The 57,671-nt window shown below is 67.9% G+C and carries 52 protein-coding genes and 2 pseudogenes (2 of these 54 cut by a window edge); 36 read left to right on the top strand and 18 right to left on the bottom strand.

Annotated features, from left to right (window positions below; translation table 11 throughout):
- On the bottom strand, nt 1-314 hold the 5' end (the start) of the coding sequence (gene eccD, locus ACWETB_RS10125; RefSeq protein WP_452210920.1) for a type VII secretion integral membrane protein EccD. Its footprint begins 1,240 nt before the window's first position; the window shows 314 of its 1,554 coding nt (coding positions 1-314); it begins with the start codon at nt 312-314; the stop codon falls past the left edge of the window.
- Between the two features lie 196 nt (nt 315-510).
- On the opposite strand from eccD, the gene eccCa reads away from it, so the two are divergent.
- From eccCa to tsaD, 18 genes are all read left to right on the top strand, one after another.
- The gene (eccCa, locus tag ACWETB_RS10120; RefSeq protein WP_452210988.1) at nt 511-4,593 is read left to right on the top strand and encodes a type VII secretion protein EccCa; all 4,083 of its coding nucleotides are present in this window, start codon (nt 511-513) and stop codon (nt 4,591-4,593) included.
- Entirely contained in the window at nt 4,590-5,942 is a 1,353-nt protein-coding gene (locus ACWETB_RS10115) for a type VII secretion-associated protein (protein WP_452210918.1), read from the top strand. Before eccCa ends, ACWETB_RS10115 begins: the two co-directional genes overlap by 4 nt.
- Before the next feature lie 204 nt (nt 5,943-6,146).
- Nucleotides 6,147-6,590 carry a 50S ribosomal protein L13 gene (rplM, locus tag ACWETB_RS10110; protein WP_348802675.1) on the top strand — a complete coding sequence of 148 codons (444 nt, stop codon included), beginning with the start codon at nt 6,147-6,149 and terminating at the stop codon, nt 6,588-6,590.
- The gene (gene rpsI / locus ACWETB_RS10105) at nt 6,587-7,189 is read left to right on the top strand and encodes a 30S ribosomal protein S9 (RefSeq protein ID WP_452210916.1); all 603 of its coding nucleotides are present in this window, start codon (nt 6,587-6,589) and stop codon (nt 7,187-7,189) included. The genes rplM and rpsI overlap by 4 nt, the downstream gene beginning before the upstream one ends.
- A 1-nt stretch (nt 7,190) precedes the next feature.
- Entirely contained in the window at nt 7,191-8,519 is a 1,329-nt protein-coding gene (gene glmM, locus ACWETB_RS10100) for a phosphoglucosamine mutase (protein WP_449743634.1), read from the top strand.
- An 11-nt stretch (nt 8,520-8,530) separates the two neighbouring features.
- Complete coding sequence (locus ACWETB_RS10095) at nt 8,531-9,226, top strand: HAD family hydrolase (RefSeq protein ID WP_449743635.1); 696 nt, start codon at nt 8,531-8,533, stop codon at nt 9,224-9,226.
- A gap of 79 nt (nt 9,227-9,305) precedes the next feature.
- Nucleotides 9,306-9,656, top strand: coding sequence for a hypothetical protein (locus tag ACWETB_RS10090; protein ID WP_449743636.1), 351 nt, complete (start codon nt 9,306-9,308; stop codon nt 9,654-9,656).
- Entirely contained in the window at nt 9,656-10,684 is a 1,029-nt protein-coding gene (locus ACWETB_RS10085; RefSeq protein ID WP_452210914.1) for a hypothetical protein, read from the top strand. Before ACWETB_RS10090 ends, ACWETB_RS10085 begins: the two co-directional genes overlap by 1 nt.
- Complete coding sequence (locus ACWETB_RS10080; protein ID WP_452210912.1) at nt 10,681-10,941, top strand: hypothetical protein; 261 nt, start codon at nt 10,681-10,683, stop codon at nt 10,939-10,941. Before ACWETB_RS10085 ends, ACWETB_RS10080 begins: the two co-directional genes overlap by 4 nt.
- Before the next feature lie 10 nt (nt 10,942-10,951).
- The gene (locus ACWETB_RS10075; RefSeq protein WP_452210910.1) at nt 10,952-11,893 is read left to right on the top strand and encodes an alpha/beta hydrolase; all 942 of its coding nucleotides are present in this window, start codon (nt 10,952-10,954) and stop codon (nt 11,891-11,893) included.
- 6 nt (nt 11,894-11,899) lie between these two features.
- Nucleotides 11,900-13,762, top strand: coding sequence for a glutamine--fructose-6-phosphate transaminase (isomerizing) (glmS, locus tag ACWETB_RS10070; RefSeq protein WP_452210908.1), 1,863 nt, complete (start codon nt 11,900-11,902; stop codon nt 13,760-13,762).
- Between the two features lie 6 nt (nt 13,763-13,768).
- Entirely contained in the window at nt 13,769-15,259 is a 1,491-nt protein-coding gene (locus tag ACWETB_RS10065; protein ID WP_452210906.1) for an NAD(P)H-hydrate dehydratase, read from the top strand.
- Between the two features lie 151 nt (nt 15,260-15,410).
- The gene (alr, locus tag ACWETB_RS10060) at nt 15,411-16,637 is read left to right on the top strand and encodes an alanine racemase (protein ID WP_452210904.1); all 1,227 of its coding nucleotides are present in this window, start codon (nt 15,411-15,413) and stop codon (nt 16,635-16,637) included.
- Nucleotides 16,634-17,764, top strand: a complete 1,131-nt coding sequence (locus ACWETB_RS10055) for an alpha/beta fold hydrolase (protein ID WP_452210902.1) — start codon at nt 16,634-16,636, stop codon at nt 17,762-17,764. Before alr ends, ACWETB_RS10055 begins: the two co-directional genes overlap by 4 nt.
- Nucleotides 17,761-18,210 (top strand): tRNA (adenosine(37)-N6)-threonylcarbamoyltransferase complex ATPase subunit type 1 TsaE, encoded by a 450-nt coding sequence (gene tsaE, locus ACWETB_RS10050; RefSeq protein WP_449743644.1) that lies wholly within the window; start codon nt 17,761-17,763, stop codon nt 18,208-18,210. Before ACWETB_RS10055 ends, tsaE begins: the two co-directional genes overlap by 4 nt.
- Nucleotides 18,207-18,953, top strand: a complete 747-nt coding sequence (tsaB, locus tag ACWETB_RS10045; protein ID WP_449743645.1) for a tRNA (adenosine(37)-N6)-threonylcarbamoyltransferase complex dimerization subunit type 1 TsaB — start codon at nt 18,207-18,209, stop codon at nt 18,951-18,953. The genes tsaE and tsaB overlap by 4 nt, the downstream gene beginning before the upstream one ends.
- Nucleotides 18,950-19,519 carry a ribosomal protein S18-alanine N-acetyltransferase gene (rimI, locus tag ACWETB_RS10040; protein ID WP_452210899.1) on the top strand — a complete coding sequence of 190 codons (570 nt, stop codon included), beginning with the start codon at nt 18,950-18,952 and terminating at the stop codon, nt 19,517-19,519. Before tsaB ends, rimI begins: the two co-directional genes overlap by 4 nt.
- Nucleotides 19,516-20,562: a tRNA (adenosine(37)-N6)-threonylcarbamoyltransferase complex transferase subunit TsaD gene (gene tsaD, locus ACWETB_RS10035; RefSeq protein WP_452210897.1), complete on the top strand. Its 1,047-nt coding sequence runs from the start codon at nt 19,516-19,518 to the stop codon at nt 20,560-20,562. Before rimI ends, tsaD begins: the two co-directional genes overlap by 4 nt.
- 111 nt (nt 20,563-20,673) lie before the next feature.
- Here the strand turns inward: tsaD and ACWETB_RS10030 are convergent, their stop codons facing one another.
- On the bottom strand, nt 20,674-21,141 hold the full coding sequence (locus ACWETB_RS10030; RefSeq protein WP_449743648.1) for a MarR family winged helix-turn-helix transcriptional regulator: 468 nt from the start codon (nt 21,139-21,141) through the stop codon (nt 20,674-20,676).
- Nucleotides 21,142-21,239: 98 nt separating this feature from the next.
- On the opposite strand from ACWETB_RS10030, the gene ACWETB_RS10025 reads away from it, so the two are divergent.
- The 3 genes from ACWETB_RS10025 (at nt 21,240) to groL (ending at nt 25,276) form a co-directional block, all read left to right on the top strand.
- Nucleotides 21,240-22,799 (top strand): MFS transporter, encoded by a 1,560-nt coding sequence (locus tag ACWETB_RS10025; RefSeq protein WP_452210895.1) that lies wholly within the window; start codon nt 21,240-21,242, stop codon nt 22,797-22,799.
- A 173-nt stretch (nt 22,800-22,972) separates the two neighbouring features.
- Complete coding sequence (groES, locus tag ACWETB_RS10020) at nt 22,973-23,272, top strand: co-chaperone GroES (RefSeq protein WP_006334733.1); 300 nt, start codon at nt 22,973-22,975, stop codon at nt 23,270-23,272.
- Between the two features lie 393 nt (nt 23,273-23,665).
- The gene (gene groL / locus ACWETB_RS10015) at nt 23,666-25,276 is read left to right on the top strand and encodes a chaperonin GroEL (RefSeq protein WP_452210892.1); all 1,611 of its coding nucleotides are present in this window, start codon (nt 23,666-23,668) and stop codon (nt 25,274-25,276) included.
- Between the two features lie 136 nt (nt 25,277-25,412).
- Here the strand turns inward: groL and ACWETB_RS10010 are convergent, their stop codons facing one another.
- Nucleotides 25,413-25,709, bottom strand: coding sequence for a WhiB family transcriptional regulator (locus ACWETB_RS10010; RefSeq protein WP_053777703.1), 297 nt, complete (start codon nt 25,707-25,709; stop codon nt 25,413-25,415).
- A gap of 563 nt (nt 25,710-26,272) precedes the next feature.
- Here ACWETB_RS10010 and ACWETB_RS10005 point away from each other — a divergent pair.
- From ACWETB_RS10005 to ACWETB_RS09995, 3 genes are all read left to right on the top strand, one after another.
- Nucleotides 26,273-26,989: a tetratricopeptide repeat protein gene (locus tag ACWETB_RS10005; protein ID WP_449743651.1), complete on the top strand. Its 717-nt coding sequence runs from the start codon at nt 26,273-26,275 to the stop codon at nt 26,987-26,989.
- A gap of 147 nt (nt 26,990-27,136) precedes the next feature.
- Nucleotides 27,137-27,727 carry a sigma-70 family RNA polymerase sigma factor gene (locus tag ACWETB_RS10000; protein WP_348802654.1) on the top strand — a complete coding sequence of 197 codons (591 nt, stop codon included), beginning with the start codon at nt 27,137-27,139 and terminating at the stop codon, nt 27,725-27,727.
- A complete protein-coding gene (locus ACWETB_RS09995) occupies nt 27,699-28,604 on the top strand; it encodes an anti-sigma-D factor RsdA (protein WP_449743652.1) in 906 nt (301 codons plus the stop codon). The genes ACWETB_RS10000 and ACWETB_RS09995 overlap by 29 nt, the downstream gene beginning before the upstream one ends.
- A gap of 134 nt (nt 28,605-28,738) precedes the next feature.
- On the opposite strand, the gene ACWETB_RS09990 is transcribed toward ACWETB_RS09995, so the two are convergent.
- The gene (locus ACWETB_RS09990) at nt 28,739-29,128 is read right to left on the bottom strand and encodes a DUF5319 domain-containing protein (protein WP_449743653.1); all 390 of its coding nucleotides are present in this window, start codon (nt 29,126-29,128) and stop codon (nt 28,739-28,741) included.
- A gap of 132 nt (nt 29,129-29,260) precedes the next feature.
- Here ACWETB_RS09990 and guaB point away from each other — a divergent pair, with 132 nt between their 5' ends.
- The 3 genes from guaB to ACWETB_RS09975 all read left to right on the top strand — a co-directional run bounded on the left by guaB (nt 29,261) and on the right by ACWETB_RS09975 (nt 33,836).
- Complete coding sequence (gene guaB, locus ACWETB_RS09985) at nt 29,261-30,772, top strand: IMP dehydrogenase (protein WP_449743654.1); 1,512 nt, start codon at nt 29,261-29,263, stop codon at nt 30,770-30,772.
- Between the two features lie 105 nt (nt 30,773-30,877).
- Entirely contained in the window at nt 30,878-32,020 is a 1,143-nt protein-coding gene (locus ACWETB_RS09980; RefSeq protein ID WP_452210888.1) for a GuaB3 family IMP dehydrogenase-related protein, read from the top strand.
- Nucleotides 32,021-32,084: 64 nt separating this feature from the next.
- A complete protein-coding gene (locus ACWETB_RS09975; protein WP_452210886.1) occupies nt 32,085-33,836 on the top strand; it encodes a GMC family oxidoreductase N-terminal domain-containing protein in 1,752 nt (583 codons plus the stop codon).
- Nucleotides 33,837-34,031: 195 nt separating this feature from the next.
- On the opposite strand, the gene ACWETB_RS09970 is transcribed toward ACWETB_RS09975, so the two are convergent.
- From ACWETB_RS09970 to ACWETB_RS09960, 3 genes are read right to left on the bottom strand one after another with little or no spacing between them, the layout of a single operon-like run.
- Nucleotides 34,032-34,634: an energy-coupling factor transporter transmembrane component T family protein gene (locus ACWETB_RS09970; protein ID WP_449743657.1), complete on the bottom strand. Its 603-nt coding sequence runs from the start codon at nt 34,632-34,634 to the stop codon at nt 34,032-34,034.
- On the bottom strand, nt 34,631-35,305 hold the full coding sequence (locus ACWETB_RS09965) for an energy-coupling factor ABC transporter ATP-binding protein (RefSeq protein ID WP_449743658.1): 675 nt from the start codon (nt 35,303-35,305) through the stop codon (nt 34,631-34,633). The genes ACWETB_RS09970 and ACWETB_RS09965 overlap by 4 nt, the downstream gene beginning before the upstream one ends.
- Nucleotides 35,306-35,341: 36 nt before the next feature.
- On the bottom strand, nt 35,342-35,956 hold the full coding sequence (locus ACWETB_RS09960) for a biotin transporter BioY (RefSeq protein WP_449743659.1): 615 nt from the start codon (nt 35,954-35,956) through the stop codon (nt 35,342-35,344).
- Nucleotides 35,957-36,056: 100 nt separating this feature from the next.
- Between ACWETB_RS09960 and guaA the strand changes: the two genes are divergently transcribed.
- Nucleotides 36,057-37,646: a glutamine-hydrolyzing GMP synthase gene (gene guaA / locus ACWETB_RS09955; RefSeq protein WP_449743660.1), complete on the top strand. Its 1,590-nt coding sequence runs from the start codon at nt 36,057-36,059 to the stop codon at nt 37,644-37,646.
- Between the two features lie 29 nt (nt 37,647-37,675).
- Here guaA and ACWETB_RS09950 read toward each other — a convergent pair whose 3' ends face one another.
- Nucleotides 37,676-37,948, bottom strand: a complete 273-nt coding sequence (locus ACWETB_RS09950) for a hypothetical protein (RefSeq protein ID WP_452210883.1) — start codon at nt 37,946-37,948, stop codon at nt 37,676-37,678.
- Nucleotides 37,945-39,288 (bottom strand): PspC domain-containing protein, encoded by a 1,344-nt coding sequence (locus ACWETB_RS09945; protein ID WP_449743662.1) that lies wholly within the window; start codon nt 39,286-39,288, stop codon nt 37,945-37,947. Before ACWETB_RS09945 ends, ACWETB_RS09950 begins: the two co-directional genes overlap by 4 nt.
- 309 nt (nt 39,289-39,597) lie before the next feature.
- On the opposite strand from ACWETB_RS09945, the gene ACWETB_RS09940 reads away from it, so the two are divergent.
- Together ACWETB_RS09940 and ACWETB_RS09935 are read left to right on the top strand one after the other, a co-directional pair.
- Nucleotides 39,598-40,872 carry a PspC domain-containing protein gene (locus ACWETB_RS09940; RefSeq protein WP_449743663.1) on the top strand — a complete coding sequence of 425 codons (1,275 nt, stop codon included), beginning with the start codon at nt 39,598-39,600 and terminating at the stop codon, nt 40,870-40,872.
- Nucleotides 40,869-41,567: a response regulator gene (locus tag ACWETB_RS09935; RefSeq protein ID WP_449743664.1), complete on the top strand. Its 699-nt coding sequence runs from the start codon at nt 40,869-40,871 to the stop codon at nt 41,565-41,567. The genes ACWETB_RS09940 and ACWETB_RS09935 overlap by 4 nt, the downstream gene beginning before the upstream one ends.
- A gap of 21 nt (nt 41,568-41,588) precedes the next feature.
- Here ACWETB_RS09935 and ACWETB_RS09930 read toward each other — a convergent pair whose 3' ends face one another.
- Complete coding sequence (locus ACWETB_RS09930; protein ID WP_452210880.1) at nt 41,589-42,881, bottom strand: protein kinase domain-containing protein; 1,293 nt, start codon at nt 42,879-42,881, stop codon at nt 41,589-41,591.
- Nucleotides 42,882-42,982: 101 nt separating this feature from the next.
- Here ACWETB_RS09930 and ACWETB_RS09925 point away from each other — a divergent pair, with 101 nt between their 5' ends.
- The 3 genes from ACWETB_RS09925 (at nt 42,983) to ACWETB_RS09915 (ending at nt 46,844) form a co-directional block, all read left to right on the top strand.
- Nucleotides 42,983-44,074 (top strand): Rv2578c family radical SAM protein, encoded by a 1,092-nt coding sequence (locus ACWETB_RS09925; protein WP_449743666.1) that lies wholly within the window; start codon nt 42,983-42,985, stop codon nt 44,072-44,074.
- A 305-nt stretch (nt 44,075-44,379) separates the two neighbouring features.
- A complete protein-coding gene (locus ACWETB_RS09920) occupies nt 44,380-45,204 on the top strand; it encodes a hypothetical protein (protein ID WP_449743667.1) in 825 nt (274 codons plus the stop codon).
- Nucleotides 45,204-46,844, top strand: coding sequence for a DNA polymerase Y family protein (locus ACWETB_RS09915; protein WP_449743668.1), 1,641 nt, complete (start codon nt 45,204-45,206; stop codon nt 46,842-46,844). The genes ACWETB_RS09920 and ACWETB_RS09915 overlap by 1 nt, the downstream gene beginning before the upstream one ends.
- Nucleotides 46,845-46,967: 123 nt before the next feature.
- On the opposite strand, the gene ACWETB_RS09910 is transcribed toward ACWETB_RS09915, so the two are convergent.
- The 3 genes from ACWETB_RS09910 to ACWETB_RS09900 all read right to left on the bottom strand — a co-directional run bounded on the left by ACWETB_RS09910 (nt 46,968) and on the right by ACWETB_RS09900 (nt 50,643).
- Entirely contained in the window at nt 46,968-48,056 is a 1,089-nt protein-coding gene (locus ACWETB_RS09910; RefSeq protein WP_452210877.1) for an alanine racemase, read from the bottom strand.
- On the bottom strand, nt 48,053-49,984 hold the full coding sequence (locus tag ACWETB_RS09905) for an SDR family oxidoreductase (RefSeq protein WP_449743670.1): 1,932 nt from the start codon (nt 49,982-49,984) through the stop codon (nt 48,053-48,055). Before ACWETB_RS09905 ends, ACWETB_RS09910 begins: the two co-directional genes overlap by 4 nt.
- Nucleotides 49,985-50,280: 296 nt before the next feature.
- A complete protein-coding gene (locus tag ACWETB_RS09900) occupies nt 50,281-50,643 on the bottom strand; it encodes an Rv2640c family ArsR-like transcriptional regulator (protein ID WP_452210875.1) in 363 nt (120 codons plus the stop codon).
- A gap of 99 nt (nt 50,644-50,742) precedes the next feature.
- Here ACWETB_RS09900 and ACWETB_RS09895 point away from each other — a divergent pair, with 99 nt between their 5' ends.
- Nucleotides 50,743-51,228 (top strand): ArsI/CadI family heavy metal resistance metalloenzyme, encoded by a 486-nt coding sequence (locus ACWETB_RS09895; RefSeq protein ID WP_449743672.1) that lies wholly within the window; start codon nt 50,743-50,745, stop codon nt 51,226-51,228.
- A gap of 24 nt (nt 51,229-51,252) precedes the next feature.
- Here ACWETB_RS09895 and ACWETB_RS09890 read toward each other — a convergent pair whose 3' ends face one another.
- The 5 genes and pseudogenes from ACWETB_RS09890 to ACWETB_RS09870 all read right to left on the bottom strand — a co-directional run bounded on the left by ACWETB_RS09890 (nt 51,253) and on the right by ACWETB_RS09870 (nt 54,262).
- Entirely contained in the window at nt 51,253-51,663 is a 411-nt protein-coding gene (locus ACWETB_RS09890) for an arsenate-mycothiol transferase ArsC (protein ID WP_348808565.1), read from the bottom strand.
- Entirely contained in the window at nt 51,660-52,085 is a 426-nt protein-coding gene (locus tag ACWETB_RS09885; RefSeq protein WP_449743673.1) for an arsenate reductase ArsC, read from the bottom strand. The genes ACWETB_RS09890 and ACWETB_RS09885 overlap by 4 nt, the downstream gene beginning before the upstream one ends.
- Nucleotides 52,086-52,126: 41 nt before the next feature.
- Nucleotides 52,127-52,807: pseudogene (locus tag ACWETB_RS09880) on the bottom strand (arsenate reductase/protein-tyrosine-phosphatase family protein).
- Nucleotides 52,800-53,903 (bottom strand): ACR3 family arsenite efflux transporter, encoded by a 1,104-nt coding sequence (gene arsB, locus ACWETB_RS09875; protein ID WP_452210872.1) that lies wholly within the window; start codon nt 53,901-53,903, stop codon nt 52,800-52,802. The pseudogene ACWETB_RS09880 and the gene arsB overlap by 8 nt, the downstream one beginning before the upstream one ends.
- On the bottom strand, nt 53,900-54,262 hold the full coding sequence (locus tag ACWETB_RS09870; protein WP_452210870.1) for an ArsR/SmtB family transcription factor: 363 nt from the start codon (nt 54,260-54,262) through the stop codon (nt 53,900-53,902). Before ACWETB_RS09870 ends, arsB begins: the two co-directional genes overlap by 4 nt.
- A gap of 156 nt (nt 54,263-54,418) precedes the next feature.
- On the opposite strand from ACWETB_RS09870, the pseudogene ACWETB_RS09865 reads away from it, so the two are divergent.
- A pseudogene (locus ACWETB_RS09865) lies at nt 54,419-54,855 on the top strand (helix-turn-helix domain-containing protein); the annotation flags it as partial.
- A 342-nt stretch (nt 54,856-55,197) separates the two neighbouring features.
- A protein-coding gene (locus ACWETB_RS09860; RefSeq protein WP_348808560.1) for an error-prone DNA polymerase crosses the window boundary here: on the top strand, nt 55,198-57,671 show its 5' portion. 793 nt of this gene lie beyond the right edge of the window; only the first 2,474 of its 3,267 coding nucleotides appear in the window; it begins with the start codon at nt 55,198-55,200; its stop codon lies off the right edge, out of view.

Genomic DNA, 57,671 nt, shown 5'->3' with positions numbered 1-57,671 from the left:
TGTCGGCCGATGTGCGACAGGGTCCACCGGTGACGGTGATCGTCGGGTCGCGAACCCTCCGACGCCGCTTCGCCATCCGGGTCGTCGCTCCGGCTGCGCCGGGGATTGCGGGATTCGATGTGGGCGATGAGATCGGTCATCAGCGCGGCGATGGGCACACCGGCCGGGAGTGCCACGTCCATCTGGGTGTTGCCACCGAGCACCGACACCCGCACCATCGTGGGCTCGACTGTGGGGGTGTCCGCCGACGGTGCGGAATCCGGCGGTATCGATGGGACCGGGTGCCCCGTTGATCGTGTATCCACAAGTGACATCTACCGCTACCTCCCCGCTGGTTCGCAGTTACCATAACCGGACATCACGGTCCGGGTGACCCGGGCCACTGCCGGCGGTGGATAACCCGACCCGTCACGACGGCGCGGAGATGGTCGCACGGGTGGACTGACGAGGGGGAGTTGGTTGGTGCTCACGGACGGCTTCGTGCGGCGACCGCGTATCACGCCACCCCGCATGCCCGGTGGTGAACTCAACATCGCGCAACCACCGGACGTGCCCCGCGTGGTGCCCGGCAACCTGCTGGTCAAGCTGTTGCCGGTGGTCATGATCGTTGCGGTGTTGGGCATGGTCGGACTGATGTTCGCCACCGGTGGACGCAATATCGTCTCCAACCCCCTGTTCATGATGTTTCCCCTGATGATGCTGATGTCGATGTTCGGGATGTTCGCGGCCGGCGGACGTAGCGGTGGGAAGAAGGCGGCCGAACTCAACGAGGAACGCAAGGACTACTTCCGGTATCTGGCGCAACTGCGGGGCCAGGTCGACGAGACCGCCCGAGCCCAGCGCGTGGCGTTGTCCTGGAGCCATCCCGACCCGCGGTCGCTGGCCGAGGTCATCGGTGGCCGGCGGATGTGGGAGCGGCGTCCCACCGACAGCGACTTCGCCCACGTCCGTGTCGGTGTCGGCACGCAACGGTTGGCGACGCGACTGGTCCCGCCGGAGACCGGGCCGCTCGAGGACATCGAACCGGTGTCGATGGTGGCGTTGCGCCGGTTCGTCCGTACCCATTCGGCGGTCCACCGGCTGCCGACGGCGGTGTCGCTGCGGGGTTTCCCGGCCCTCAACATCGAGGGTGCCCGGCAGGATACCCGGGACCTGGTGCGGGCCATGGTGATCGAACTGTGTGTCTTCCACGGTCCGGATCACCTGCGGGTGGCCGTGGTGACTGCCGATCCGGTCGGCGAGGCATGGGATTGGGCCAAATGGCTCCCGCACGTGGGTCATCCGCGTCTGGCCGACGCCATCGGTCCGATGCGGATGATCTTCCCGAGCCTGGGCGATCTGGAGCTCGCGCTGGCCACCGACCTGTCCGAGCGTGGCCGGTTCAGCCGCTCGGCGCCACCCACCCCGGGCCGGCCCCACCTCGTCGTCATCATCGACGATGGTCTCATCGAGGGCGGCGAACGGCTGATCAACGATGCCGGGATGGAAGGTGTCACCGTCGTCGATCTCACGGCGCCCGCCGACGGTCTGGCCGCCAGACGTGGTCTGTCCCTGGTGGTTCGAGATGGCACGGTGTCCGCGCGGAGTGCATTCGGCGTCGAGGAGTTCGCTACGAGGGACGCGTTGTCGATCGCCGAGTGTGAGGCCGTCGCCCGACGTCTGGCGCGCTACCGCCTCGCGTCGGCGGCCAGCATCGCCAGCCTCGACGCGGAGGCCACCGCCGTCGACCCGGGTCTGCCCGCGCTGCTCGGCATCGACGATGTGTCGCGATTCGATCCGGCGTCGGGTTGGCGCGGACGATCCGGGCGGGAACGACTTCAGGTGCCCATCGGCTACACCCCGAACGGCTCGACCGTCGAACTCGACATCAAGGAGAGCGCCCACGGCGGTACCGGGCCGCACGGCCTGTGCATCGGCGCGACGGGCTCGGGGAAATCGGAGTTCCTGCGGACCCTCGTGGTGGCCCTGCTGGCCACCCACTCACCCGCCGAGCTCAATCTCGTTCTCGTCGACTTCAAGGGTGGCGCAACCTTTCTGGGTCTGGAGCGAAGCCCGCACGTGGCGGCGATCATCACCAACCTGGAGCAGGAGCTGGCGATGGTCGATCGGATGAAGGATGCCCTCTCGGGGGAGATGAACCGCAGGCAGGAGGTGCTGCGCTCGGCGGGGAATTTCGCCAACGTCACCGAGTACGAACAGGCCCGGCTGGCCGGGGCGCCCCTCGAACCGCTTCCGGCGTTGTTCATCGTCGTCGATGAGTTCTCCGAATTGCTCTCTCAGAAGCCGGATTTCGCTGAGCTGTTCGTCGCGATCGGCCGTCTGGGACGGTCCCTGCACATCCATCTGCTGCTGGCCTCGCAGCGGTTGGAGGAGGGGAAACTCCGTGGGCTCGATTCGCACCTGTCGTATCGGATCGGACTGAAGACCTTCTCGGCCAACGAGTCACGATCGGTGCTCGGCGTTCCGGACGCCTATCATCTGCCGAGCGTGCCGGGTTCGGCATATCTCAAGGCCGACTCCGGTGAACCGGTCCGCTTCAACACCTCCTATGTGTCGGGTCCGTATCACCCACCGGCGCTCGGCTCGCCCGACGAGTTCGGTGCGATCGACGGACGGGCTCCCCGCGCCCGCATGAAGGTCTTCACCGCGCTACCTGTGCCCTTGGATGGGCCGCCGCCACCCGAGAGTGCGCCGGTGGTGGGTTCGGTCCTCGACAATGCGGCCGCGTTGCTCGAGGAGACCCCACCGGCGACGCCGGTGCCCGATCATCTGGAGCCCGGTGCCGGAGTGCCGAATCCTGCTGCGCGGCACGGTGGGTCGGTGACGGTGCCCACGCTGCTGCAGACGCTGGTGGGACGTATCGTCGGATTCGGTCCGCCGGCTCACGAGGTCTGGCTGCCGCCCCTGGACTCCTCGCCCACCGTGGACGCACTCGTCGGCGACCGCGACTACTCCGCGCCCGCACCGCCGGGCGCACTGCGGGTGCCGATCGGCATCATCGACCGACCCTTCGATCAGCGGCGGGACGTGCACGTCCTCGATCTGTCCGCGGCCGCAGGCAATGTCGCGATCGTGGGTGGACCGCAGTCGGGCAAGTCGACGGCACTGCGCACGTTGATCGTGGCCGCGGCGGCCACGCACACACCCGAGCAGGTGCAGTTCTACTGCCTCGATTTCGGTGGTGGTTCGCTCGCCGGGGTGGCGGGGCTCCCGCACGTCGGGTCGGTGGCCACGCGCGCCGACATGGATGCGGTTCGTCGCACCGTCGCCGAGGTGGCCGCAGTCGTCCGGGCCCGCGAATTGCGTTTCGCGCGGGTCGGTCTGGAGTCGATGCAGGATTATCGACAGCGCCGGGCCGCCTGGGCGGGCACCGGACGGACCGACCCTGACGATCCGCTCGCCGACGACCCGCACGGCGACGTCTTCCTGGTGCTCGACGGCGTCGGCGTGCTGCGCGGCGAGATGGAATTCCTCGAGGAGCAGATCTCCATGATCGCCGCGCAGGGGCTGTCCTACGGTGTCCACCTGGTGATCACGGCCACCAGGTGGGCCGAGGTCCGGCCTGCGATGCGTGACCTCATCGGAAGTCGTCTCGAACTGCGGCTCGGTGATGCGATGGATTCCGAGGTCGGGCGCCGGGCCGCCGCACTTGTTCCGCACAACCGCCCGGGCCGCGGTCTGAGCCCGGACGAGATGCACCTGCTGGTGGCGCTGCCGCGGCTCGATGGCGACTCTTCGCCCGCGTCGCTCCCGGTCGGTGCGCAGATGGCGATCGACGCCATCTCGCTGGCCTACGGTGACCGTCGGGCGATGCGGGTACGCACGCTGGGCACCGAGATCCTGATGTCCCACGTTGCCGAACGCGTCACGGCCGAACGGGGATCACTGCCGGTCACTCAGGTGGCCATCGGCCTCGGCGAACTCGAATTGGCACCGGTGATACTGGATTTCGCCGCACAGCCGCACTTCATGGTGTTTGCCGACGTCGAGCACGGCAAGACGACGCTGCTGAGAACCATTGTGGCCGGCCTGGTTTCGGGTTCGACACCCGAACAGGTGAAGATCGTGCTGGTCGACTACCGGCGGACGATGCTCGGCCTGATCTCCGGTGACCATCTCGCCGGCTATGCCAGCTCCAACGACAACGCCACGGCCATGATGCGCCAACTGGCCGGCTACTTCACCCAGCGCCTTCCACCCGAGGACATCACGGTGGATGCGCTCAAGGACCGCAGCTGGTGGTCGGGCCCGGACGTCTACGTCATCGTCGACGACTACGACATGGTCGCGACGTCGTCTGCGAATCCGATGCTGCCCCTGCTGGATCTGGCCTCCCACGCCCGTGACATCGGGATGCACATCGTTCTCGCACGCCGATCCGGCGGCCTGGGGCGGGCGATGTTCGATCCGGTGATCGCCCGGTTGCGCGACCTGTCCTGCGACATGTTGCTGATGAGCGGTGACCGGGACGAGGGCTACATCACCGGACGCTCGCGATTGCAGCGACTCGTTCCCGGGCGCGGTGAACTGATCTCACGCAGCCGGCCGGCGGAGATGATCCAGGTCGGCATCTCCGATCAGGTGTCCTCGTGACCGCGACGACGGCGCCATCGCGAGCCGATCCGCCGGCGCCGGTGGTGTCCCGGCGGGCGACCGTCGTCGACCTCGCCTTCGGACAGGTGGTCCTCGGCGATGCGGGGGCGGGCCCGGATGTGTCCGCGCTGCTCAACGCCATCGACGCCGACACGATCGTCGTCGACGGTGTCGCCGCGCCGACCCCGGCGCGGTGGGCGGCGGTGATTGCGGCGATCGCCGAGTCGGTCGGATGGACTCCACTGATCCTCACCCACCCCAGCACCTGGGGATCTGTGCGCACCGGGGTGCTTCGCAGCGCCGCGGCGATGGTGCCGACCGACATCGACGTGCTGCCCCGCGCGGTGCAGATCGCCCGCACCCACGCCGACGTCACCGTCTCGCGGTGCGCGGTCGTGGAGACGACTGCCCTTCCCGACCATGACGACGGGCGCCGCTCTCCCCGGTGGGACGTGCAGCGGTTGCGCCGCATCCCGACCGGGTGGGAGATCGAGGCGAGCGGCATCCTGCGCGCGGTCGGCGACGCGACCGATTCCGCCGCGGTCGCGGCGGTGATCGACGACGGTGTCGAAGCCGTGTTCGTCGACGGGGCCACCGCGGCCGAGGTGACCCGAGCAGTCGACACCATCACCGACCACACCGTCGCCGGTCGGGTGGTGCGGGTCGACCGGCGCCTGGTCACCCGGCAGCCGTCGACGGCCGGCTCGGCGGGATCCGCCGCCACCGACCTGGCCTGGGCCGACGCCGCGGCGGAGCCGATGCCGAGTATCTCTCGCGCCGGTCGACGGCGGTGGGCCTGGGCCGCCGCGGCGATGGCCGCGGTGATCGTCGTCGCGGTCGCCGGGCTGGTGGGGCTCGTCCAGACCGACGAATCACCACCGCCCGCACCGCTGGCCGTCACGGTGGGCCGCACGTCGATGCTGATCCCATCCGCCTGGCACCGCGACGACCCGCCGGCAACGGGCTCGGCGCCGGCGTCACCGACGACCCGGTCACCATCCCAGTCACGCACCGTCTTCGTCGCCCCCGACGACGGCGCCCGGCTCATCCTCGTGCAATCGCCGGTCCGCGCCGGATCGACACCGGCGTCGGTGGGCGTGAGCATGGGTAACCGGATCGGACAGCGCGGCGACGACGTGGTCAGCGAGTTCTCGCCCTCGACCCGGTTCGCCGGCCGGGATGTGATCAGTTACCGCGAGGCACCGGCGTCCGGCGCACCGATCCGCTGGTACGTCCTGGTCGAACATGATCTTCAGGTCAGCATCGGATGTCAGGCGGGCACCGGCGGCCAATCGGTGGACGGGCCCTGCGTGCAGGCGGTTGAATCGGCCCGGATCGCCGCCCGATAGTTCCCGCTCTGGTGCCCTTACCGGCCAGCTCAGACGGCGTTTTGACCCTGATGGGCCGCTCCCGTACTCTGGATCGCTGGTGCGTGGCACCCTCATGCCGTCGTGGTATGCGGGTAGTCGAGGCCCGGGTCCCCACTGGTCGCCGGAACAACCTCTGCCATCGTGCCTGACCAGCACCGATCACAGACAAGTTGAGGACCAACTGTGCCTACCTACACCCCGAAGGCCGGTGACATCACACGCACGTGGCATGTCATCGACGCCACCGACGTGGTGCTCGGCCGGCTGGCCGTGCAGAGCGCGAACCTGCTCCGCGGCAAGCACAAGCCGACCTACGCCCCGCATGTCGACGGTGGCGATTTCGTCGTCATCATCAATGCCGACAAGGTCGCCCTGACCAGCAACAAGGCCGAGCGCAAGCTGAACTACCGGCACTCCGGGCATCCGGGTGGCCTGAAGGTCCAGACGACCGCCGAGCTGCTCGAATCCAACCCCGAGCGCGTGGTCGAGAAGGCCATCAAGGGCATGCTGCCGCACACCAAGCTGGGACGCGCGATGGCGTCAAAGCTCAAGGTGTACGCCGGCCCGAATCACCCCCACGCCGCGCAGCGGCCCGTCCCCTTCGAGATCAAGCAGGTGGCCCAGTGACCAACGAGAACATTTCCGACGAGGCCGTCGAGGCCGCCGTGGAGAATGCCGCCGAGGCCCAGGCCGCTGCCGGTGACGACACCGCTGCCGCCGAGACCGCCGTCGAGCAGGCCGTCGAGGCCGTCGAAGAGGTCGAGGCCGCTTCCGACGACTACGACGCCGACACCGATGTCGTCGCCGAGTCGGCCGTGGATCGTGCGCCGGTCGTCATCGACCGCCCGATCCAGACCGTCGGCCGCCGCAAGGAGGCCGTGGTGCGGGTGCGTCTGGTTCCCGGTTCGGGCCAGTTCACCCTCAACGGCCGCACCATCGAGGAGTACTTCCCGAACAAGGTGCACCAGCAGCTGATCAAGGCCCCGCTGGTCACCGTCGAGCGCACCGAGTCGTTCGACATCTACGCCAAGCTCGTCGGTGGCGGCCCCTCGGGCCAGGCCGGTGCGCTGCGTCTGGCCATCGCCCGTGCCCTCATCGAGGTCACCCCGGAGGATCGCCCGGCCCTCAAGAAGGCCGGCTTCCTGACGCGTGACCCGCGTGCGGTCGAGCGCAAGAAGTACGGCCTGAAGAAGGCCCGCAAGGCGTCGCAGTACTCCAAGCGCTGACTTGGCACGCCTCTTCGGAACCGACGGCGTCCGAGGCCTGGCCAACGCCGAGCTCACCTCCGAGCTCGCGTTGCGCCTGGCCTCGGCCGCCGCGTTCGTTCTCGGTACCGGCCCACGCCCCCGCGCGGTGGTGGGTCGCGATCCCCGCGCCTCCAGCGAGATGCTCGAGGCCGCGGTCTGCGCGGGACTGGCCGCCTCCGGCGTCGACGCGATCCGGGTGGGTGTGCTGCCCACCCCGGCGATCGCATTCCTGACCGCCGACTACGGCGCCGCCTTCGGTGTGATGATCTCCGCATCGCACAACCCCATGCCCGACAACGGCATCAAGTTCTTCGGCGCCGGCGGACACAAACTCGACGACGAGATCGAGGATCGCATCGAGGCCGCGATGAACGGTGACCTGCCGCGCCCGACCGGTGCCGGCGTGGGTCGACTGTCCGACGCGCCGGACGCCCAGGACCGCTACGCCCGTCACCTCGCCGCCGCGATCGATGTGCGACTCGACGCGCTGACCGTCGTCGTCGACTGCGCGCACGGCGCCGCCTCACATGTGGCGCCGCACGTCTACGCCGCCGCGGGTGCCACGGTCATCCCGATCCACGCCGATCCCGACGGCATCAACATCAACGAGGACTGCGGCTCCACCCACATGGGTAAGCTGCAGGCTGCCGTGCTCGAGCACGGCGCCGACCTCGGCCTGGCCCACGACGGTGACGCCGACCGCTGCCTGGCCGTCGACTCGACCGGCCAACTCGTCGACGGCGACCACATCATGGCGATCCTGGCGAGCGCCATGCATCGCCACGGGCGTCTGCGGGACGGTGTCCTCGTCGCCACCGTGATGAGCAACCTCGGACTGCACATCGCCATGCGCGAGGCCGGAATCGCGTTGCACACCACCGCCGTCGGCGATCGGTACGTGCTCGAGGAACTACGCCGCGGTGACTACTCACTCGGCGGCGAACAGTCCGGGCACATCGTCGTCCCCGGCTCCGGGACCACCGGCGACGGCATCCTCACCGGTCTGCTGCTGATGGCCGAAATGGTGGAGAGCGGCACACGTCTGGCCGATCTGGCCGGCGTCATGACGACGTTGCCGCAGGAACTGATCAACGTGCGGGTGGCCGACAAACACGCGGTCGCCGTGGCGGTCTCGGTGACCGAGGCGGTCACCGCGGCGGCGGCCGAGCTCGGCGATCAGGGCCGAATCCTGTTGCGGCCGTCGGGAACCGAACAACTCGTACGGGTGATGGTGGAAGCGCCGACCGCCGAACTGGCACACGCCATCGCGGCGCGTGTCGCCGACGTCGTCGCCACCGCGGGTGCCTGAGGCCGCGGGTGATGAGCGGCGCACCGAAGGCCGTCCTGTTCGACTTCTCCGGCACCCTGTTCCGGTTCGAGGCTCGTGACGAGTGGTTCGCCGACCTGCACGACGAGCATGGTGAGCCACTGCACGTCGACGCCCAGGCCGAACTGATGCGCCGGATGACCCAGCCCGTCGGGCTGCCCGCCGACATCGTCGACGATGATCGGATCGCCTGGGAACGCCGCGATCTCGACCCCGAACAGCATCGCCGCGCCTATCTCGCGGTGCTCCGGGCATCCGGACTGCGTACTCCCGGGCACGCCGAATCGCTTTACGAACGTGTCCTCGACCCGCACTCGTGGGTGCCGTTCGGTGACACCACCACCGTGCTCACCGGACTCGCCGCTGCATCGGTGCCGGTCGGCGTGGTCAGCAACATCGCCTTTGATCTCCGGAAAGTCTTTGCCCTGCACGGACTTTCCGACACGATCGGTGCCTTCGCGCTGTCGTATGAGGTCGGCGCCATCAAACCCAACCCACGGATCTTCCGCGCCGCCCTCGAACCGCTCGGCGTGCCGGCCTACGACGCGCTGATGATCGGCGACAGCGCCGAAGCCGACGGCGGTGCCACGCGCATCGGCTGCGCCTTCGAACTCGTGCACGACGTCCCGGTCGCCGGGCGTCCGAGCGCATTGACCGACGCCATCCGGGCGCACGGCCTGCTGCACTGAAGTACCGGTAGTTGTGGATTCCTCCGGCACAGATGGGGGATCGTGGGTCACAATCGTCTGACGACGGGAGGGGGACCACGTGGAATCGTCGAATGTCGCGGTCGATGCGGATGAGGTGGCCGAGGTGATCGCGTTCTACCGGCGTGCGTCGCACGTGTTGACGGCCGCCACCGATGACCTGACCGCGCACGACTTCGGTGCGTGGAGCAGTAGCGGGTGTGGCGACCTGCCCGATCACGCGGTGGCCGACAACCTCGGCGTACGGGTCGGCGAGATGGGCCGCGCGCTCGCACAGGGCCTCGCCGCGCAGGCCGCATCGGCGGCCCGGCTGGCCGACATCCTGGCCCACGGCCTGGCGACGCTCGCCGATGCGGATGCCGAGGCGGCCCGGGTGGTGGCCGCATCCGCCGATCCGGAGCCGGCGTCCTGATGGTTCGGGAGCCAGAAACCCTTGCGGCGCTGCGTGATCGGGCCGTCGCGGGTGTGGAGGACCTGGTGACGGTTCTCGGCGTCGGGCGCACCATCGGGGTGACGGTGCCCGCCGACGACGACGTTCGCACCACACTGCGTGAGGTCGGGACCCTCGACCTGGCCCGGCTGTCCGCCGATGCGCATCGCCTGCAGACCGTCCACCGGGTGGTCGCCGATCTGTGGCATCGGCTCCCCGAACAGCAGGTCCGACTCGATCACGCCTGGTCGTCGGGTGCCGGTGCGGTGGCGATGACCCTGGCCGTCGACCATCAGCGGCGCGCCGAGGCCGATCTGCAGGCTCTGCGTTCGGTCGCCGACGCGACGGCCGCGGCGGCGTCGGGAATCGATCAGGTCCTTCGCACCTGGTATCTGACCGTCGCGCGACTGTCCACGCCGCTGATCGCCGGTGTCCCGCCGGGCGAACTCCCCGCCGCCGTCCTGTCCGGTCGGGTGCCCCTGACCGTCGTCGCCGCCGACATCGGCGCTCGAGTGCGTCTTCTGCACACCACGGCCGATTCCACCCGCACCGGGATCTCGGCCATCCTCGAGCAGCTGGCCACCTCGGTCGGCGCCTGGTCACCGCCGTCGAACGCGCGGGCGGAATCGGGTCTGGCGGGTGCGGGCGGTACGGCCGATGGGTACGAACCCGGCGACCGCGGCAGTACGGTCGCGGTGCACACCGGTGACGACGTCATCCACGGCGTCGGCGGTGGCATCGACGCGTCGGCGGTGGGGCACCCGACCCCGAAGGACATCGAGACCCCGAACGACATGTCGGCAGACGTACCGCTGACACTCACGGCGCAGAAGTCAGAAGTGGCCGTTCCTGACGAAACATCCGGTCAGGCAACAGATTCCGGTGTCATATCCAAGTCCGGGCAACCCGGCCAAGCGCTGGGAGGTCACGCGCCGATGCCGCCTTCTCCGGCACCATCCCCGTCGTCGACGCTTCCGGAATCCGACCTCGCACTGGCGGGTGATCAGTGAACGCCGCCGAGCAGATCGAGATGATCGCGCGCCGGACCGTCGCCACGGTGACCGCGGAGTCACGCCGGTTCAGTGAGGCGACGCTGCGTCTGGCCACCGAACTCGGCGAACACCAGCAGATCCGCCGCAACGAGGTCGCGGACCTGCGCACCGAACTGCAGGCCGCGGCGGACGCCTGCGACACCGCCACCCCCCGAATCCTGCTGCCCGCGGACATGTCCGAGGCCAGTCCCCATCGGGGCCGTCCGAACGCATAGGCTGTCACACGTGCCCGGCAAGAAGCGTTCCCGCAAACCTTCCACGCCCCCGGTGAAGCTGATGAAGGAGCTGACCCGGCGAGGTCCGCATCGCGTGCTCGCCGGTGGTCTCGGCATCGTCGGCATCGAGGGTCGTGTATTCGCGCCCGCCGACGGCACCCGACGACCCGTGCTCGCCTTCGGGCACGGCTGGCTCACCGGGGCCGGTCGCTATCGCGACTTCCTCTATCACCTCGCGTCCTGGGGCTTCGTGGTCGCGGTACCCGAGGGCCAACGCGGACCGTTCGCATCCGACGTGGGTCTGGCCGCCGAGATGCGCTCGGCGGCCACCATCGTGTCCTACGCGCCCCTCGGCGACGGCACCGTGACCGCGGATCCGGCCCGCATCGGCTTTCTCGGCCACGGCTTCGGGGCCGCGGCCGCGGTGATCGCGGCCTCCGACGAGGTCGTCCTCGGCCAACCGGCCGTGTCGACGTCGGGTGTGGTCGCGATCTTCCCCGCGCCGACGACCCCGATACTCCCGGCCGCCGCGGCGCAGGTCCGCGCGTCCGGTCTGGTTCTCGCGGCCGGTACCGCCCTCGACACGTTCGACGCCAACGCCCGCCCGCTGGCGCAGGCCTACGGCGGTGATGTGGTCTTGCGCACCCTGCCCGGGGCCACCAGCAAGGGATTCCTCGAACACCGCTCACCGAAATCGCTGCTCGGCATCAACGGTGCCGACAGGGTGACCCACACGCAGGTCCGCGCGCTGACGACGGGCTTTCTGCTGCATGCGGTGGCCGGTGACGACCGCTATGCCGGGTTCGCCGATGCCTCGGAAGTCATCAAGAAGACCGTGGTCAGCGAACCGTCGGAGACCCCGGAGGGCGAGCTGGATCACGTGTCACGGTTGTTGGGCGCCAAACCGCGCAATCAGCGTGGCCGGATCGCCCGCAGAATCCCGGTACCCTGACCTTCTATGTGTGGAATCGTCGGATATGTGGGCAGCCGTGATGCCCTCGACATCGTGGTGGAAGCACTGCGACGGATGGAATACCGCGGATACGACTCCGCCGGGGTCGCGATCCTCGACGGCCGTGGTCACACGGCGGTGGAGAAGAAGGCCGGCAGGCTGGAGAACCTCGACAAGCAGATCGCCACAGTGGGACGGGAGTCGCTGGCCGGGACGACCGGCATGGGACACACCCGCTGGGCCACCCACGGGCAGCCCACCGACCGCAACGCGCATCCACACGTCAGCACCGACGGCAAGATCGCGGTGGTGCACAACGGCATCATCGAGAACTACGCCCCCCTGCGGGCCGAACTCGAGGATGCCGGCATCGAGTTCCGCTCCGACACCGACACCGAGACCGCGGTCCACCTGATCGAGCGGGACTACGCCCACGGCGCCACCGCCGGCGACTTCGTGGCCAGCGCGTATGCCGCCCTGAGTCGGCTCGAGGGGGCGTTCACGCTCGTCTTCACCCATTCCGACCACCCCGGCACCATCGTCGCCGCGCGACGATCCACCCCGCTGGTGGTGGGCGTCGGCGACGGCGAGATGTTCGTCGCCTCGGATGTGACGGCGTTCATCGAGCACACCCGTGACGCCGTCGAACTCGGGCAGGACGAGGTCGTGGTGATCACCGCGGACAGTTTTACCATCACCGACTTCGATCAGAATCCGCAGGCGGGCAAGCCTTTTCACATCGATTGGGATCTCGCGGCCGCAGAGAAGGGCGGCTACGACTTCTTCATGCTCAAGGAGATCGCCGAGCAGCCCGCCGCGATCGCCGACACCCTGCTCGGTCACCTCGACGAGGGGCGGATTGTGCTCGACGAGCAGCGGCTGACCGATCAGGATCTCCGCGACGTCGACAAGGTCTTCGTGGTGGCCTGCGGCACCGCCTACCACGCCGGCATGCTCGCCAAGTACGCCATCGAACACTGGACCCGACTTCCCGTCGAGGTGGAACTGGCCAGCGAGTTCCGCTACCGCGATCCGGTGCTCGACCGATCCACCCTGGTGGTGGCGATCTCACAATCCGGTGAGACCGCCGACACCCTGGAAGCGGTCCGGCATGCCAAGACGCAGAAGGCGCGGGTCCTGGCCATCTGCAACACCAACGGCGCGCAGATCCCCCGCGAGTCCGACGCGGTGCTCTACACCCACGCCGGCCCCGAGATCGGGGTGGCCTCCACCAAGTGCTTCCTGGCGCAGATCGCCGCCGCCTATCTGGTGGGGCTGGCGCTCGCGCAGGCCCGCGGCACCAAGTATTCCGACGAGGTCGCCCGCGAGTTCGCGGCGATGGAAGCGATGACCGATGCGGTCCGTGACGTCCTCGGCACCATGGAACCGGTCCGGGAGCTCGCCCGATCGCTGGCCCACCACAACACCGTGCTGTTCATCGGTCGCCATGTCGGCTTCCCGGTGGCCCTCGAGGGTGCGCTGAAGCTCAAGGAACTCGCCTACATGCACGCCGAGGGTTTCGCGGCCGGCGAGCTCAAGCACGGACCGATCGCCCTGATCGACGACGGCCTGCCGGTGATCATCGTGATGCCGTCGGCCGACGGTCGTGCCGTGCTGCATTCGAAGATGGTCAGCAACATCCGTGAGATCCAGGCACGAGGTGCGCGGACCATCGTCATCGCCGAACCCGACGATGACTCGGCTCGCGCCGTCGCCGATCACTTCATCCCGATCCCCAAGACGCCCACGCTGCTGCAGCCGCTGGTCTCCACCGTCCCGCTGCAGGTGTTCGCCGCCAGCGTCGCGCAGGCGCGCGGCTACGACGTCGACAAGCCCCGCAACCTGGCCAAGTCGGTCACCGTCGAATAGGCAGCCATGCCGGTCACCTACGTCACCGCCGAACGGGTCCGCGAGGCCGAACGCGCGACCGGCGACCTGCTGACGAACGGCACGCTGATGCGCCGCGCGTCGCACGGGGTGGCGCAGGCGGTGATCGACGAGTTCACCCGCGCGGGTGGCTGCCACGGGCGCCGCGTCGGGGTGGTCGTCGGCGCCGGTGACAACGGCGGAGACGCCCTCTACGCCGGGGCCGCGCTCGTCCGTCGAGGCGTCGCGGTGAGTGCCCTGCTCCTCGCGCCCGGCAAGGCCCATCCCGGCGGGCTCGCCGCGCTCCGCCGAGCGGGCGGCCGCGTCGTCGACGTGCTGCCGACGGGGCTCGACGCGATCATCGACGGTGTCGTCGGCATCGGTGGTCGGGGACCGTTGCGCCCGGCGGCCGCGGCGGTGTTCGCCGCGCTCGACCCGCGCACCCTGGTGGTGGCCGTGGACCTGCCATCGGGCGTCGACGCCGACACCGGAGCGGTGAATACACCGGCGGTGCGTGCCGACATCACCGTCACGTTCGGGGTGCGCCGCCACGTCCATCTGCTGGCCGCCCCGCAGTGCGGGCGGGTGGTGCTCGTCGACATCGGGTTGGCGCAGGACGCCGAGGGGGAGCCGACGGCGCCCGGCGCGGCAGTCGCGACAGGGGCCACCCATCTGTATGCGCTGACCGAAACCGACATCGCCGAGAGCTGGCCGGTCCCCGGGCCGCACGACGACAAGTACACCCAGGGCGTCGTCGGCATCATCGCCGGTTCGCATCGGTATCCGGGGGCGGCCATCCTGTGTTCGGGTGCTGCGGTGTCGGCGACCTCCGGGATGACGCGGTATGTCGGCTCGGCCCACGCCGAGGTGGTCTCACACTTCCCCGAGGTCGTCTCCGTCGCCGATCTCGCCGACTCCGGGCGGGTGCAGGCGTGGACGATCGGGCCGGGGGCCGGCACCGACGACGCCGCGCTGGAGACCCTGCGGACCGTCCTGGCGACCGATCTTCCGGTGCTGGTGGACGCCGACGGCCTGACCCTCGTCGCCGATCACCACGACCTCGTCGTCGGCCGGGACGCACCCACCCTGCTGACCCCGCACGCCGGTGAATTCGCGCGATTGACCGGTGAACCCGTCGGCCCCGACCGCCTCGCCGCCGTGCGGGAACTGGCCCGACGCTGGGGTGTCACGGTCCTGCTCAAGGGCCGGATCACCCTCGTCGCCGAGTCCGATGGGATCGTCTACGGCAACGATGCCGGGTCATCGTGGGCGGCGACCGCAGGCGCCGGTGACGTGCTGTCCGGGATCGCCGGATCGCTCCTGGCCGCGGGACTGCCACCGGCGTGGGCCGGTGCGGCCGCCGCGCGGGTCCACGCACACGCCGCCGCGCTGGCCTCGCGGGGAGCACCCATCGGGGCGTCGGCGCTGCTCGGGGCGCTGCGCCCGGCGATTCGCGACCTGCTGACCTCACACGGTCGTGAGCACGAGCAGCGACGGTAACGCCCTCGGGCCGGCCGGCCGATCGAAGCGGCTTCGTTCCAGGCGCGCATCGTGGTCGGCGTCACGATGGGATGCAGAGTGACGGACCAGCCACCGTGACCGTCACCTCGGTCGGCAGAGCACTCCGCATCATCTGGGACAATGGACGCCGATGAGTACCTCAGCGCTGACCGCAACCATCGACCTCGACGCGATCGCCCACAACGTGGGCGTGGTACGTGCGGCGTCGGGGGCCGGTGTGATCGCGGTGGTCAAGGCCGACGCCTACGGGCACGGTGCGGTCCCGGTGGCACGCGCCGCCCTGGCCGCCGGGGCGAGTGAACTCGGGGTCGCCGTCATCGGCGAAGCGCTCGACCTGCGTGCGGCCGGCATCGACTCGCACATCACCGCGTGGTTGCACACAAACTCGGCCGACTTCTCGGCGGCGATCGCCGCCGATGTCGATCTCGCGCTGTCCTCACGCAGGCAACTCGCCGCGGTCCTCGATGCCGCCGCGGCCACCGGGTCCACCGCCACCGTCACAGTCAAGCTCGACACCGGGCTGGGACGCAGCGGCGTGGCACCCGACGAATGGGCGGACTTCGCCGACGATCTCGCCAAGGCGGTCGCCGATGACGCGGTCCGGGTGCGGGGCCTGATGTGTCATCTCGCCCGCGGAGACGAACCCGATCACCCGTTGAATTCGCTTCAGGCGCACCGGCTCGAAGAGGCACGCGATGACCTGGCCCGGCTCGGTGCCGCACCGCAGGTGATGCATCTGGCGAATTCGCCTGCGGCACTGACTCGTCCCGATCTGGCCTACGACCTGGTCCGGCCGGGTATCGCGCTCTACGGCGGTGTCCCGATCCCCGGACGTGACTTCGGACTGATCCCGGCGATGACCCTGACCGGGGAGATCGCGCTGGTCAAACGGATCCCGGCGGGACAGGGCGTGTCCTACAGCCACACCTGGGTGGCCGAACGGGACACCACCATCGCGGTCATCCCGGCCGGTTACGCCGACGGGGTACCCCGCCTGGCGTCCGGGCGGCTGCGTGCCCGCATCAACGGCCGGGACTTCCCGCAGATCGGCCGGGTCTGTATGGATCAGATGGTCGTCGACCTCGGACCCGGCGGTGGGGACAGCGCAGGGGGCGACGTGCGCGAGGGGGATGTGGCCGAACTCTTCGGCACCGGTGCCGACGGCGGCCCGACGGCGCAGGAATGGGCCGAGACCATCGGCACCATCGACTACGAGATCCTGTCGCGTATCGGTGGCCGCGCCGCCCGGGTGCACCGATCATCGGTATCACCGAGCGCCCACGGCACGGTGGCGGGCGATACGGCGGTGACCGCACACCAGGTGGCCGGACATTCAGCGACGGGGGATCGCCGATGAACACCACCGAACGATTCGGTGTGGCAGCGGGTTTGGCGGGTGTGGCGGCACTCGGCGGCCTCGTGGCCTCGGGCGCCGCACGCACCGCGGTCACCCGCAGACGGATGGCCCGCGGTGACGATGCCTATGCCGGAATCGATTTCACCACGATCTATGACGATCCCGCCGCGACGGTCACCACCGACGACGGTCTGGCGCTCGCGGTCCGGACCGTCGATCTCGGCGGTCTCGAACCCGGACAGACGCCGGAGTTCACCGTGATCTTCGCGCACGGGTTCAGCCTGCGGATGGCGAGCTGGCACTTCCAGCGTTACGACCTCGCCCGGCGGTGGGCCGACCGGCGAATCCGCATGGTGTTCTACGACCAGCGTGGGCACGGAGCCAGTGACGCCGCACCGGCCGAGGAGTGCACCATGGCGCGCCTCGGTGACGATGCCGCCACCGTGATCGAGGCGATGGCACCCGCCGGACCGGTTGTCCTCGTGGGACATTCGATGGGCGGTATGTCGCTGATGAAGCTGGCCGATCGGCATCCGCGCCACTTCGGACCGGACGGCCGGGTGGCCGGGGTCGCACTCGTGGCCACGGCCGCGAGCGGACTGACCGAGGCCGGACTCGGTCGCGTACTTCGCAATCCGCTGCTCGACGCCTTCGCCCTGACAGCTCGGCACACCCCCCGCGTCATCCAGGCCGGACGGGACCTGACCCGCCTCGCACTCGAACCGGTGCTGGTGGAGGCGAGCTTCGGGCCGGACTTCCACAGCCCGGCCGCCGGCCGTGCGGTGGAGAAGATGATCCAGAACACGCCCATCACCACCGTCGTGAATTTCCTCGGCGCGCTCGAACGCCACGACGAGATGCTGGCACTGCCGATCCTGGCGCAGGTGCCGACCGTGGTCGTCTGTGGCGACGCGGACAAGATGACACCGCTGCCGAACTCCTTGCGCCTCTACGGCGAACTCGGTGCCGATTCGGTGATGGAGGTCGTCGACGGTGCCGGGCACATGGTGCTGATGGAGGAACCCGATCGGGTCACCGACGCGATCGATCAACTCCTCGACCGTGCCCGGGTGGCGCTGCCGCAGCCACCCCGTCGGTGGTGGCAGCGGCGCAAGGTGCGCGCATGAGTACCGAGGTGCAGACCCGCGAGCTCCCCGACGTCACCGACACCGAGAGCCTGGGAGAGTCACTGGCACATGGCCTTTCGTCCGGCGATCTGGTGATTCTGGACGGTCCGCTGGGCGCCGGGAAGACCGCGCTGGCCCGGGGTATCGCCCGCGGACTCGGCGTCGTCGGCAGGGTCTCGTCGCCGACGTTCATCATCGCGCGCGAGCACCGCCCGGGCGGCGACGGGCGGCCCGGAATGGTGCACGTGGATGCCTATCGGCTCGGCGGTCTGGAGGAACTCGACGCCCTCGATCTCGACACCGATCTCGCCGACGCCGTGGTGGTGGTCGAGTGGGGTGAGGGGGTGGCCGAGCGACTCGCCGACCGTCATCTGCTGGTGCGGTTGACCCGCGATCCCGATACCGACGTCCGGCTTGCCGAATGGGGATGGGTGAATCACCAATGAGCACAATCACTTCGCGTGCGCAGACGCCCGATGCCGCAGGGCTCACCGTGCTGGTCATCGACACCGCGACTGACACCGTGGTCACCGGGGTGGCGAGGTGCCACCCGACTGGCGAGGTCGAGGTACTCGCGCAGCGGGCGAGTGCCGACGGTCGGCGCCACGCCGAGATCCTGACCACCCTGATGGTGCAGTGCCTGGACGAGGCGGGAATCGGTCGTGATCAGATCGACGCGGTGGTCGTCGGCACCGGTCCAGGACCCTTCACCGGACTGCGGGTGGGTATGGCTACCGGCGCGGGTTTCGCCGACGCCCTGGGCATTCCGGCGTACGGGGTGTGTTCGCTGGATGCGATCGCCCGCGAGACCGCTCGTGCGGTGCCGGCGGCGGCGGTGCTGGTGGCCACCGACGCGCGTCGCCGCGAGGTGTACTGGGCCCTCTACGGGCCGGGCGGGCACCGCCGCGTCGGGCCCGAGGTCACCGCACCCGCCCACGTCGCCGATCTCATCGACGGTGGACCCGCCGCCGTCGACGCGGTGGGTGGCTCCGCCGATCATCTCCGCCTGATCGGTTGGGCCGGAAGCGATCCGGTGATCTCGGTGCCGACGGTGGCAGGCCTCGTCGAGGCCGCACGGGGTGACCTCTACGCCGATGCCGGCCCGGGACCCCTGACGCCGCTGTACCTGCGCCGGCCCGATGCGGTCGAACGCAAGGATCAGCGGCCCAAGACGGTGAGCGCCCCGTGACAGGCGAGACGGTGACAGGTGCGCAGGTGACCGGCGGCGGGATCATCGACGCGCTGGAGTATTCGGACATCCCGCGGTGCGCGGCGTTGGAACGCGAGATGTTCAGCGAGGATTCGCCGTGGCCCGCCGCGGCCTTTCGCGCCGAACTCAACGCACCGTACAACCGGTATTTCGCCGCCCGGGACGAGCGCGGTGCGCAGGTGGTCGGCTATGCGGGGATCTCCGCCCTCGGATCGCCGGGCGATCACGAATGCGAGATCCACACGATCGCGGTGGCACCGACACATCGAGGTCTCGGATACGGACGCGGCCTCCTCGCGTCGATGCTGGCGGTCGCCGATGGCCTCGACGCACCGGTCTTCCTGGAGGTCCGCGTCGACAACGGCACCGCGATCGCACTGTATGAACGCAACGGTTTCGTGACGTCGGGCGTTCGGTGTGGCTATTACCAGCCGTCGGGAGCAGATGCCTACACGATGATCCGTCCGCGACGGTCCGAGCAGCCGCAGGTGCGGTCGGCCGGTGCGCCGAGCGACGTGCACGGCGGTAGGAGTGAACAGCCATGATCGTGATGGGGATCGAGAGTTCGTGCGATGAGACCGGGGTCGGCATCGTGCGGTGGGAACCCGGTCTCGGCGACGAGCCCGGACGTGCGGTGCTGCTCGCCGACGAGGTGGCATCGAGCGTCGACGAGCACGCCCGCTTCGGGGGAGTGGTGCCCGAGATCGCGTCACGCGCCCACCTCGAGGCCATCGTCCCGACGATGCGGCGCGCCCGCGAGACGGCCGGAGTCAACCGTCCCGACGCGATCGCGGTGACCATCGGACCAGGCCTGGCGGGTGCACTCCTGGTGGGGGTGGCCGCGGCGAAGGCCTATGCGCTGGCCTGGGATGTGCCGCTGTATGCGATGAATCATCTCGGCGGGCACGTGGCGGTCGACACGCTCGAACACGGTCCGATGCCCGAATGCGTGGCACTGCTGGTGTCCGGTGGACACACCCATCTGCTGCACGTGACCGACCTCGCCGAACCGATCGTCGAGTTGGGCACCACCGTCGACGATGCGGCGGGTGAGGCCTTCGACAAGGTCGCCCGGCTCCTCGACCTCGGGTTCCCGGGTGGCCCGGCACTGGACAAGGCTGCCGCACACGGTGATCCGCACGCCATCGAGTTCCCGCGCGGAATGACCGGCCCGCGCGATGCCCGCTACGACTTCTCCTTCAGTGGGGTGAAGACGGCGGTGGCGCGGTATGTGGAAAAGTGCCGCCGCGACGGCGTGGAGGCGTCGATCGCCGACGTCGCCGCCTCGTTCCAGGAGGCCGTCGCGGATGTGTTGACGCTCAAGGCCGTTCGGGCCTGTCAGGATCTGGGTGTGAGCACCCTGGTGCTCGGTGGCGGGGCGACCGCGAATTCGCGTATCCGGTCGCTGGCCGCGCAGCGGTGTGAGGCCACCGGCATCACCCTGCGGGTTCCGACCCCGCGACGGTGCACCGACAACGGCGTGATGATCGCGACCCTGGGCGCTCATGTGATCGCCGGTGGGGCGCAGCCGTCGCCGCTGACCGTGGCGACCGATCCCGGGTTGAGCGTGCAGCTCTCGCAGGTCTGACCCGGCAGGACTGTCTCGGCGGGACCGACTCGGCCGGTCCGAGTTACCTCGCCTACTGGGTTACCGCGCCTACTGGGTTACCGCGCCTGCTGAGTTACCTCGCCTGCTGGGTTACCGCGCCTGCTCGCGGAGCAGGTCCGGGCAGCCGACGCACAATTCGGCCAGGATGCGGCGTTGGGTGGGGCGGGCCTGGTCGTAGCGGGTGATCCCGGCGGGGGTGAGTGCGGCGAACACCGATCGGCGATCGGTCGCGCACATCGTCCGGTGCACGAGGCCGTCCTTCTCGAGTCGGCCGACCACACGCGACAACGCGCTCTGCGTCAGGTGCACCTCGCCGGCGAGGTCGTTCATCCGCAGCGAGTGACCGTCGGCGGCGCAGAGTTGTTCCAGCACTTCGAATTCGCTGGCCGTGAGCTGGTGCCGGTCCTGAAGTTCGCGGTCGAGGGTGCACTGGATGCGGTGGAAACGGATCGAGAGGTCGTGCCAGGCGGCTGCCAGATGATCGGCGGCCGTGTCATCGGCGGCACCCGGTTGCCCGGTGTTGTCGATCGCGGCGGTCGGCTCGGGCGCCCTGCTCATGACTGCATGCTAGCACCGCGCGGGATTCGCATGCAAGAGAAAATTATGTGAGATCAATAGATGCACAAACATTAAATGTATATGCATATACTTTGCTCATGACGCAGACAGATCCGCATGTGATCGCGCATCAGGAGGCGCTCCGCGCGCCAGAGATCAACCCGTCCGACCACGTCGCGGCCGGCCACATCACCTCGGGAGGTGGGTGGCCGGCGCGTACCTGGATACTGCTGGTGGTGCTGGCGGGGGCGTTGTTCCTCGACGGCCTGGACATCTCGATGGTCGGCGTCGCCCTGCCGTCGATCGGTGCGGACCTGGGGATGGGGCAATCCGCGTTGCAGTGGATCGTGAGCGGATACGTTCTCGGCTACGGCGGTCTGCTGCTCCTGGGCGGGCGGGTCAGTGATCTACTCGGCCGACGACGGGTCTTTCTGGTGGCCCTGGGCGTGTTCGGGGTGGCGTCGGTGATCAGCGGGCTCGTCGACGTCGACGGGGTGATCGTCGGATTGCGGTTCGTGAAGGGGGCGGCCGCGGCGTTCACCGTGCCCGCCGGTCTGTCCATCATCACCACGACCTTCGCCGAAGGTCCGGCCCGTAATCGGGCACTGAGCATCTACACGGTGTGCGGTGCGAGTGGATTCTCGCTGGGTCTGGTCTTCGGTGGACTGCTGACGGAGTGGTCGTGGCGCGCGACGCTGATGTTCCCGGGTCCGGTTGCGTTGGCGCTGTTGGTGATCGGTATGCGGGTGATCCCCCGCGGCGAGCGCACGCACTTCCGGTGGGCGCAGTTCGACGTGCTCGGTGCAGTGGCCAGTACGGCCGCTTTGCTGCTACTGGTGTTCGGGGTGGTGCGGGCCCCGCAGGTGGGCTGGGGTGCGCCGGCGACGATCGGGGTGTTCGCGGCGGCGGTGGTGGCCGGTCTGCTGTTCGTCGTGGTCGAGGTGCGGCACCGGCATCCGCTGATCCGGCTCGGCATTCTGCGGTCGACCCTGCTGGTGCATGCCAATGTGTCGGGTGCGTTGATGTTCGGCGGGTACGTGGCCTTCCAGTTCGTGGTGACGTTGTATCTGCAGGATGTGTTGGGGTGGTCGCCACTGATGATGGCACTCGGGTTCCTGCCCGCCGGACTCATCGTCGCGGCCAGCGCGGTGCGGATGGACCGGGTACTGGACCGGGTGCCCACGCCGGTCCTGATGATTTTCGGGTTCGCCGCATTCCTCGGCGGCTACCTCTGGTTCGCCCGCGTCCAGCCGGGGATGGGGTACGCGGACTTCCTGCTGCCCACCATTATCCTGCTCGGCATCGGCTTCGCGCTGACCTTCCCGTCGGTGACCGCCCAGGGCACCAGTGGGGTCGACGACGACGAGCAAGGCCTCGCGTCGGGGCTGGTCAACACCAGCGTGCAGATCGGGGGTGCGGTGATGCTGGCCGTCATCACGGCCATCCTGACCAGTTCCGCCGAGCCGGCCCGCCCGGGAGCGCTGCTCGGTGGGATGACGACCCCGATCTGGGTGGTGAGCGCCTTGTCGGTGGCGGGGCTGATCGGTGCGGTGGGCGTGGCCTGGTGGAGTCGCCGGATCCGGGTACCGTCGACGACGTCGGCGCCGGATGTCAGCGCCGATGCCGACCGTGGGCGGGAGCTCTGCGGCCAGGTCTGAACTTTTGCACCCACCAACCTTGAGTGCTGGCACTCGCATGTATAGAGTGCTAGTAGGCACTGTGTTGTGAACCTCGGCACCCGCGACGACGAGGTTTGTGGCAGAGCCCCAAGTGCAGGACATCTGCAACAAATACATCGATTTCTCAGACGAGGAAGTTGAGGACTCACATCGTGGCGAGCGTGAACATCAAGCCGCTTGAGGACAAGATCCTGGTACAGGCCGTGGAGGCCGAGACGACCACCGCGTCGGGCCTGGTCATCCCGGACACCGCCAAGGAGAAGCCGCAAGAGGGCACCGTCATCGCTGTCGGCGAAGGCCGCGTGACCGAGCAGGGCAACCGCGTCCCGGTCGACGTGAAGGAAGGCGACACCGTCATCTACAGCAAGTACGGCGGCACCGAGATCAAGTACGCCGGCGAGGAGTACCTGATCCTGTCGGCGCGCGACGTGCTCGCTGTCATCGGCAAGTAAGAGATCACGAGGTCTCTCGTGTCTTTCTCCGCCCCGGTACCCCTGAAAGGGGTGCCGGGGCGGAACTGCTGAGAGAGCCGACAGACCAACAATCCGATAGCAAAAAAACGTCACCACCTATTTGCGCCGCACCGCCATACAAGGAACACGCGCGCGAGCGTGGTGAGTGGAGCGAACACGCCACCACCGCCGGTTTGCGCTGCGCCGCGATGCCGGCGGAGCCCGTAAGCGGGTGGAGTGAAAGAACCGTAACCACCGCCTGTTTGCGCCGCGCCGCGATGAGGAGGAGTCCGCGAGGAGCGCGAAGCGACAATGCGGGCGACGACGAAGAGTGGTGCACAAGGGCGCAAACTGCGCGTCGCCGGAGGCGACGCCAAAAACACAGGAGAGTGTATGTCCAAACAAATCGAATTCGATGAGAAGGCCCGTCGGGCGCTGGAGCGGGGTATTAATCAGCTCGCCGACACGGTGAAGGTCACGTTGGGGCCGCGGGGTCGGCATGTGGTGCTGGCCAAGGCTTTTGGTGGTCCGAGTGTCACCAATGATGGTGTGACGATTGCGCGTGATGTGGATCTGGAGGATCCGTTCGAGAATCTCGGTGCGCAGTTGGTGAAGTCGGTGGCGACGAAGACCAACGATGTGGCCGGCGACGGTACGACGACGGCGACGGTGCTGGCTCAGGCGATCGTGGCGGCCGGTCTGCGCAATGTGGCCGCCGGTGCCAATCCGATTGCGTTGGGTGCGGGTATCGGCAAGGCCGCCGATGCGCTGGGCGCGGAGTTGTTGCGGGTGGCGACCCCGGTGGCGGGTCAGAAGGCGATCTCGCAGGTGGCGACGGTGTCGTCGCGTGATGAGGAGGTCGGTGAGATGGTCGGTAAGGCCATGGAGACCGTGGGTGTCGACGGCGTGGTCACCGTCGAGGAGGGCTCGGGTCTGCAGACCGACCTCGATGTGACGGAGGGCGTGCAGTTCGACAAGGGTTATCTGTCGCCGTATTTCGTCACCGACGCCGACGCCCAGGAGGCGGCGCTGGACGACGCGCTGGTGCTGCTGTACCGCGACAAGATCAGCTCGTTGCCCGATTTCCTGCCGCTGCTGGAGAAGGTGGTCGGGGCGGGTAAGTCGTTGCTGATCATCGCCGAGGATGTCGAGGGTGAGCCGCTGTCGACGTTGGTGGTCAACTCGATCCGTAAGACCATCAAGGCTGTTGCGGTGAAGGCCCCGTTCTTCGGTGATCGCCGCAAGGCGTTCCTGGAGGATCTGGCGGTGGTCACGGGTGCGACGGTGATCTCGTCGGACATCGGTCTGAATCTGGCGACCGCCGAACTGGATCTGCTCGGGTCGGCTCGTCGTGTAGTGGTCACCAAGGACACCACGACGATTGTCGAGGGTGCCGGTACCTCGGAGGCCGTTGCCGATCGTGCGGCGCAGTTGCGGCGTGAGATCGAGGCGAGCGATTCGGATTGGGATCGGGAGAAGCTGGCCGAGCGGTTGGCGAAGCTGGCCGGTGGTATCGCGGTGATCCGGGTGGGCGCGGCAACCGAGACCGCGCTGAAGGAGCGCAAGCACCGCGTCGAGGATGCGGTGGCGGCGGCGAAGGCCGCGGTCGAGGAGGGCATCATCCCCGGTGGCGGTTCGGCGATCGTGGCCGCGGCTTCGGTGCTCGACGCGTTGGCCGATGAGCTGACCGATGGTGATGAGGCACTGGGTGTGCGGGTGGTCCGTGAGGCGGTCAAGGCACCGTTGTTCTGGATTGCCACCAATGCCGGTGTCGACGGTGCGGTCGTGGTGAACCGCGTTGCCGAGTCGGGGGAGGGTTTCAATGCCGCGACCCTGACCTATGGCGATCTGGTGGCCGAGGGCATCATCGATCCGGTGAAGGTGACCCGGTCGGCGGTGGTGAATGCGGCGTCGGTGGCGCGGATGGTGTTGACCACCGAGACCGCGGTGACCGACAAGCCCGAGCAGGGCGGCGATGATCATGGGCATGGTCACGCACACTGACGTGCGGAGATGACCTGCCGGTCATCGCCTCGTCAGACAGACACACCTCCGGGGTGGTCACTTCCATGGTGACCACCCCGGAGGTGTCTGGTCTGGGTGCGTGATCCGACCGGAGACGTTCCGGGCGGTATGAAAGTCAGCTGGCGATGCGGCGTCCGACGCCGCGCTTCATCAGCATGCTGCGTTCTGACTCGGACAGCCCGCCCCAGATGCCGTAGGGTTCGGCCACGGCGAGTGCGTGTTCGCGGCATTGGGCGATCACCGGGCATTGGTGGCACATTTCTTTGGCGCGACGCTCACGTTGTGCGCGGGCACGGCCGCGTTCTCCGTCCGGATGGAAGAACATGGACGACTCAACGCCGCGGCACAGGCCGTGCATCTGCCAATCCCACACGTCTGCGTTGGGTCCGGGGAGGTGATTGGGCTGGGGCATGGCAGCTTCTCCTTGTTGCAGGACGGGGATCGCGGGGTGGTCGCGGTCGTGGCGTGGTCCGTGCGCTGTCGCGGTGACGATCGGGTTCAACTGGGTCTGACCCGGGTGTTTTCGCTCGGCGCAAGCAAACACTAAGCGGGCCCGAGAAACGACGTCAATACCGTCAATTGGGGGGCAATGATCGGAAAGATTCCGCCATTGTTAACGGAGTGTTAGTGACGTACTGGCCGTTAGCACAGGTGGTGCCGGGTGTGTATCCGGGTCGGAGTTTTGGTGCCGAGAGCTGCTGTGACCAGCGGATACTGGCGGTTGGATCGCGAACGGGGTGTCGACGTGGTCGTGCGGGAGGGGCGGCACGCCGATGCGGCGATTAACGTAATAGAAACATTGACGTCATCGCCCATTGACCTCGGAAGGGTTTTTAACAATTGTGTCGCCGGGTTAAATTCATGCTAACTGGTTCTTTTGAGGGTGATCCGGACCACGTTTCGCCAGGTGATCGACGTTGGGCGGCATGGTCGGAGGCCGTCGAGATCGGTGCGCGGGGATATGGGTGTGTGGCCATGACCCGCCTCGACGAGGTCGGTCTCGTCGCCCGACGCATGGGCGATGCGCGTCTGGCGGCCCTGTCGGCGAGTGCGGGTGCGTCGCTGGTGCGGCAATCGGGTCGGCACGATGATGCGCTGATGCGTGACGGTCGGGCGCTGGCCCTCGTCGACCCACGGCCCGACGCCAACGACCCGTGGGCCGTCGCGGCGTTGGCCGACGTGATGGTGAACCTCGCGGCCGACAATCTCGGCCTCGGCCGTTTCGCTGCCTCCGAACGCCTCCTGAATCGAGCGGACCGGGTGCTGGCACCCCAGGACCCCGTCGGCGAGGACTGGGTGACCGGTCGTCCGCGGGTGCGGTTGTTCTGGGTCCGGGCCGAGTGGGCCCTCTACACCGGTGATCCCGCGACGGCGCTGACCGAGGCACGGCGGGCACTGGCCCTGGTACGGCGTTTCGGTACCGCCGCACCGCCCCGACACCGCATCAAGACCGAACTCATCGTCGCCGCGGCGGTGGCCGCGTCCGGTGACGCCGATCCGGCGATCCGCACGGCCCGTCGGCTGCGTGCCGAGGCCGCCGCGGCCGACCTGATGCCGTTGGAATGGGCGGCGCTGTCGCTGCTGGTCGGTATCGGGGATGACGACGAACCCGTCCGCGCCGATCTCGACGACCGGTATCGGTTGCTGTACACGCGCGGCATGCCGTTCGTGACCGTGACAAACGATCGCTAAGGTGTCTGCTTGGGGTCCACCGCCCGGCCACGCCGCCTGGTCGCCGACGCGATGGCCTTCGTCGCCGCGCTTCGCCGGGCGGGAAATGGCCGATAAGGGCTGGTGAGACCAGTCACGCAACGTGTAACGCGGGGATCAGTACTGACGATGAAGCTGACAGGTGATGAGTTGGACGCCGCCGTCCACGCCGCAAGGCAGGGCGACCGCGCAGCGCTCACGTCAGTTCTCGAAAGTGTGCATGAGCCGATCCTGCGCTACTGCCGAGGGCGAATCGGGGTCGGAGAACGACATCTGTTCTCCGCCGACGACATTGCTCAGGAGGCGTTGATGGCGGTGATGACGGCCTTGCCCAGGTATCAGGATCAGGGCAAACCGTTCATGGCCTTCGTTTATGGGATCGCTTCGCACAAGGTGGCCGACGCGATGCGGGTCGCCGGGCGGGTCAAGGCCGACCCGGTCGACGAGGTGCCCGATGTGACCACCGTCCTCGGTGGCCCCGAGCAGGCGGCACTCGAATCCGATGCGAGTCGGCAGATGAGGCAGCTGATGTCGGTGCTACCGGACAAGCAGCGGGAGATCCTGGTGCTGCGGCTGGTCGTCGGGATGTCGGCGGAGGAGACCGCCGACGCCGTCGGGAGTACACCGGGCGCGGTCCGGGTGGCCCAACATCGAGCGCTGGCGAAATTGAAAGACGAGCTGAGGAAGGCAGGTGGACGACGTGATGAACGACGAGCGTGATCGGCGTCGCCCGCTGCCGGATCGTCGGCCGTCGGGGGACGCGTCCGGAGCCGGGCAGCGGCGGGGATATGTGCCATCGGGCGCCCCCGACGATTCCATCGATGTGCGAGAGGTGCATGTCGATGACGCATTTCTCGATGCGCTCTCGCGCGACCTGTCCACTCCGACCAGGGATCCGGCCGAGTATGAACTCGCGGTCCTGTTGTCGGGGTGGCGGCATGACGTCATCGGCGCAGCCGAACCGCCGCTACCGGCCCTCGACGAGGTCGAACGCGCGATGGCCGCCGAGATGCCCACCCGCCGCGCCGCCGGGGTGGTCCGTTCGCTGCGGATCGTCGCCGGGGCGGCCGCGATCGCGGTGGTGGCGGCTGCCGGCCTGACCGTCGTCAGTGAAGGCGCCCAGCCCGGGGATCCGCTCTGGGGTGTGAAGAAGGTGGTCTTCGCACAGGCGGCGTCGGAGACCCAGGCCGCCTACGACGTGCGCTCGGATCTCGAGCAGGCCGAGGCGGCGCTCGCGGCCGGCGACACCACGCAGGCGCAGCAGCTGATCGAACGTGCCCAGAGCAAGATGGGGCCGGTATCGGATTCGGGTACTCGTGAACAGATGACCCAGTGGATCAATCGATTGCGCTCCGACGAGTCGAGCCGTCCGTCGACGTCGACCACGCGCAGCGGCTCGGCGTCGGTGGAGCCGACACCGCCCACCGATGACACGGACGCGACCACGCCGGATACATCGGAACCGACGAATCAGACCACCGTTCCCAGTGTGCCGCGGACCAGTCAGGTGCCCACGTCGGGGGAGGTCCCGGTGCCGACCAGTGGAGGCGTACCGAGCAGCACGGCCGCGGCGTCGACGGTCCTGAGGCCGAGCTGATCCGAGTTCGGCGCTGATCTGAGTTCGGCGCTGATCTGGCCCCGCGCTTGTGTGAGAACCGGCCGCTCCAAGTGCCCGATCCGATCTGCGCCCGATCCGCGATCTGCGCAGGGGCGGGCGGAGCGCTCAGCCGTTCAGCGTTCGCTGCCGAGGTGCCCGTGGGCGTCGGCGTAGCCGCGGCAGTAATCCCAGGTGACGTAATCGTCCGGACGCGGGTCGACGGCCGGCTCGTGCGGGCGCACGGTGCCGTCGATCAGCAGTTGTAAGAGGTTGGCGCGCAACATATCCCAGTCGTGATAGTGATCCTCGTGGCAGTCCTCGCAGACCACCACGAGACCACGGACCCCGCGGTGGGCCAGCAGGGCCTCGTAGACGGCGAGATCGGCCAGATCCTCCTCGACGGCCAGCCGCTCGTTCTCGTCGAGGGGGATGCCCGGTTCGACGGAGTCCAATGCCGACGCCGGATCGCTGGGATCATCGGCGAACGGGTCCGGTGGTAGGCCCGGTGGAAGGTGGTCACGCACCCCACCACCGTAGCCGATGTCGCGTGACCTGCGCCGCATCGGTTCCACAGATCGACGACCCGATCCGGTGCGGTCGACGTGACCCAGATCGCCGTATTCGGTTTCCCCAGAAACGCCCGATACCATGGACCGATGACACACGTGCGCACCGGTGGAGACGATCCCGGGAAGGTCGCGATGCTCGGCCTGACCTTCGACGACGTCCTGTTGCTGCCCTCGGCATCGGATGTGATCCCGAGCGAGGCCGACACCTCGTCGCAACTGACCAAGAAGATCTCGTTGCGGGTCCCGCTGGTGAGTTCGGCGATGGACACCGTCACCGAGGCCCGGATGGCCATCGCGATGGCCCGCTCCGGTGGCATGGGTGTCCTGCACCGCAATCTGTCCATCGAGGATCAGGCCTCGCAGGTCGAAACCGTGAAGCGTTCCGAGGCCGGCATGGTGACCGACCCGGTGACCTGTTCGCCGACCAACACCCTCGCCGAGGTCGACGCGATGTGTGCGCGCTACCGCATCTCGGGTCTGCCCGTCGTCGACGGCACCGGTGAACTCGTCGGCATCATCACCAACCGTGACATGCGTTTCGAGGTCGACCAGGACCGCGCCGTGTCGGAGGTGATGACCAAGGCGCCGCTGATCACCGCGCAGGAGGGAGTGTCCGCCGAAGCCGCGCTGGGCCTGTTGCGGCGCAACAAGGTCGAGAAACTGCCCATCGTCGACGGCAACGGACGTCTGACCGGTCTGATCACCGTCAAGGACTTCGTCAAGACCGAACAGCATCCGTTCGCCACCAAGGATTCCGACGGACGACTGCTCGTCGGCGCCGCGGTCGGCACCGGCGATTCACAGTGGGACCGCGCGATGGCACTGGCCGACGTGGGCGCCGACGTGATCATCGTTGACACCGCGCACGCCCACAATCGACTCGTGTTGGACATGGTCTCCAAGCTCAAGGCCGAGATCGGCGACCGCGTGGAGATCGTCGGCGGCAACGTCGCCACCCGGGAGGCTGCGCAGGCCCTCGTGGACGCCGGAGCCGACGCCGTCAAGGTGGGTGTCGGGCCCGGCTCGATCTGCACCACGCGAGTGGTCGCCGGGGTCGGCGCGCCCCAGATCACCGCGATCCTCGAGGCGGTCACGGTCTGTCAGGCCGCCGGTGTGCCGGTGATCGCCGACGGCGGGCTGCAGTACTCCGGTGACATCGCCAAGGCGCTGGCGGCGGGGGCGTCCACGGCGATGCTCGGCTCGCTGTTGGCCGGTACCGCCGAGGCCCCGGGTGATCTGATCCTGGTGAACGGCAAGCAGTTCAAGAGTTACCGCGGCATGGGCTCGCTCGGCGCGATGCAGGGCCGCGGACAGGCCAAGTCGTACTCCAAGGACCGTTACTTCCAGGACGATGTCCTCAAGGAGGAGAAGCTGGTGCCGGAGGGGATCGAGGGCCGGGTGCCCTTCCGTGGTCCGCTGAGTCAGGTGATCCACCAGCTCGTCGGTGGGTTGCGTGCGGCGATGGGCTACACGGGGGCGTCGACGATCCCGGAGCTGCAGCACGCGCGCTTCGTCCAGATCACCGCGGCCGGGCTCAAGGAGTCGCATCCGCACGACATCACCCTGACCGCCGAGGCGCCCAACTACTATTCACGCTGACGGCCTCGCCGGTGGCTCTCCACGCCGGCGGCTCCCGCCGTCGGCGAATCGTGATCTCGCCACACCGACGACCTCGGTGTGCGCAGAACCAGAAAGGCGCTCTCGGTGCATGACCTCGTGGACCTCGGCATGGGTCGCACGGCCCGGCAGACGTTCGAACTCGACGACATCAGCATCGTGCCGTCGCGACGGACCCGCTCGTCCAAGGACGTGTCGACCGCATGGCAGATCGACGCCTACCGGTTCGATGCGCCCATCCTGAGCCATCCGACCGATGCGCTGGTGTCGCCGGCCGTCGCCGTCGAGCTCGGGCGTCTCGGCGCGCTCGGCGTGATCAACGGCGAGGGGCTCTGGGCCCGGCATCGTGATGTCGAGGACAAGATCGCCGAGCTGATCGAGCTGGCGTCCACCGATCCGGATCCGCAGGCGGCCGTCCGGCGCCTGCAGGAGCTGCATTCTGCTCCACTCGACACCGACCTGCTGGCCGAGGCGGTCGCCACCGTGCGCGACGCCGGAGTGACCACGGCGGTGCGGGTCAGTCCGCAACACGCACCCGAACTGACCCCGGCGCTGCTGGCCGCGGGTGTGGAGATCCTGGTGGTGCACGGCACGATCATCTCCGCCGAACACGTCGTGCAGGGCGCGGAGCATCCGCTCAACCTCAAGACCTTCATCGCCGACCTCGACATCCCGGTGATCGCCGGTGGCGTCCACGATCACCGCACCGCGCTGCATCTCATGCGCACCGGCGCGGCCGGTGTGATCGTCGGATACGGGTCCACGGCCGGTGCCACCACCACCGGTGAGGTCCTGGGCATCGGGGTGCCGATGGCGACCGCGATCGCCGATGCCGCCGCGGCGCGTCGTGACTACCTCGACGAGACCGGTGGCCGCTATGTGCACGTGATCGCCGACGGTGACATCCACACCTCCGGTGATCTGGCGAAGGCGATCGCCTGTGGTGCCGACGCGGCCGTGCTCGGCACGCCGCTGGCCGCGGCCGCCGAGGCACCCGGTGGCGGGTGGTACTGGCCGTCGGCCGCAGCCCATCCGGATACGCCGCGTGGGACGATGCTGCAGGTGTCCACCCCGGAGGATCGGCCGAGTTTGGAGAAGGTGCTCACCGGTCCTTCCGACGACCCGTACGGTGAGCTGAATCTCGTTGGTGCTCTGCGTCGTTCGATGGCCAAGGCCGGGTACTCCGACCTCAAGGAGTTCCAGCGGGTCGGTCTGACCGTCCATCGCTGACCGGTGTCACGGCGGGAACGAGACCCGGACCACCCGATGTGACAACGGGTATTAGTATGTTTTCATGGCAGCCCACCATGGATCGACCCAGTTCGACGTGCTCATCATCGGATCCGGCTTCGGCGGCAGCGTCAGCGCGCTGCGTCTGGTGGAGAAGGGGTACCGCGTCGGTGTGATCGAGGCCGGCCGGCGCTTCGAGGACGCGGACTTCGCCAAGACCAGCTGGCGCCTCAACAAGTGGCTGTGGGCGCCGAAATTGGGGCTCTACGGCATCCAACGCATCCACGCCCTCAAGGACGTGATGATCATGGCCGGCGCCGGGGTCGGCGGCGGTTCGCTGAACTACGCCAACACGCTGTACAAGCCACCCACACCGTTCTTCACCGATCCGCAGTGGAACCACATCACCGACTGGGAGGACGAACTCACTCCCTACTACGAGCAGGCGCGCCGCATGCTCGGAGTGGTCACCAATCCGACGTTCACCGAGTCGGATCGGGTGATCAAGGAGGTCGCCGACGAGATGGGAGTCGGCGACACCTTCACCGCGACACCGGTCGGGGTGTTCTTCGGTGCCAAAACCGGTCTGGCCGGCGAGCCCGGACAGACGGTGCCCGACCCGTACTTCGGCGGCGCCGGACCCGAGCGCACGGCGTGCACCGAATGCGGGGCGTGCATGACCGGTTGCCGGGTGGGCGCCAAGAACACCCTGATGAAGAACTACCTCGGCCTCGCCGAACGCGCCGGTGCGCAGATCATCGACCGCACCACCGTCGACGCGATCAGCCAGGACGCGGACGGCACCTGGCGGGTCGGTACGCACGGGTCGTCGTCCTGGGGACCGGTGGGTGCGCGACGACGCACCTTCACCGCCGATCAGGTGATCGTCGCCGCCGGAACCTTCAACACCCAGCGCCTGATGCATCATGCGAAACGTTCGACGCTACCGAAGATCTCGGACGCGATGGGTCGGCTGACCCGCACCAACTCGGAGTCGATTCTCGGTGCGATGGCCGCGAAATATGATCCGGCACATGATTATTCGCAGGGTGTGGCGATCACGTCGTCATTTCATCCCGAGGCCAACACGCACATCGAGCCGGTGCGCTACGGCAAGGGGTCCAATGCGATCGCCTACCTGCAGACCGCGCTGACCGACGGCGGCAGTCCGCTGAATCGGTTCGGCCAGTTCCTGCGTCAGGTGATCACCAACCCGTTCATGATGGTGCGCCTGCTGTATGTCCGGAAGTGGAGCCAGCGCACCGTGATCGCGCTGGTGATGCAGAACAACAACAACTCGCTGACCACCTTCGTCCGACGCCGCGGGCCGCTGCGCTACATCACCAGCAAGCAGGGCCACGGTGAACCCAACCCCACGTGGATTCCCCAGGGCAACGAGGCAACTCGTCGTATCGCCGACAAACTCCCCGGCGGGATCGCCGGCGGCACCTGGGGTGACATCGTCAACATGCCGCTCACCGCGCACTACCTCGGTGGCTGCGCGATCTCCGATGATCCCGCCACCGGCGTGATCGATGCGTATCACCGGGTGTGGAACTATCCCACCCTGCACATCACCGACGGTGCGGCCATCTCGGCGAATCTCGGGGTGAATCCGTCACTGTCGATCTGCGCGCAGGCCGAGCGGGCGATCGCGTTGTGGCCCAACAAGGGACAGGACGATCAGCGGCCCGAGCAGAGCGGCGGCTACCGGCGGATCGGTGCCGTGGCACCGGCGCATCCGGTGGTTCCCGCCGACGCGCCCGGGGCACTGCGGTTGCCGCTCACGCCGGTGTACCACGTCGACGCCTCCTGACCTCACGAGTACTGGCACGCGAGCGCCTCGAGATGAGTCCGGGCGTGTCGCGCTGCCTGCTGCGGGGCGGAGTTGATGAAGGGGCAAGTACCCGGTGAGGCTCGGTGTCCTCATCCATGACGGATGGCGGGGTGCGAGCCGGCATCTCGACGGAGGTCGATGCGGCCTCGCTCGAGCGCATCCACGATGAGGTGTTCAGTCCAGTCCGCGCGCGCTGAGGCTCTCGGCGAAACCGTCGGCGGTGCGCAGTGCGCCGAGCACGATGGGCGCCACCAGGATTCGTGGGCCGGGCCGCAACCCGCGGGCCCGTCGGGCCTCGTCGACCTGAGTGGCGATCTCGACGATCAGCGGGATCGCGCGGATGGTCAGGGCCAGTGCGATGGCGATGAGATCGGTGCGAACCCCGAATCGGCGCAACGGGTTCAACGCCCGAGTCATCGACTCGAGCATGTCGGTGGTGCGCGTGGTCAGGGTGACCGCGGCCGCGAGCATCACCGACAGGGCGAGCACCCCGCACACCAGGACCGCTCGGTGCCAGTCGGTGAAGATCACCTGGAAGACGAAGATGAACACCAGGATCCACAGCAGGGGTCGGAACTGCCGCCACGCGGTGACCGGGCCGATCCCGGCGAGGGCGTAGAGCACCACCACGCCACCGGCGACGATGCCGAGCGAGGCCGCCGACCGCACGCCCACGGTGATCGCCACGATGGCGACGGCCAGGCCGAGGAGTTTGATTCCGGGGGGCAGGCGATGGAGCGCGCTGTGGCCGGGCTGGTAGATGCCCAGCGGATTCACGCCATCATCTTCCGGTAGGCCGCCAAGGCGGGGCCGGGGCCGTCGTCGACGGCGATCCGCCCGTCGTCGACGACGAGGATCCGGTCGACGTCGGCGACCAGGTCGAGATCGTGGCTGACCACGATGAGCTGTTCGTCGAGTGCGGCGAAGACCCGCCGCATCATCGCGCTGTTGCGCAGATCGAGCAGCGTCGTCGGTTCGTCGGCGACGATGATGCTCGGCTCGGTGACGAAGATCGATGCCAGTGCGAGGAGTTGTTTCTGCCCGCCGGACAGTCGACCCGCGGGGTGATCGGCGTGGTCGGCGAGGTCGAAGCGTTCCAGAACCGCCATCGTGCGTTCGGCGCGTTCGGCCTTGGACAGTTCGGTACGGGTCAGCGACAACTCGATGTCCTCACGCACCGTGGGCATGATGATCTGCCGGTCGGGATCGGAGAAGACGAACCCGACCTCGCGCCGGATGCGGCGTTTGTTCTTCGCAGTGGGCAGACCGTTGACCGTGACGCTGCCCCGGTCGGGGATCACCAGCGCGTTGATCATCCGGGCCAGGGTGGATTTGCCGCTGCCATTGGCACCCACGATGCCGATCCGGTGTTCGGTGAGGCGCAGCGAGATGTCGCGCAGCACGGTGCGGTCGCCGTACGTGTGTGAGACGCCCTCGAACTCGATCATGCCGCCTCGATCACGACGCCTCCATCGCGCTGTGCGTCAGTTCGCGGTCGCACGGCGAGCCGACCGGCGCAGCGGGGTGATCAGTCCCGGCCATCCGCGGTGCACCTGAGATGCCACCAGGGCGGCGACGACGGCCTTGATGAGATCGCCGATCAGGAAGGTCCCGTTCGTGGTGATCGCGGCCCACAGGGTGAGGTCGGTGCGGATCAGCAGACCCGCGACGCCGAACGCGTAGAGCACGACCGTGCCACCGAGCAGGTTGATGATGATGCCCCACCAGAACCGGTACCGGGGCATCATCAGCGCAGTGAGAAGGCCGATGACGATGACGGCGGGCAGGAACCCGACGAAGTAGCCGGCCGTGGGCGAGGCCAGGGCGGTGAGACCACTGCGGCCGCCGGAGAGGATGGGCAGGCCCGCGATGGCCAGCGCCATGAAGATGACCACCGCGAGGGTGCCCTTCTTGGGGCCCAGCACAGCACCGGCGAGCATCACCCCGAGCGTCTGGAAGGTGATGGGCACACCGCTGGTCCCGATGTTGATCGTCCCCGGCAGACCGAGCGCCGCGATGAGTGCGGCGAACACCGCCGCCTGGGTGATGTCGGAGATGGTCAGTGACCAGGGGGTATCACGAGTATCTGAAGTAGTCATCGCGGACATCGAGTATTCCACCCCGACTCGTGCGTCCGGAACCCGAGGGCGGCCGACGGGCTCGGCCGACGGCCAGGGGGGAAGCCACTAGACTCGCCTCGTGACCGATTCTGAAGGATTCATCGACGGCCCGCGCCCGGTCCTCGTCGTCGACTTCGGGGCCCAGTACGCCCAGCTCATCGCCCGCCGTGTCCGTGAGGCCCGCATCTACTCCGAGGTGATCAGCCACGACGCGCCGCTGGAGGAGTTCACGGCCAAGAATCCGGTGGCGCTGGTGCTCTCCGGCGGGCCGTCGTCGGTGTACGCCGAGGATGCGCCGTCCATCGATCCGGCCATCCTGGACCTCGGTGTTCCGGTGTTCGGCATCTGCTACGGCTTCCAGTCGATGGCCGCCGCACTCGGGGGTGTGGTCGCAAATACGGGCGGACGCGAATTCGGGCGCACGACCTTGACCCTCGACGGCGACGGCGGAGTGTTGCATCAGGGACTCACCGACACCGCGCCGGTGTGGATGAGCCACAACGATGCCGTGCAGACCGCGCCCGAAGGGTTCGACGTCACCGGGTCGACGCCGGGCGCACCGGTGGCCGCCTTCGAGAATGTCGAACGCCGGATGGCCGGGGTTCAGTACCACCCCGAGGTGCTGCACACCCCGCACGGCCAGCAGGTGCTCACCCGTTTCCTCTACGAGATCGCCGGGCTCGAGGCCACCTGGACGCCGGCGAACATCGCCGACGCCCTCATCGACCAGGTGTCCGATCAGATCGGCGACGGACTGGCGATCTGCGGTCTGTCCGGTGGCGTCGACTCCGCGGTGGCCGCCGCGCTGGTGCAGCGGGCCATCGGCGATCGGCTGACCTGCGTGTTCGTCGACCATGGGCTGCTGCGGGCGGGTGAACGTGAGCAGGTGCAACACGACTTCGTCGGGGCGACCGGCGCCAAACTGGTCACCGTCGACGCCGCCGACACCTTCCTGTCGGAGCTGGCCGGGGTGAGTGATCCCGAGACCAAGCGCAAGATCATCGGCCGCGAGTTCATCCGGTCCTTCGAGGGTGCGGTGACCGACGTGCTCGGCGATCACGCCGAGGACGGACAGAAGGTCGACTTCCTGGTGCAGGGCACCCTGTACCCGGACGTCGTCGAATCGGGCGGTGGCAGTGGCACCGCCAACATCAAGAGCCATCACAACGTCGGTGGGCTCCCCGAAGACCTGGAGTTCTCCCTGGTCGAGCCGCTGCGGCTGCTGTTCAAAGACGAGGTCCGCGCCGTCGGACGCGAGTTGGGCCTGCCGGAGGAGATCGTCGGCCGGCAGCCCTTCCCGGGGCCGGGTCTGGCGATCCGCATCGTCGGCGAAGTGACCGCCGACCGGCTGGAGATGCTCCGCAAGGCCGATCTGATCGCCCGCGAGGAACTGACCGCGGCAGGACTGGACGGACAGATCTGGCAGTGTCCGGTGGTGCTGCTCGCCGACGTCCGCAGCGTCGGGGTGCAGGGTGACGGGCGGACCTACGGTCACCCGATCGTGCTGCGGCCGGTGTCGAGCGAGGACGCGATGACCGCCGACTGGACGCGGGTGCCGTATGAGGTGCTCGAGGTGATCTCCACCCGTATCACCAACGAGGTGCCCGACGTCAACCGTGTGGTCCTCGACGTGACGAGCAAGCCGCCGGGCACCATCGAGTGGGAGTGACGGTTCCCTCGGCGCCTCCGCGCCGGTTCTCAGCTTCGCCGGGATGAGCGCGTACCGCTGAGAATAAGGAGGGCACCGATCACCACGCCGACGCCGACCACGAGCCAGCCGAGCGTGGCCGGATCGGGCAGGGTCGGACCGTCGGCCAGACCCCATCCGGCCACCGCGAGTGCGGCGACGCCGATCAGGGCGACGCCGGGCGCGCGGCGTGATCGGTCTTCGGCGGTGCCGGGGACGTCGTCGCCGGAGGTGTGGTTGCCGAGGGCGTCGTTGTCGGGTGCCGGCCCGCTCGCTGTGCTCATCGTCGGATCTCCACATTTCCCACGTTGGTGTGTGCATCGATGGTCAATACCGGCCCATCGGTGCCGTCGTCACCGCCGTCGAGTCCCTCCGGGCAGGTGTAGTCACCGACACCGGTGGAGCAAGTGGCCCGGATATTCATCCCTTCGGGGACCTCGACGTTGACCTCGCCGACCCCGTTGCGCAGTTCCACCCGGCGGTCGGTGGTCAGATCGATGCCACGCAGATCGAGCGTCATCTTGCCCATCCCCAGCGAGTAGGTGTCCCGGATGTCGTTCTCGCTCGGCGGTGTCCAGTGCCGTTCGCCGACCCCACCGGTCGGCATTCCCCAGTGGCGGTCATCGGGTCCCCAGGTGGTCAGCACCGTCGAGAACACCACGGCCACACCGAGTCCGATGGCCAGCGGCACCAGGGCACCGGGATGTGAACCCGGCCGATGACGACGCAAGCCCATCACGAGCGCCCCGGCACCGACGACGGCCAGGACCAGCGAGAGCATATGCGGCACGGTGAACCAGTCGGCGCCGGCCTGATGGGCGGCCGCCCCTGCGGCGGCGACGAGGACCGCGATGCCGATCACGATGAGCGCCATGGGTGAGCGTCGCGTCGGCGTCGGCGCCGGGGGCGGGGCCGACGCCGACGGTTCGGGCAGATCCCAGGCGAATCGTGCAGCGCCCAACGGGTCCCACGCCGGCGGGGTGCGATCAGCGAAGTCGGCGGCCGAGGCGGATGCCGGAATCGTGGCGGTGTCGTCGGGGTGGACCTTGGTCAGATCGACTGCGGCTGCAGTGGATTCGGTCCGCGGCGGCGGGCTGCCCGCGTCGATGCCTGCGGCCACCCGCACCGCGCGCGGCGTCCAGCGCTCGAATCGCTGGGGCGTCGACGGCCCGCGCAGCGTCGAGACGGCGGTCTCCGGCAGCGGCTCGGGGGTGCGCAGGTAGAGCAGCCACCAGCCGACGAGCATCAGGATTCCGCCGAGCAGACCCCCCGATCCCCACGGACCCGATGACCCGATCGAGGTGGCGATGATCACGACCACGACGACCAGCAGGATCATCGACGGATTACCGTGGCCGCCCCGCCTGTTGCCCGCCGGGTCGCCGCCCGGTGCCGGGGCCGCGGTGCTCGAGGGAAAGGCGATCCACGCGGCGATGTAGAGGATCAGTCCACTGCCACCGAAGACGGTCGCGACGACGAAGGCGACCTTCACCAACGTCGGGTCGACCCGGTAGCGGTTGCCGATCCCGATGCAGACGCCGGCGACCGTGCGGGGTGCGGCGGGCCGGACGGGCCGGGTGTCCCACAACCGCGAGACCTGGGTCCGAAACTGTGCGGTATCCATGACAGCCATCCTCGTCGCCGCACCGGTGCGGCCGCATCGGGGACCGACCCTGAGATCCACCCGGGATTCACCAGGGTCTACGGCATGTCGCCATTGCCCCCGGCTGCGTTGTCGTTGGCCACAATGGCTCCGCTATTGCTCCCCTTAGAGGCTCGTACCTCGCACCTCAGTACGAGGCCTCCTCCGCCTTGCGCGGGAACACATCGATTCCGCCAACCCCACGCAGAAGCAATGGGAGACACGCCCTAAGGGTGTCGTCTGGGGAACAACCCTGATGCCCGAACGGCGACGGCATGCCACTATCGAGTCATGGGTGTCGCCGAGGTGCAAACACCACCGCGGTTGCTGCGCCGCAGCGGTGGTCGGGTGATCGGTGGCGTCGCCGGTGGTGTCGCCGATCACCTCGGTGTCGACACCTTCCGCGTCCGAGTGGTTTTCGTCGTGTTGACGGCGATGGCCGGGGCGGGGGTGCTGGCCTACGGCCTGCTGTGGTTCTTCTGCCCGCCCGGCGACGACGTGGAGCCGCCGGCGCCGGGGGAGCGTCGCCAGGCGTACGGCCTGGCACTCATCGGCCTGGTCGCGATGATGGTGGTCGGCTTCGCCGCCTCGGGGACACCGGCGACCTACCTGGTTCCCCTGGTCTTCGTCGCGGTCGGGGCGAGCCTGGTGTGGCGGGAGTTCGACACCTCCACGCGTGTTCGCACCCACGGCCCGGTGGTCACCTGGTTGCGATTGGCCGGCGGTGCGGTGCTGGTGATCGGCGGGCTGGTGGTGATCGTGCTCGCCGGTACCCGCAACTTCAGCAGCCTGAGCACCACTCTGCTGGCCGTGGCGACCACCTTGATCGGGGTGGTGCTGTTGACGGTGCCGCTGTGGATGCGGATGTGGCGAGCCCTCAACGAGGAACGCGCCGCGCGCATCCGCAACGCCGAGCGCGAGGAGATCGCCTCCCATCTGCACGACTCCGTGCTGCAGACCCTGGCGCTGATCCAGAAGCAGGCGGCCAAACCCGACGAGGTCGCCCGCCTGGCCCGAAGCCAGGAAAGAGAGCTGCGCAGTTGGCTTTTCGGTGATCCGGCGCAGCGCGGCGGATCGTTGAGCGCGGCGTTGCGCAGCGTCGGCGCCGAGGTCGAGGATCACTACGGCATCGAGGTGGAGGTGGTCACCGTCGGCGATCTGTCACCGGATGCGGACACCGGTGCGCACCGGGCCGACAAGGTGGCGGCCAAACGCTGGCCCGCGCTCATCGGTGCCACGCGGGAGGCATTGGTCAACGCGGCCAAGCACTCCGGGGAGCGGAAGGTCGACATGTATCTCGAGGTCGGTGACGACGAGGTGGAGGTGTACGTGCGCGACCGTGGTGTCGGGTTCGATCCGGACAAGGTCGACGACGACCGCCACGGCGTGGCGGGCTCGATCGTCTCCCGCATCGAGCGGGTCGGTGGCCGCGTGTCGGTGGTGTCGGCGCCCGGGCGGGGAACCAATGTGCGCATGACCATTCCGCGTACCACGGTGCCGGCTGGGGAATCGGCGATGAGCGAGCAGACCGGCGAATCGGGTCTCCAGAACGGGAGGGCGTCATGACGATCACCGACGGTGCGGGCGAGCGGACCGAAGGGGAGCACCGGTATCGGGTGTTCCTCGTCGACGATCACGGCGTCTTCCGGTCGGGGGTCCGCGCCGAGTTGGCCGACGAGGACGGTCTGTCGGTGGCGGGTGAGGCCGGTTCGGTGGCCGAGGCCATCACCGGGATCACCCGGGTACGTCCCGATGTGGTGCTCCTCGACGTGCACATGCCCTCCGGTGGTGGGGTCGCGGTGCTGCGCGGTGTGGTCGACGCGATGGGTGCCGACGCCCCGGTGTTTCTGGCGCTCAGCGTGTCCGACGCGGCCGAGGATGTGATCGCGACGATCCGCGCCGGGGCGCGCGGGTACGTCACCAAGACGATCGACGGCGCGGAACTCGCCGACGCGATCCGGCGCGTCGCCGACGGTGATGCGGTGTTCAGTCCCCGGCTGGCCGGTTTCGTGCTCGACTCGTTCACCGGCAAGTCGTCGGTGCCCGAACCGCAACTCGACCCGGAACTGGACTCGCTGACGCGCCGGGAGCTCGAGGTGCTGCGGTTGTTGGCCCGGGGCTACACCTACCGGGAGATCGCCGAAGAACTGTTCATCTCGATCAAGACGGTCGAGACCCATGCCTCCAATGTGCTGCGAAAGACGCAGCAGTCCAACAGGAATGCGCTGACCCGATGGGCGGCGAACCGGCACATCGGGTGAGCGTGGGCCCGGATGCCAGGGTCACCCGGCCAGGGCGATCACCAGGACGACGACGCCGGCGAGGACCACGAAGAACAGGAACACCACCAGCGCCAGCAGGGCCGGCGAGGTCTGGGACCGCGGGGTCGGCGGCGGGATGTAGGAGGGCATGGCGTTGCTGTAGGAGGGCGGAGTGCCCGGGGGCGCGGTGCCACCGTAGGGCGGGATCGACGGGTTGGAGGCGAGCCCGGGTGTCGACGGCCCAGGGGCGAAGGGTGGTGGGGTGGCCACCCGGGTGGGGTGATAAGGAGATGAATTCGAGGGCGGTACAACAGAACCGCCGCTATCGCGGGCTCCGGGATCGCCGGTGCCGGGACCGCCGGACGGTGCCGGCGGCATGGTCTGGGGCCGGTGGGATGCGCCGATGCCCGCCCGCGACACCAGACTGGTGAGGACCTGTTCGGCGGTGCCGTGATCGCCGGCGGCCACCCGGGCCAGTTGATCGCGGGCCTGTTCCATGGTGATGCGGCGCCGGGGGCTGGGTTCGAGCATCCGCAGGAGTACCGGCTCGAGTGCGCCGGCCCGGGTCATCGGGTTGATCTGGGCGCGGGCCACCCGGTGCAACATCACCAGGGAGTTGTCGTCGACCCCGAACGGCGGTGTGCCCTCGACCATCGTGTAGATCGTGGCGCCCAGCGAATACACGTCGGACGCCTCCGCGGGTTCGTCACCGCGGGCGACCTCGGGTGCGAAATACGCGGGCGTCCCGGTGATCAGACCGGTCTGGGTGAGTGTCACATCGTCCTTGGCGCGGGAGATGCCGAAATCGGTGAGCTTCACCAGTCCGGCGTTGCGACCCCCGCCGGCGATGAGGATGTTGCCGGGTTTGATGTCGCGGTGGATGATCCCGGCGGCGTGGGCCTCGATCATCGCGTCGGCGACCTGGGCCCCGATCTTGGCGGCCTCGACGATGTCGATGGTGCTGGCGGAATGCAGGATCTGGGCGACGCTGCGCGAGGGTAGATACTCCATCACCAGCCACGGTTCGCCGCGTTCAAGGGCGACGTCGTGCATGGCGATCGCATTGCGGTGACTCAGCCGGGCGGCGATCCGTCCCTCGCGCATTGCCCGCTGCCGGACGTTCTCGGCGGAGTCCTCGGAGAGTCCTTCGGTGGAGAGCACCTGCTTCACCGCGACCTCACGGTCGAGGAGTTGATCCCGGGCAAGCCAGACGGTGCCCATTCCGCCGCCACCGATGCGCGAGATCAACCGGTAGCGGCCGGCCACCAGGTAGCTCGGCCCGGGGGTCGCGCGGGCATCGGTATCGGCGGGCATACCTCGAGATGATAGCCGGGGGATCGAACCGGCCCGCCGGGACAAGGGCGGTCGGGAGCGCCACGCTTGACATCACCTCGCACGCGTGTTCGACTTCTGGCATGCGATGGTCCGAACAGGCGATCGAAGCCGATGACGGCGCGCTCCCCGGTCTCGGTCGGGCGGGACTGGTCCGCAGTGTCTCGACTCCGGAGTTCGAGGGCGTCACCTTCCACGAGGTACTCGCCAGGAGTGCGCTCAATCAGGTGCCGGTCGAGTCGGGTCTGCCGTTCTCCTTCACGGTCAACACGTTTCGCGGGTGCACCCATGCCTGCCGCTATTGCTTTGCCCGGCCCACCCACGAATACCTCGATCTCGACGCGGGGCGGGATTTCGACACCCAGGTGGTGGTCAAACTCAACGTCGCCGCGGTGCTGCGCAAGGAGTTACGACGACGGTCCTGGCGGCGCGAACAGGTGGCGCTCGGAACCAACACCGACCCGTATCAGCGCGCCGAGGGACGCTATCGTCTGATGCCCGGGGTGATCTCGGCGCTGACGGAGTCGGGCACCCCGTTCTCGATCCTGACCAAGGGCACGCTGCTACGCCGCGATCTGCCGTTGCTGCGGCAGGCCGCCGGCCAGGTCTCGGTGGGACTCAGTGTGTCCCTTGCCTTTCACGATGCGGATCTGCAGAAGCAGATCGAACCCGGGACGCCGTCGCCCGCGGCGCGGCTGGCGCTGATCCGCGAGATCGCCGACGCCGGGTTCCAGCCACATGTGATGGTCGCGCCGGTGATCCCGTATCTCACCGACTCCGCCGCCCACCTCGATGCACTGCTCGAATCGTTGGCGCAGGCCGGGGCGAGTGGGGTGACGGCCTTTCCGATGCATCTGCGTGGCGCGACCAAGCCGTGGTTCCTGGGCTGGCTGGCCGAACATCATCCGGCGCTGATGCGGCGCTATCGCAGCCTGTACGGCCGCGGCGCCTATGTCACCCCGGAGTACTCGTCATGGTTGCGTGAGCGTATGCGCCCCTTGGTGATTCGCCATGGACTCGCGTCCGGGGGCGAGCATCGCGAGGTGGCATCGGGCGCCGTCGGCGCAGGTGTCGGAGTGGGCGGCGCGGCCGGAGTGCGCGGCGTGGGCCGCGTGGGTGGCGGTGATGACCTGGTGGCGACGCCGGCGGTACAACAGGTGCTGACCCTCTTCTGACTCTCACTCCCGTCGAGTGGGCGCTGTTTCCCGTCGAGTGGGCGCCGCTTCCTGTCGAGTGGGCGCTGTTTCCCGTCGAGCGGGCGCCGTTTCTCGTCGAGTGGGCGCTGTTTCCCGTCGAGCGGGCGCGGCCATTGGGGGAGTGCGCTCACCGGCGCTGTTGCGGTCTGTCGGTGGGGCGTCGTACGATCAAAGACGTCGAATAAACGTTCGAAAACTCAGTGCGGAGAGTGCTCGTCGTTCGCTCGGCTCGGAGCATCTTCCCTGCTCACCATGCGTTGTCGGTGCCGGTCAGGAGGGGTGTCATGGGTGTGTTGTCGTTATCTCGCCGAGAAGGAGATGTTCCGGGTCCATCCGGTTCGGGTGCAGCCGAACAGCATCGAAACGACACGCTGGCCGGCCTGCGCCGCCAGATGGCGGTCATGTCGGGCACGCCCGATCGTCGGACCGCGGAACCGGTATCAGTCGACGTGTTGCCGGTGTCCGACGAACTCGCCGAGGTGTTGCCCCAACGTGGCATCGTGCGGGGCGGGATTCTCTGCTACACCGGTGCCCGATCACTGCTCATGTCCCTGATCGCCACGGTGACCGCGGGCGGCGGACAGATCGGCATCGTGGGTGTGCCCGGGCTCAACCTGGCATCGGCGGTGGAGATGGGGGCCGATCTCGAACGCATCGCGGTCGTCGCCGAACCCGGTGTCGATCCGGTCGAGGTGGCCTCGGTTCTGCTCGACGGTATGGACCTGGTGATCCTCGGGCTCGGTGGGGTCTCCGTCCCGCCGTCACGATGCCGGGTGGTCGGTGGTCGTGCACGTCAGCAGTCGTCGTCGCTGATCGTCGTCGGCGGTACATGGCCGGGCGCGCACACCCGTCTGGATGTTCGGGTGATCGGATACCGGCATCGTCCCACTCTCGCCGGACGTGGCGACCTGGCCGACGCGCGCAGCGGGCACGGACATCTCGCCGGCATGCGGCTGAGGGTGGTGGCCGAGGGCCGCGACCGGCGTCGTCGAGACACCGAAATAGAGTTTGTGGCAGGCGATTTCGGAGATGATCGGGTACTGCTCCGGCGGTTGGATGCGACGTTCGGTGCGGTCGCTTCCGAACCGGATGTGGCGGTGGCCAACTGATGGCCGGTGCCGAACCACGATCGCGCGTCGAGGCCAGGCGGCGGATACTGGCATTGTGGTGCCCCGACTGGCCGGCCATCGCGGCGGCAGCCGAGGCCGACCTGCCGCCCCGGCATCCGGTCGCGGTGCTCAATGCCAATCGGGTGGTCGCCTGCTCGGCACCCGCCCGGGCCGCCGGGGTGCGCCGTGGCATGCGGAAGCGTCAGGCGCAGTCCCGGTGTCCGGAGATGATGGTGGTCCTCGCCGACGATCATCGCGATGGGCGGGCGTTCGAACCGATCGCCGCGGCCGTCGCCGAGATGGTCCCCGCCATGGAGGTGATACGACCGGGGCTGCTGGTGGTCTCGTTGTCCGGCGCCGTGCGCGTACACGGTGGCGAGGACGCCCTTGCCGAGGAACTCGTCGATCGGGTGTCGGCGTGTGGTGTCGAATCGCAGGTCGGGATCGCCGACGAACTGTTCACCGCGGTCCTGGCCGCCCGGCGCGGGTGCAGTGTGACGCCGGGTGGCGATCGTGTGCATCTCGCCGGACTCCCGATCGCCGATCTCGCCGTGGAATCCTCGCTGTGTGCGCCGGGGCGTGACGGACTGGTCGAACTGCTGCGCCGCCTGGGTGTGGTGACCATCGGTGACTTCGCCGACATGCCGGTCGCCGACATCGCCACCCGATTCGACGCCGACGCGGTGACCGCACATCGACAGGCGAACGCCCTGCCCGGCAGACCGCCATCGGCGCGCGCACTGCCCGACGTCCTGTCGATCGAGTACGTCTGTGATCCGCCGGTTGACCGGATCGATGCTGCCGCCTTCATCGGCCGTCGTCTGGCCGAGGTGGTGCATCGCCGGTTGACAGACGCCTCGATGGCCTGCACGAAGCTGGTCGTTGAAGCGATCACCGAACGCGGGCAACGCCATACGCGGACCTGGCGATGTGCGCAACCGCTCACACCAACTGCCACCGCCGACCGTATCCGGTGGCAGCTGGAGGGATGGATGACCGGGGGGAGGCGTAATGCGATCGGCGACGCCCGTCCCGATTCACCGATCGCCATGCTTCGGCTGGAACCGGTGGAAGTGGTCGATGCCGGTGCGCTGCAGTACTCGCTGGCCGGGGCGGGTCTGCCGGGTGGCGCCGGTGTGTCCGAACGTGCCCGTCGCAGCATGGAGCGGGTGCAGGGATTGCTCGGTGGGGATGCGGTCCGCATCCCCGTCCGGAGTGGCGGCCGTGATCCGGGTGCGGCGATCACGATGGTCTCTCTCGGCGAAGATTTTGTGCCACAGCGTGATCCGTCTGCACCGTGGCCGGGGAGGATGCCGCGTCCGGCGCCGTCGGTGATGGCCGACATCCCCGTCGAGGTGATCGATCTGTCCGGTGATCCGGTGCTGGTAACCCCGCGCGGTGCCTTCTCCGCCGAACCGACAACCGTTCGACTCGCGCACCGTCTCGGACCCGGTGGGACGGATCGACGCAGTAGCTGGGAACTGCGATGGTGGGCAGGCCCGTGGCCGACCGGGATCACCCGCAATGGCTCGGGTGTCGACGAGGTCGACGCCCGAGCCCAGGTACTACTCGACGATTCGCGGGCACTGTTGCTGTGCTATCGATCGGGTTGCTGGGTGGTGGAGGGGATATACGAGTGAGCTGCCGGGATTGTGGGCGCTGTCAACGGAGAATAGGGCGCTGTCAACGGAGAATAGGGCGCTGTCAACGGGATTGTGGGCGCTGTCAACGGAGAACAGGGCGCTGTCAACGCAAGTGCGGGCTCAGCTGTTGCGTCCGCGTGCCGTCACCGGCCACCGTTGCGGCTCAACCGAATCGGACTCGACGATCAGTTCGTCGACCAGATTGACCGCTGCGCACACGTGATTGGGGATCACCCGGATCACCTCGCCGACCGCCGGAATCGTCGCTGCGGTATCGGGATACTCGATCACCCCGTGATGCTCCGACAGGGAGGTGATCCGTGCGTCCGGCGCACCGGCCACCCGGCCGAATCCGGTTGTCCACCCGGGCCGGTCGGCACCGAGAATCTTGCTGCCGGCGTCGACGACGATCCGGGTGCCGCTGCGATGCACCACGGTGGTGACCGCCGACAACGACACGTCGTCGAATCCACACGCCCCCAACTCGATCTGCTGAGCGTCGAAGAACGGGTAGACGCCGGGGCGGATCTCGGTGAGGACCCCGGTGTCGGCAAAGGCAATGGTCGGGGTCGATCCGCCACTGCGTACCCGTGGGTCGATTCCCTTGGTCCGTAACGATTCAGCTGCCGATGACAAGGCGTCGGCCTCCTCGCGGGCGGCCCGCCGCCGGGAGTCCCCGGGCCCGTATCCGTGACCGGGAAAGGTGAATACCCCCACCACGTCGAGGCCGGCGTCGGCGGCGGCCGCCGCCACCGTGCCGGCATCGCCCGGTGCGACGCCGGTGCGATGCTGACCCGAATCGACCTCCACGATTGCCTCGACCGTCCGGCCGGATGGGTTGCCGTCCAGCGCCATACCGAGTTGCCGGGCTCCCCCCACCGAGGCCACCCCGATCCGCAGCGACACCTGATCGGCGAGCGCGCGCACGCGTGCACCCTTGTCGGCGGTCACCCACAACGGATAGGCGATGAACAGATCCCGGCATCCCGTCCGGTCGGCGGCAGCCGCGAAGACCTCCGCCTCGCCGATCGTCGCGACCGTCAGACCCTGCGCACCACAAGTGTTCTGGCGCTCGGCGATCTCGACACACTTGTGTGTCTTGGCATGCGGTCGCAGTGCGATACCGGCCTCGGCGCAGAGCCGCGCCATGGAGTGAAGATTGGCATCGAGCCGATCGGTATCGACCGACAGGTACGGTGTGTCGATCATCGGCGTCTCGGCCGTGGTTCACCGAGGGCGGCGGCCGACTCTCGTCCGAGCAGGAACTCCTGATGCAGGATTCGCGTGGTCAGTCGTGGTGCGAAGCGTCGTCCGAGGTCGGCGAGATCACCGAGCGGGGTCGAGATGTGTTGGGGGCGACGTTCGATCGCGTCGAGCACGCGCGTCGCGGCCTTGTCCGGACTCCACACGCCCGCCGACCGGCGATAGTCCTCGGTGGGACTGATCATCCGGGTTCGCACGAGCGGCAGTCGCACGTTGGTGAACGTGACGTGATCCGACAACGTCTCGACTGCGGTCGCATCGCTGAATGCCTCCAGGGCGGCCTTGGAGGCGGCGTAGGCGCTGAAGCGTCCACCGCGTGACTGCACCGCTATCGAGGTCACGTTGACGATGTGCCCGCAGTGACGGCTTGTCATGTGCGGCAACAGCGCCAGCACCATGTTCACTGCGCCGAAGTAGTTCACCGCCATCACCCGGTGATAGTCGTGGGAACGGTCGACGGCATTGACTGTGGCCCGCCGGATCGACCGCCCGGCATTGTTGACGAGAACATCGACGTGATCGTGATCGACGAGGACGGTCTTGACCATCGCCTGGACCGATTCCTCGTCGGTGATGTCGCAGACGACCGGGTACGCATGTCCGCGTGGCACACCGGGTGTCGGTGTGGCGGAGTTGATCTCTCGTGCCGCGGAATCGAGTTCGTCGGCGTGGCGCGCCACGATGATGACCGTCGCTCCCTGGGCCACACACATGCGGGCGGTGGACTTACCGATTCCCGACGAGCCGCCGGTGATGAGAATGACCTTGTCCACCAGAGGTCCTCGTGGGTCGGTGTGTCGGTGGCGGGCCGGATCGAGGTGGTGTGACCAGTACGTCCACAGGGCGGGTGCGTAGTCCTCGAGCGCCGGGGGTGGGCAGACCCCGAGGGATGAGAGGCGGGTGATGGTCTGATCCGAGGAGAATCGCACGGGCAGAGCCATCGCGTCGAGAAGTGCCGGTGGGATTCCCTGTTGTTCGGCGATCAGGTTGCGGCCCAATCGCAATGGGCCGAACCCGGTGAGGGTCACCGCGGGTTCGACGAGTTGACGCGGCACCAGGGTGATGCCGCGCGGTGCCTGAAATGCCGGGGCGAGCGCGTTGTAGAGGTCGGTGATGCTGCGGTCGGTGCGGTCGCCGAGGTGATGGACCCGGTGTGTTCTCGTGTCCTCGGCAAGGATCAGGGCGGCGAGCGCGTTGACGACGTAGTCGACCGGAACCACGTTGATGTGTCCCAGATCGGGGAACGGAAGTCGCAGCGCGGCAGGCAGTCTGGAGAACTGCCGGAGATGGCCGAAGAAATAGTAGGGTCCGTCGACCTTGTCCATCTCGCCGGTGCGCGAATCGCCGACCACGACCGACGGGCGATAGATGCGCCACCGCAGGTCTGCTCGGTCGCGGATGACCTTCTCCGCCTCGAACTTGGTGCGGTGATACGCGGTCGGAAACCCCTGTCCGACGTCGAAGTCGTCCTCGGTGAACACGCCGCGGTGGTCGCCGGCGACGGCGATGGACGAGATGTGATGACAGGTGGCGTCATGGGCAAGGGCGAAGTCGGCGACGTGGGCGGTGCCGGCGACATTGGCCGCCTGTTGTGCGGCATCGTCGGCGGCCATGTCGTAGATGGCGGCGAGGTGGATGACGTGATCGACGTCGAGGTCGGTGTCGCGCAGGCCGAGTCCCGGTTCGGTGATGTCACCGACGACGGGGTGGATGCGCTCCCCGCCGGGCAGGTCGTCGGCGATCGCGGTGAGCCGGGCCAGTGAGGATGCACGGACGAGTGCGTGGATGGTGGCGTCGGGCCTGCCGATCAGCAGGGCGCGCAGCAGGCGCCGGCCGATGAAGCCACTGCCGCCGGTGACGAAGTAGGTGGACATGCGATCGCTCCCGATCTGCCGGGCGGGTTCTTACTGTCCGGTAAGGACGATTGTCCCAGCCTGACACTTCCAGTGTCCGATGGCAAGGATGGGACGCCGACCTCGACGGCCGGTGTCATCTCGCAGGACATCGGTGACACTTCTGCATCAGGACATCGGTGACGGTACGAGCGGTATTGGTGGTGACACTTCTTCATGAAATGTCCGCGAGGCAACGCTCTGTGCGAACTCGCGTGTCGCGGTTGCCGATGAGGGGAGCCTGACGCAATTGCTCGACGATTCGCGCCTGTGACGGTTCAGCAGCACCTTGTCGTGGCGCTGAGAACGTTGCGGAGCGCTTCCAACGAGTCCGGTTGCGCTCGGTAGTAGACGTTCATCCCCCGCCGGTCAGGTGCGACCATGCCGGCCTTGCGGAGCACCCCCAGGTGGTGACTTGTGGTGGCTTCGGTGAGCCCGACCGCGGTCGCGAGGTCGCAGGTGCAGATCCCGTCACCGGTGTCGGCGAGCAGGATCGAGACCAGCTTGATCCGCACGGGATCGGCAAGCGCCTTGAGACGCAACGCAATCTCCAGCGCGGTGTCGTCATCGAGCGGAGCCGCCGACACCGGCGCGCAGCAGATCGGGGCACTGATGTCGACCATCGGCAAGGTCTTCGGCATAACCCGACCATACCCGTGGTCTTGACATATGTCGAAAAGGTCGGCACTCTGCATGATGACCGTAGTTCGATATATGTCTCACAGGTTAAGGTGATGGTCATGTCCCGTATGCAGCTCGCACTCAACGTCGATGATCTCGGTACCGCGATCGAGTTCTACTCCAAGCTGTTCAACACCACCCCGGCCAAACGCAAGCCGGGCTACGCCAACTTCGCGGTCGCCGAGCCGCCGCTGAAGCTGGTGCTGCTGGAGAACCCCGGCCAGGGCGGCACCATCAACCATCTCGGTGTCGAGGTGGAGTCCAGCGAGAAGGTGCACGCTGAGATCGCCCGCCTGTCCGGTGAGGGCCTGTTTACGCGGGAGGAGATCAACTCCACCTGTTGTTTCGCGACGCAGGACAAGGTGTGGGTGACCGGGCCGGCGAAGGAGAAGTGGGAGGTCTACACCGTGCTCGCCGACTCCGACACCTTCGGCACCAGCCCGAAACTCCTGGAACAGAACGCCGCCGAGGAAGCCGAGCAGGGTTCGGTGTGCTGCGGTGGCAACGCCGCCGAACCGGCCGAGGCGCGCACCGCCTGCTGCTGAGGGGGTCGTGGCTCGCGCTCTCGCCTACCGCGCGATGCGGTCGGCGAGGGCGCGGATCCGGTGGGTGATGTCGTCGCGGATCAGCCGCATCCGTTCGACGCCGTCGATGCCCCGTTCGGAAGGTTCGTCGGTGTCCCACACCTCGAGGGCGACGCCGTCGGGTGGGGTGACGTCAGCGGTACCGACCACCACGACCAGGTCCACGGCTTGCATCAGGTCGTCGGTGAGTTGCCGCGGCTGATGTCCGGCGACGTCGGCGCCGACTTCGGCGAGTACCTGGGCGGACAGTTCGTTGACCTGGCCGCCGATCTTCGCACTCGTCCCGGCCGAGGATGGGGTGATCCGGCCGGTGACCGTGGGCGTGAGGTGTTCAGCCATCACCGATTTGCCGCGGTTGCTCACGCACACGAACAACACCTGCGGTGGCGTGCTCACTGGCCGACCCGCTGGTCGGCGGGTACCAGTTCGTCGAGCAGGCCCTCGACCAGTGCGCGGATCTGATCGCGGATCGGGCGGACCGCGTCAATACCTTGGCCGGCCGGGTCATCGAGGGCCCAGTCGCGGTAGCTGACGCCGGGGAACACCGGGCACGCATCGCCACAGCCCATGGTGATCACGACGTCGGAGGATTCGACAGAGTCGGGGGTGAGGATCTTTGGTGACTGCGCGGAGATGTCGATACCGACTTCAGCCATCGCCTCGACAGCGGCCGGGTTGATCGAGTCGGCGGGCGCGGATCCGGCCGAGCGGACCTCGACGCTGCCCTGGCGAAGAGCGGTGAGGAAACCGGCGGCCATCTGCGATCGGCCAGCGTTGTGGACACACACAAACAGCACGCTAGGTCGAGAGAAAGACATAAGACACAAGCCCTTTCAGCTGTGAGGGAAGCTCGGAAAAGTTAGACCCGTTCGGCAGCGAGTCCGGAGAGAAGCTCGCGAACGCGGGCATCAAGATCGTCGCGGATCGCGCGAACCTCGTTGAGGGGACGGCCCTCGGGGTCTGAGACCGTCCAGTCCAGATAGCGCTTGCCGGGATAGATCGGGCACGCGTCGCCGCAGCCCATCGACACCACCACGTCAGCGGCAGCGACCACATCGTCGGTGAGCGGTTTGGGGTACTCGGTGCCCAAGTCGACGCCGATCTCAGACATCGCCTCGACGACGGTCGGGTTGATCGAATGCGCGGGCACCGATCCGCCGGAGCGCACGTGTACCCGACCGGCGGCGTGATGGGTCAACAATCCGGCGGCCATCTGCGAGCGGCGGGCGTTCTGCACACAGATGAACAAGACCTCGGGCACATCCTTGGGTACCGAACCCTCCGCCTGGGCCAGTGCGCGTAACCGATCAGCAGCGAATCGTCCCGCCAAGGTCGTCAGGTGCGCGTGCACCCGGGAGGTGCGCCGTAACGCGGTGTAGGACTCGAACACACAGCGTTCCACCGTCTGGCGAGACACCACACCCTCGTACTTGGTGGCCAGGTCAGCGGTGGTGCGGGCGAGCACGGTATGGTCATCAACAGTTCGGGTTGGGCGGTGTTCGCCGCGACTCAGCTGCTCGTCCAACACATTCTCAGGCATCGCGACCTGGCTCCTTCGATACATCTGGGCTAGAGGCGGTGCTCGGGCTGGTGAAGCGTTTCCGCAATGCCAGGGACACGTACACGAGGGCGACGAGGACCGGCACTTCGATGAGTGGTCCGATGACTCCGGCGAGAGTCTGGCCGGAGGTCGCACCGTAGGTGGCGATCGCGACGGCGATGGCGAGCTCGAAGTTGTTGCCCGCGGCGGTGAATGCGAGCGTGGTGGTCCGCTCGTAACCGAGTCCCATCACGGCGCCGAGGAGGAATCCGCCGCCCCACATCACCGCGAAGTAGATCAGCAGCGGGAGCGCGATCCGCACGACGTCCCAGGGTTGCGAGGTGATCTGCTCACCCTGCAAGGCGAACAGGATGACGATGGTGAAGAGCAGCCCGTAGAGCGCCCACGGACCCAACCGCGGGAGGACCGAGGATTCGTACCAGTCGCGGCCTTTGGTCCGTTCGCCGATGCGGCGGGTGAGGTAGCCGGCGACCAGGGGGATGCCGAGGAAGATCAGGACCGACTTCGCGATCTGCCACGGCGAGGCGTCGATCGTGGTCTGTTCCAGGCCGAGCCAGCCGGGTAGCACCGAGAGGTAGAACCAGCCCAGCACGGCGAACATGATCACCTGGAACACCGAGTTCAGCGCGACGAGGACGGCAGCGGCTTCGCGGTCACCGCAGGCCAGGTCGTTCCAGATGATGACCATCGCGATGCAGCGGGCCAGTCCGACGATGATCAGTCCGGTCCGGTATTCCGGCAGATCCGGGAGTAGCAGCCAGGCCAGCGCGAACATCAACGCCGGTCCGATGATCCAGTTGAGCAGAAGCGATCCGAGCAGCAGGCGACGGTCACCGGTGACCGAATCGAGCCGGTCGTAGCGCACCTTGGCCAGCACCGGGTACATCATGATCAGCAGGCCGAGGGTGATCGGCAGCGAGATGCCGTCGAGTTCTACCGCCGCCAGGGTGTCACCCAGGCCCGGGACAACTCGGCCGAGCAGCAGGCCGGCGACCATCGCGGCGCCGATCCACACCGGTAGGAACCGGTCGAGCATCGACAACTTTCCCGCGACCGCGGTGTCGGTGGCGGTCACTGGTCGGCCTCGCACGAACGCGTTTCCCCCACGACCGTGGCGAGATCTCCCAGCAGGACTGACAGTTGTTGCAATGCTTCGGTATTCACGCGGTAGTACACCCAGGTCGCGCGCCGTTCGCTCGTCACCAGACCTGCCTGACGCAGAACCTTCAGATGATGCGAGATCGTCGGCTGCGACAGCTCGAACGGTCCGGAGATGTCGCACACGCACGCCTCGCCGCCCGGATGCGCAGCGACCTCCGAGAGCAACCGCAGCCGAACCGGGTCCGCGAGCGCCTTCAACAGTGGGGTGACAGCCCCGGTCTCGTCAGTGCTGAGGCCGCGGCCGGGTGGCAGCAGGAGATTCTTATTCGACACACGTCAATATTGATACACGTCGATTCAGGCGACAAGACGACCGATCTGGAGGCAGGCTTGTGTTTCGCATCGATATCCACGACACGCTGTCGGTTGGGCTTCGATCGAACCGACCTCGTCGGGTCAGATCACGCTGCCGCACTCAACGCTCAGACGGTGGCTGTTAACAACCCTATCGACCCTGTCGTGCGTCTGGCTATCTCGCAGTGGCCTGATGATGCACCGCGCGGAGTGGTCTCGACGTTCTGCGCCGAACACGGAATTTCCCGGAAGTCGTTCTACGAGTTGCGTAAACGTGCCAAGGACGAGGGGGCCGCGGCGGTGCTGGAACCCCGCACCCGCCGCCCGAAGTCGAGCCCGTCGGCGCTGAGTGACGAGGTCAAGGGCAAGCAGTCGCGGTGCGCGCTGCCCTAGAGGCTTCCGGTCTGGATCACGAACCGATCAGCGTGCATGACAAGATGCAGTCGATGGGCCTGACGGAGGTCCCCTCGACGGCATCGCTGGCCCGTATCTTGTCCTGCTCCGAACTGTCAGTACCTCCGGGACCGTCAGCGTGGATGCAGTCACCTACATATTCGGTGCCATCGAGTTGCCAGCACGCGTCCGGTGCCGGATAGACGAACCGCCGCCACGCCGAGCGAGGCTTCTTCTTCGGTTCACGGTGAGCCACACCGGCCTCGCGGAACACGGTCGTCATCGCCAACACCGACGGAGAGGTCGTTGTCGAGCACCCTCGACCCACTCCCGGAGTTAGCTACGTCGGCAATCGACAACCCCGCGGCCCACGCCCCACGAAGACCAGACCTCACCGAAGTCCTGACACACCAAGTGTCACCGATGGCCTGACGCAGAACTGTCACCTATGTACCGATACATCACAGACCTCGACGGCCGGTGCGATGACCAGTATCGAACGAATGTTCTATGATGAACGGATGGGTTGGAACCAGGGGCCACCGACGTGGTCGGAGATGGAGCGAGTCCTCTCCGGGCGTGCGCGCGCCTCCGACGGTCACGATCGTCCCGGTGAGTTCTTCGGCCCCGGCGACGGTGGGGACTCGCCGGCCTGGTCACGTAAGCGTGGACCCTACGTGGCGCCGGAGATCCGGACCGAGTCCTCGTCGGTCCGCTACGCGGAACTGCACGCGCACAGCGCCTACAGCTTTCTCGACGGCGCGTCGATGCCCGAGGAGATGGTCGCCGAGGCGCAGCGGCTGGATCTGACGGCATTGTCGATCACCGACCACGACGGCTTCTACGGCGTGGTGCGATTCGCCGAGGCGGCAAGGGAATTCGGCATGCCGACGGTGTTCGGTGCGGAGCTGTCGCTGCAGCCGGATGTGGCCCGGACCGGCGTGACGGATCCGCCCGGCGAACATCTGCTGGTGCTGGCGCGAGACAGTGAGGGATATCGGCGACTGTCGCGGGTGATCGCCGACGCACACATGTCCGGAGGCGAGAAGGGGCTGCTGCGCTACGACGCCGACCGCCTCATCGCCGACGCCGGACATTGGCTGGTGCTGACCGGCTGTCGTAAGGGGGCGGTGCGCCGAGCGCTGGATCGCGGGGGGCTCCCGGCCGCGGAGAAGGCGCTCGGTGGTCTGATCGACCGCTACGGAGCCGGTGGTGTGGTCGTCGAACTCACCGCGCAGGGGCTTCCCGACGACGATGCCCGCAACGCGGCGCTGGCCGGTCTGGCCACCCGGTTCGGGATACCGACGGTGGCCACCGCCGGAGCCCATTTCGCCGGACCGCCACGACGTCGGCTGGCGATGGCGATGGCGGCGGTACGGGCCCGCACCGACATCGAGACCATCGAGGGATGGATGCCCGGGGTCGGCGGAGCGCACCTGCGCAGTGGCGACGAGATGGCTCGGATGTTGCCCGCACATCCCGAGGCGATCGACAACGCCGTGCAGATCGCTGCCGACTGCGCCTTCGAATTGGGTTTGATCGCACCGAAACTGCCGCCCTTCGATGTTCCCGACGGGCACACCGAGGCCACCTGGCTGCGGCATCTCACGATGACCCGGGCCGCCGCGAGGTATGGCACCCCCACGCGGCATCCCCAGGCGTATCGACAGATCGAACACGAACTGGCGATCATCGATACCCTCTCCTTCCCCGGGTACTTCCTCGTCGTCGCCGACATCGTCGACTTCTGCAAACGCAACGACATCCTCTGCCAGGGACGGGGGAGCGCCGCGAACTCCGCGGTCTGTTACGCCCTCGGCATCACCAATGTCGATCCGGTGGCCAACGAGTTGCTGTTCGAGCGGTTCCTCTCACCCGAACGTGACGGGCCGCCCGACATCGACGTCGACATCGAGTCCGACCGGCGGGAAGAGGCGATCCAGTACGTCTACCGGCGTTACGGCCGCGACTTCAGCGCCCAGGTGGCCAACGTGATCACCTATCGGCAACGGTCATCCGTACGCGACAGTGCCAAGGCGTTGGGCTATGCCACCGGGCAGCAGGATGCGTGGGCCACGATGCCGCAGGACGCGCCCGCCGACGTTCGTGAACTCGCCGACGAGATCGGGGGAATGCCAAGACATTTGGGAATCCACTCCGGTGGCATGGTGATCTGCGACCGGCCGATCGCCGACGTCTGTCCCACCGAGTGGGCTCGGATGGCCGACCGCAGCGTCCTGCAATGGGACAAAGATGACTGTGCGGCAATCGGTTTGGTGAAGTTCGATCTCCTGGGTCTGGGGATGCTCTCGGCGTTGCACTATGCGATCGATCTCGTAGCCGAACACAAGGACCTGCACGTCGACCTGGCCACCCTCGACCTCGCCGAGACCGCGGTGTACGACATGTTGTGCCGCGCCGACTCGGTCGGTGTGTTCCAGGTGGAATCCCGTGCGCAGATGGCCACGCTGCCACGCCTGAAGCCCCGCTGTTTCTACGATCTGGTGGTGGAGGTCGCGCTGATCCGTCCCGGGCCCATCCAGGGCGGGTCGGTGCATCCCTACATCCGGCGGCGCAACGGGACCGAGCCGGTCGGCGTCGAGCACCCGTCGATGTTCAAGGCGCTCGAACGCACGCTGGGGGTGCCGCTGTTTCAGGAACAGTTGATGCAGTTGGCCGTTGACGTCGCGGGCTTCGACGCCACCGAGGCCGACCAGTTGCGTCGGGCAATGGGTTCCAAGCGGTCACCGGAGAAGATGCAGCGACTGCGTCAGCGGTTCTACGACGGCATGGAGTCGACCCACGGGATCACCGGGGACACCGCCGACCGGATCTTCGAGAAGATGGCGGCCTTCGCCAATTTCGGTTTCCCGGAAAGTCATTCGCAGAGTTTCGCCTCGCTGGTGTTCTATTCGTCGTGGTTCAAGTTGCATCACCCTGCCGCTTTCTGTGCGGCGTTGCTGCGGGCGCAACCGATGGGCTTCTACTCGCCCCA

This window comes from Gordonia sp. NPDC003950, assembly GCF_053605205.1.
This window is presented reverse-complemented; position numbering and strand designations above follow the sequence as displayed.

Excerpts from the sequence above, each read along its gene's own strand:
- eccCa (WP_452210988.1), top strand. The coding sequence starts at position 511 with ATGCCCGGTGGTGAACTCAACATCGCGCAACCACCGGACGTGCCCCGC.
- ACWETB_RS10095 (WP_449743635.1), top strand. The coding sequence starts at position 8,531 with ATGAGCGGCGCACCGAAGGCCGTCCTGTTCGACTTCTCCGGCACCCTG.
- ACWETB_RS10085 (WP_452210914.1), top strand. The coding sequence starts at position 9,656 with ATGGTTCGGGAGCCAGAAACCCTTGCGGCGCTGCGTGATCGGGCCGTC.
- glmS (WP_452210908.1), top strand. The coding sequence starts at position 11,900 with ATGTGTGGAATCGTCGGATATGTGGGCAGCCGTGATGCCCTCGACATC.
- ACWETB_RS10065 (WP_452210906.1), top strand. The coding sequence starts at position 13,769 with ATGCCGGTCACCTACGTCACCGCCGAACGGGTCCGCGAGGCCGAACGC.
- alr (WP_452210904.1), top strand. The coding sequence starts at position 15,411 with ATGAGTACCTCAGCGCTGACCGCAACCATCGACCTCGACGCGATCGCC.
- ACWETB_RS10055 (WP_452210902.1), top strand. The coding sequence starts at position 16,634 with ATGAACACCACCGAACGATTCGGTGTGGCAGCGGGTTTGGCGGGTGTG.
- tsaE (WP_449743644.1), top strand. The coding sequence starts at position 17,761 with ATGAGTACCGAGGTGCAGACCCGCGAGCTCCCCGACGTCACCGACACC.
- tsaB (WP_449743645.1), top strand. The coding sequence starts at position 18,207 with ATGAGCACAATCACTTCGCGTGCGCAGACGCCCGATGCCGCAGGGCTC.
- tsaD (WP_452210897.1), top strand. The coding sequence starts at position 19,516 with ATGATCGTGATGGGGATCGAGAGTTCGTGCGATGAGACCGGGGTCGGC.
- ACWETB_RS10030 (WP_449743648.1), bottom strand. The coding sequence starts at position 21,141 with ATGAGCAGGGCGCCCGAGCCGACCGCCGCGATCGACAACACCGGGCAA.
- ACWETB_RS10025 (WP_452210895.1), top strand. The coding sequence starts at position 21,240 with ATGACGCAGACAGATCCGCATGTGATCGCGCATCAGGAGGCGCTCCGC.
- groL (WP_452210892.1), top strand. The coding sequence starts at position 23,666 with ATGTCCAAACAAATCGAATTCGATGAGAAGGCCCGTCGGGCGCTGGAG.
- ACWETB_RS10010 (WP_053777703.1), bottom strand. The coding sequence starts at position 25,709 with ATGCCCCAGCCCAATCACCTCCCCGGACCCAACGCAGACGTGTGGGAT.
- ACWETB_RS10005 (WP_449743651.1), top strand. The coding sequence starts at position 26,273 with ATGACCCGCCTCGACGAGGTCGGTCTCGTCGCCCGACGCATGGGCGAT.
- ACWETB_RS10000 (WP_348802654.1), top strand. The coding sequence starts at position 27,137 with ATGAAGCTGACAGGTGATGAGTTGGACGCCGCCGTCCACGCCGCAAGG.
- guaB (WP_449743654.1), top strand. The coding sequence starts at position 29,261 with ATGACACACGTGCGCACCGGTGGAGACGATCCCGGGAAGGTCGCGATG.
- ACWETB_RS09975 (WP_452210886.1), top strand. The coding sequence starts at position 32,085 with ATGGCAGCCCACCATGGATCGACCCAGTTCGACGTGCTCATCATCGGA.
- ACWETB_RS09965 (WP_449743658.1), bottom strand. The coding sequence starts at position 35,305 with ATGATCGAGTTCGAGGGCGTCTCACACACGTACGGCGACCGCACCGTG.
- ACWETB_RS09960 (WP_449743659.1), bottom strand. The coding sequence starts at position 35,956 with ATGACTACTTCAGATACTCGTGATACCCCCTGGTCACTGACCATCTCC.
- ACWETB_RS09950 (WP_452210883.1), bottom strand. The coding sequence starts at position 37,948 with ATGAGCACAGCGAGCGGGCCGGCACCCGACAACGACGCCCTCGGCAAC.
- ACWETB_RS09945 (WP_449743662.1), bottom strand. The coding sequence starts at position 39,288 with ATGGATACCGCACAGTTTCGGACCCAGGTCTCGCGGTTGTGGGACACC.
- ACWETB_RS09940 (WP_449743663.1), top strand. The coding sequence starts at position 39,598 with ATGGGTGTCGCCGAGGTGCAAACACCACCGCGGTTGCTGCGCCGCAGC.
- ACWETB_RS09935 (WP_449743664.1), top strand. The coding sequence starts at position 40,869 with ATGACGATCACCGACGGTGCGGGCGAGCGGACCGAAGGGGAGCACCGG.
- ACWETB_RS09930 (WP_452210880.1), bottom strand. The coding sequence starts at position 42,881 with ATGCCCGCCGATACCGATGCCCGCGCGACCCCCGGGCCGAGCTACCTG.
- ACWETB_RS09925 (WP_449743666.1), top strand. The coding sequence starts at position 42,983 with ATGCGATGGTCCGAACAGGCGATCGAAGCCGATGACGGCGCGCTCCCC.
- ACWETB_RS09920 (WP_449743667.1), top strand. The coding sequence starts at position 44,380 with ATGGGTGTGTTGTCGTTATCTCGCCGAGAAGGAGATGTTCCGGGTCCA.
- ACWETB_RS09915 (WP_449743668.1), top strand. The coding sequence starts at position 45,204 with ATGGCCGGTGCCGAACCACGATCGCGCGTCGAGGCCAGGCGGCGGATA.
- ACWETB_RS09910 (WP_452210877.1), bottom strand. The coding sequence starts at position 48,056 with ATGATCGACACACCGTACCTGTCGGTCGATACCGATCGGCTCGATGCC.
- ACWETB_RS09905 (WP_449743670.1), bottom strand. The coding sequence starts at position 49,984 with ATGTCCACCTACTTCGTCACCGGCGGCAGTGGCTTCATCGGCCGGCGC.
- ACWETB_RS09900 (WP_452210875.1), bottom strand. The coding sequence starts at position 50,643 with ATGCCGAAGACCTTGCCGATGGTCGACATCAGTGCCCCGATCTGCTGC.
- ACWETB_RS09895 (WP_449743672.1), top strand. The coding sequence starts at position 50,743 with ATGTCCCGTATGCAGCTCGCACTCAACGTCGATGATCTCGGTACCGCG.
- ACWETB_RS09885 (WP_449743673.1), bottom strand. The coding sequence starts at position 52,085 with ATGTCTTTCTCTCGACCTAGCGTGCTGTTTGTGTGTGTCCACAACGCT.